Below are 57671 nucleotides of genomic sequence, written 5' to 3'. Positions count from 1 at the left end.
ATAAGGACGTGACCGTGGCCGATAATTCGGTTCTGGAATTGAAACTCGATAAGCCCGTGGCTGAGCGAGGCTTCGAAAACCCGTTGTCGGCCTTTGCCGGTGGCGAAAATACCGTGGGCCTGGACGAGCTGAAAGCCGCCATCCGCCGCGCCAAAAAGGACGACGACATCAAGGGCATCTTCCTGAACCTGGAAATGGTGCAGGGCGGCATGGCCACGCTGGAAGAAATCCGCCACGAGCTGGCCGACTTCAAAAAGGGCGGCAAGTTTGTGGTCAGCTACACCGACGCGCAGTCGGAGAAAAGCTACTACCTGGCTTCGGTGGCCGATAAGCTGTACCTAAATCCCCAGGGTACGTTGGAGTTCAACGGCCTGTCGTCGGAGACGATGTACTACAAGAACCTGTTCGACAAACTGGGCGTGCAGGCGCAGATTTTCCGCGTGGGCTCGTTTAAAAGCGCCGTGGAGCCGTTTTTCCGCACCAACATGTCGGACTCGGCCCGCCTGCAGACGTCCTCCTTCCTGAACTCGCTGAACGACGCCATGCTGGCCGAGGTGGCTGCCGCCCGTAAGATTGCGCCGGCCCGCCTGCGCGTCATCAGCGACTCGATGCTGGTGCACAATGCCGCCGATGCCAAGCGGCTGGGCCTGGTGACGGACCTCGGCTATTACGACCAGGCCACCGACTACATCAAGGGCAAGCTGGGCGTAGAGAAAGACGAAAAGCTAAGCCTAATTACGCTTTCCGACTACCTCAAAGGCGAAGACGCCGACGAGAATACCAGCGGTAACCGCATTGCCGTGGTGTACGCCGATGGCGACATCGTGATGGGACGGGGCGGCAACGAGAGCATCGGCAGCACCCGCTTTGCCGAAGCCATCCGTAAGGCCCGCCTCGACAAGAAAGTGAAGGCCGTAGTGCTGCGTGTGAACTCGCCTGGGGGCTCGTCCCTGGCTTCCGACATCATCTACCGCGAAGTGATGCTGACCAAGAAAGTAAAGCCCGTTATTGCCAGCATGTCGGACGTGGCGGCCTCGGGCGGCTACTTCATTGCTATGGGCTGCGACACCATTGTGGCGCACCCGACGACGATTACCGGCTCCATTGGCGTGTTCGGGGTGCTGCCCAACATCGCGCCCTTCCTGAGCGACAAGCTGGGCATCACCACGGACCGTGTAACCACCGGCAAGTTCTCCGACTTCCCCACCGTCACGCGTGCCCTCACGCCCTTCGAGCAGCAGCAGTTTCAGCAGGAAGTAAACCGCATCTACGCCGACTTCACTTCCAAGGCCGCCGCCGGGCGCAAGATGCCAGTAGAGCGCCTGCGCCGCCTGGCCTCGGGCCGGGTATGGTCGGGAGTGGAGGCCAAGCAGCGCGGCCTGGTAGATGTGCTGGGCTCGTTTGATGATGCCCTGCGCATTGCGGCCCGCCGCGCCAACCTCAAGGAAGGCGACTACCGCATCCAGAAGCTGCCCCGCCAGAAAACCTTCGCCGAAAACCTGTTCAGCTCCTTCAACGAGGAAGCCCGCCTGCGCCTGGTGAAATCGGAACTGGGCCCACTCTATCCCATGTTCGAGCAGTACCAGAAACTCAGCCAGATGAAAGGCGTACAGATGCGCGCGCCCTTCGTGCTGGACGTGCAGTAAGTGAATTGCTAGCTCAATAAAAAGGCCCGCTATACAGCGGGCCTTTTTATTGAGCTATGGTTGCCGGATGCCGTAGTAAATTCGTTCTTCCGTGCCATGACCAACCGTTGTAACCAAAGCAAAACGGGCGCTGTCACCTGCAGTGAAAAACGACGCATAATAAGTCTGCAGAGGTAAAGGCTGACGTTTATAGTGCAGAAATACGTAGGCTCCCTTTTCGTCCGGCTTTTCGGGAGTGGCGCTGTAAAAAGGAGTATAAAACAGTTGAATAGAGCCCCACTTTAAGGCGCTGCCATCTTTCGTAATCGTAATCAGTTCGTCCGGCTCGCGTATTTTGAGGCCCTGCTGAAATGGTGGACTAGTGACCCTTATTACTTTACAGGCATAATTGCCCGCAAAGTTCAGCGGAACGCGGCTGAAGATATCGTAAGGCGTAATAACCACCGTTTTCCGGGCCGTATCACTTCTGGTCCCTTCTAACGCCACCAGCCGGATAGTGTAGGTGCCAGGTTTTGTGTAACGAACCGATGGATTCTCTTCCTCGCTGCCGTATTGGGTGTCAAATTCCCAGCTATACTGCGTTGCGTGCTGCGACTGGTTCTGGAGTGAAAATGGTGTGTATTGTTCGGCTTCGGTGGGGGAAGTGAAATCGGCTTTGGGTAAAGTAGGCTGCTCCGCCTCTTTTTTGCAAGCACCAAGCAAGCCTATTGATGCCAAGAAAAACAAGGACACTTTCATAGCTGGGCTTACATAGTATGTAGTATGGTCCAAATATAGCAGAGTATAAGAAGTAGTATTCAGGTGATTAAAAACAACAGCAGAATTTACGGATAATGACAGCGGTTGTAATAATCAACTTGCGTCCAGCTAGTGAGCCGTAGCCCGTATACTTGCACAACCTTTTCTGCTACCATGCAAGACCTCCTCGAAGCCGCCAACTACCTCCGCCAGCACCTCACCGATTTTCAGCCCGAAGCCGGCATCATTCTGGGCACCGGGCTGGGTGCGCTGGCCCGGGAAGTAGCCGTGCAGCACCGCTTCAGCTACGCCGACATTCCGCACTTCCCGGTATCGACGGTGGAAAGCCACGCCGGCGAGCTGCTGGCGGGCACCCTGGCTGGCAAGCGGGTGCTGGTGATGCGCGGGCGGTTTCACTTCTATGAAGGATATACCATGCCGCAGGTGGTGTTTCCAGTGCGCGTGATGAAGCTGCTGGGCATCCGGCACCTGTTTGTGAGCAACGCCAGCGGCGGCCTCCACCCCGACTACAACTACTCCGACCTGCTGCTGCTGGAAGACCACATCAACCTGCAGCCCACCAACCCGCTCATCGGCAAGAACCTAGACGAGCTGGGCCCGCGCTTCCCCGATATGATGGAGCCCTACGACCAGCGCCTGCTCGGGTTGGCGGAGGAAGCAGCCCGGGAACTAGGCCTCACGCACTACCTGCGCCGGGGCGTGTATGCCAGCCTGCCCGGCCCTATGCTCGAAACGCCCGCCGAGTACCGCTACCTGCGCACTGTTGGGGCCGATGCGGTGGGGATGAGCACCGTGCCCGAGGTTATTGCCGCCGTGCATATGGGTTTGCCCGTGCTGGCCGTATCCGTCATCACCGACCTGTGCGCCCCCGGCAAGCTCAAGAAAGTTGACATTGCCGATATCCTGCGCACCGCCGCCGTGGCCGAGCCCCGCCTCACCGCTCTGCTGCAGCGGGTGCTGGAAAAACTTTGATTAATGTGCTAATGTGAAGAAATGTGAGGAATGTGCTAACGCCTTGGCTGTCATTGCGAGGACGAAGGACATTCCGCGCATCAAGCGGCGTCAATCCGTCCTGGGCAACGCACTAGGCCCCGGAATATGAAAAGCCCCTGACGCCAGCACGGACGTCAGGGGCTTTTTGGTAGAAGAGTGTCAGGTACGCTGCTCAGGACGGATTGCTTCTCTATGCTCGCCATGACAGCTAAAGCATTAGCACATTCCTCCACATCAGCACATTAAACCCCTATTGCCGGGAGAAAATCCGCTGCTCCAGCAGCTGTTCTTTGTTGATGAAGCTGTACACCAGCGTGCTGTTGTCGACGTTGCCCAGGTTATAGGTGTTGGTGGTGCCTTTGTGGTCGGTAATTTCGAGCAGCCTGTTTCCCTGACCCGTCAGCTTCCAGGTGCCAGCGGTGGTGGAGTTGTCGAGCAATTGGGTCTGGGTGTAGGCGCCGTCATTTTTGAACTGCAGCTTGTAGCGGTCCTTGATGTCGTTGCCTTTAGCGGCTGATTGACCGCCTATGGCTATTTCATCCAGCTGCCAGGTATACAGCAGGGCATTAGCCGAGTAGGACGGGGCCGGGTCGCACCCACAGGACATGTTCTCGCAGCTGCTCACCAGCCCGAAGACGAAGAGAAATACCAGCGCAAGGGAAAACGTACGGCTCATGATAGAAGGTAATAGGTGGATGACTATGGTCTAGGAGCCCACCTGCCACGCCAGCGTTGCATGCTTCGCCTGAAGCCGGTTACTTAATGATAATTGTGCGCCGCTCATAGCTCAGCACGGTGAATACGCCCAAGCCACCCTGCACCGTGCTGCGGATGCCAGCGGGCTGCGCAAACGGGTTGCCGTTGGCCCCGCGCGCATCATCCACCGACTGCATAAAGTCGGCATAGGCCTTGTCCAGGTGGTAGAGCGTGGTGATGAGCGTATCGCCTGGGTCGAACTCATAGCTGGTGCCCAGCGTGAACTCCTGCCCGTTGTTGAGCCGGTCATCGGGCGTGTAGTCTACCTCCGGGTCGTCGGAAATACTGTCGCGGTGAATCTGGAAGCGGTAATAGTCGCCCGCGGTAGCCGGGTCCTGAAACCGTACCAGCACGTAGGCTTCGCGCTGGTCTTCGGGCCGGTCGTTGAATTTCCACTCCACCGTATCGATGGGCACGCGGGCGGGCATGGTGGCCGTGCCCGTGAGGTGGCGGCCCAGCGCATCCGTTACGTCCAGCGTGAAGACGTCGCCGGGCTGCGCCTGCAGCCGGGCATGGCCGCGGTGGGTGTAGCCTTTTTTGTGACCGGGTTGAAAGCCGGGGCAAACTCCAGGGTGTCGCGCCAGCCGGCGGGGCCACTCAGCACCACCTGCACCTGCTGGGGTAGGCTGGGGTTGGGCGAAGCCAGGTACTCCGTAGTTTCCGTGACGGTGAGCTGGGGCACGCGGCCGGGGTCGAGGTAGCACTCCACTACCAGTTGGGCCGGGTACGCGGGCAGCTCCACGTCGATATCCTGCTGCAGGCCGCAACCGCCAAGCATAGCGAGGCTGCCAACTGTCAGAAGCCCGACGGCCCGGTTCAGCACCGGCCACAAAATCCGAGAAATTCGCATGAATCCGTGGTTCAGAATTTGAAATTGTACGTAGCCGAGGGAATGACAGGGAACAGGGAAACCTGTCGGGCGCGGTAGCCGATTACCTGGCTTTCATCCTCGTTTTTCACCTGATCGAAGAACACGAAGTAGGGGTTGCGGCGGCTGTAGGCATTATAAACGCTGAACGTCAAGTCCGACTCCGTAAACCAGCGCGTGGGCTTCATCTTCCAGACCAAACCCAGATCCAGGCGGTGGTAGGGCGCCAGCCGGTAGCCGTTGCGGTTCGGGTACACCGGCACGGCCGAGTCTTCGGCCCCGTACACATCCTGGAACAGGAACCGGGCCAGCGGCAGGGTAGTAGGGTTGCCTGAGCTGTAGGTGAAGGAACCCGTAAGGCTCACGCGCTGGCTGAGCTTATGCAGGCCCACAACCGTGAGGTTGTGGCGCCGGTCGTAGGTGGGGTAGAACAACTCCCCGTTGTTGATGCCGGCGGTGCCGCGCTGGGCCGGAAAGCGCCGCTTGGTCCAGGAAAGCGTGTAGCCTATCCAGCCGGTAGTGCGCCCGGTTTTCTTTTCCAGGTAGATTTCGTCGCCGTAGGCAAAGCCCTTCCCGAATAGGAATTCGGCGTCCAAGTCGGGGTTCACGAACAGCTGGGCCCCGTCGCGGAAGTCCACCTGGTTTTTCGCCCACTTATAATACACTTCATTGGAAAGCAGCCACTGGCCGCCCGCAAACAGGAAGCTGGCCCCGGCCGAAGCCTGCTGGCTGCGCTGGGGCTTCACGGAAAGGCGCGAAGGATACCAGATATCCGTGGGCAGGGAGGCGCCGGAGTTTGTGACCAGATGCAGGTACTGGTACATGAGGGCGTAGTTGGCCTTGAGCGTGAGCTTGGGCGAAAGGGTGTAGCGGGCCGCTGCGCGGGGCTCCAGGCCGGCGTAGGCATCGGAGCCGCTGCGGAAGCCCGTCAGGCGCAGGCCACCCTCCAGCTGCCACCGGTCGGAAGCGCGGAAGTTGTCGGTGGCGTAGAGGCCGCCTTCCTGCCCGTCGTAGCCCACGTCGTCGCCGAAGTTCAGGCGCCCGTCGGCGGAGCCGGCCTTCAGGCGGCCCACCCCAAAGCGGTGCTGGGTGCCCATGGCCCCAAAGCGCACGGTGTGCCGCTCGTTGGGCGTGTACTCGAAGTCGGTTTTAAGCGTGTAGTCGCGGATGGTGGACGACAGGTTGAAGCTGAACTGGTCGAGCTTGTTGGCAATTTCGTACTTGTAGTGCGTAAACGAGGCCGAGGTGTTGGCGTACAGGCGTGGGCTGAACACGTGGTTCCAGCGAGCCGAGGCCACGGCGTTGCCCCAGTTGAAATTGAAGTTGAAGCCGCCCGGGGAGTTAAAGCCGAACTTGTCCTGGCCGTAGTAGCCGCTCAGGTACACCCGGTCCTTTTCGCTTAGCGTGTAGTTGGCCTTGGCGTTGAAGTCGTAGAAGTAGTAGTCGGGAATAGGGTTGAAGTCCGGGTCACCCTCATTAAGCTTGTTGATCTGGCGGGTGAAGACGTCAAAGTACGTGCGCCGCCCCGACACCAGGAACGCACCCTTGCCCTTCTTTAGCGGCCCTTCCACCGTCAGACGGGAGGAAATCAGCCCCAGCCCGCCCGTTATACCCAGTTTCTGGTTGTTGCCCTCGCGCAGCTTCACATCCACCACCGACGAAAGCCGCCCCCCAAACTGCGCCGGGAAGCCCCCTTTGTACAGATCCACGCTCTGCACCGCATCAGAGTTGAACACCGAAAACAGCCCGAACAGGTGATTGGGATTGTATACCACCGCGTCGTCCACGAGCACCAGGTTCTGGTCGGCCGAGCCACCGCGCACAAACAGGCCACTGGTGCCTTCACCGCCGTTCTGCACCCCGGGCTTCAGCTGCAGGGTTTTCAGAATATCCACTTCCCCAAACAGGGCGGGCAGCAGCTTGGCTTCGGCGGCGGTGAGGCGCTCCACGCTCATCTGGGTGCTTTTCTGCTTTTGTTCCAGGGTGCCGCTGGCTTCCACCACCACTTCGCCCAGCTCGGTGCCGCCGGGCGTCAGGCGGAAATCCAGCCGCTGGCTGGCACGTAGGTTCACGTCGCGCGTAATGGTCTGATACCCGATAAAGGACACAACCACCTGGTAGCGCCCGGCGGGCAAAGAAAGCGTGTAGGTGCCTTTCTCATCGGCCGTGGCACCCGTGCTCAGGGCGGGCACGGCTACCGTAGCTCCCGGCAGAATGCCTGCCTCGCCCTGCACCCGGCCGCTGAGCGTGATGGTGCCTTGCTGCGCCGCTGCCGGGCCGGCCGCCAAGCAGATTATTCCCAAAAAAAGCCTTCCAAGAAAAGAAAAAAACGCATCAGCACCAAGCTATAACCCACCAAACAGGCACAAAGGTAAACGCCCCGACCGCGCCGGGCAGTATAGCAAACCTGCTTCTTTGGAAAAGACTATAAATAAGGCTGCATCACCTGTGCCAGCTGCTGGGCTGGCACCACGCCCGCCTGCCGCCACACCGGCTGCCCTTTATGAAACAGAATAAGCGTAGGAATGCTTTGCACCCGGAACTGCTGAGCTGCGGCCTGGTTGCGGTCTACATCCACTTTGATGATTTTCAGCTTTCCCTGGTAGTCAGCGGCCACCTGCTGCAGAATGGGCGCCATGGTTTTGCACGGCCCGCACCAGTCGGCGTAAAAATCGACCAATACCGGCATGCCGGGGCTGTTGATGAGTTCGGTGAAGGACTTTTTAGGCATGGCAGTAAGTGTTGAAAACGAAAAAGCGTCCGGCGCAAGCTGCACCGGACGCTCCTATACGGAAGAACCGCAGGGTTATTTTCGTTTTTCGACTACCGTTACGTCATTGGTCGTCGTCGGGAACTCAAAGCGCCCGCCCACTACTTTTTTGCCGGCCACCATGCAGGCCCAGGTGTAGCGCCCCGGCGTGGATTTGGCCGCCTCGCCTGCCTCCGACTTGAAATAGTCACCGTTGGTGGGGTCGGCCGGGTACATAACGTCGGCGCCGTTCTGGCCTTTCTCAATATCCTTTACCAGGATATATTCCTTGCCGGTCGACTCGCTGGTGACCACGAACTTGGCGGTGTAAGTGCCCAATACGCCATATTTATCCATCACCCCCAGGCGGATATAGGCATCGGTAGATACCATCCAGGTTTGGGCCTGCGCCGTTGCGGGCCGAAACGCCAGCATAATCAGCAAAAGACCCGCTACGCGCAGAAGTTGCAGGCCACGTTTAGACAAAGCGGAAGTAGAAGTTTGCATGCGGTAAGAGGAGATAAAGGTGAAAACAAGGAAAAGGGAAAATGGGGGTAAGAGAGCGGAACACGTGTGATTGGTGGGATTATATCATCTCGCGTAATCAAATATAATGAGGATGCCCGGGAATCAAACAAACGTTTGGTATTCTTTTTTTATAAAACGGAAGGAAGTCAAACCGAACAATAGCCTGAGAAGCCGCTAACAGCGAAAGGGTTGTAAAAAAATGTAATTCAATTACTGTACCAATTCCCTGCTGAATACCTTTTGGCTGCTGCCTGCAACAGCTGTGGCCCCCGGCAAGTGCGGGCGCTTCGTACGGTATGAGCTGGCTTAGAATCCTAAAAACCGGGGCCGACCGCAAACTTGCATTATGCAGCTATTTTGGAAGAACAATGCACCGCCGCTTCAAAGCGCCCAGTGGCTCATTGTTCCCGGGAAACGTTGCGCAAAGTGCAGGAGCTCCAGAATGGCTTTCCCGGGTTGAAGCCCGGGCGTGGGAGCATCTTTAGTGGCGGCTGCCGTTTCTTTGCGCCCTGATGTCGTCCTGAATATATATAATGGAGTTTCTCGCGTTTCCTGCCGCCCGCCGCCACGCTGCCAGTACCGTGGTAGTAGATAGTATCCTGCCCCGGGCTGCCCTCACGCTGGCGCACTGGCGCGCGGCGCCTACTCCGGCCGCGTATCAGGATGATACCAGCGCCGGCTCGGTGCTGCGTGCCCTACGCCAGCCGGCCGCCGGTTGGGCGCAGGCCAGCTACGTTACGGCCAACCACTTCGACGTCGACGGGTTCTTGGGCGTGTGGGCGTGGCTGAATCCGGCGCTGGCGCTGCGCTACGACGAACTGCTGCGCCTGGCAGCTACTCTGGGCGACTTCCGCGAAATCGATTGGCAGAGCCCGCTCGCCGACCAGGCTCTGCAGCTGGTGTGCTGGCTGAATGCCGAGGAAAAAGCCCGCTTCTACGAGCCATTCGGGGCCCCGGCCTGGCGGCGCCGCGAAGACGAGGCTTCAGCAGAGAAATTCGACTGGTTTCTGCCGCGCTTCGGCCCCATCCTGGAAAATCCTGGCCTTGGCCGCGCCGCGTGGGAGGCCGAGTACCGGCGCGTAAAGCAGGCGGCAACTCGTGTGCAAAGCCCCGTTGCCACCGTGGGGCGCTACCCCGAAATTGGCTTGACGGTGGTGCGCACGCCGGAGCCGCTGCCGTATTATGCCCTGTTCAGCCCCAGCATTGGCACTGACATAGTGCTGAGCCTGTACGACGGGCAGCGCTACGAGCTGGAATACAAGTACACCACTTGGATTGACCTCGAAAGCCGCCCCACGCTGCCCCGCCTGCCGCTCGACGGCCTTGGTGCCCAACTCAACGCCCGGGAAAACAGTCCGCACCGCTGGTCCTTCGACGGCATCACCGATACCGGTCCGCTGCTGCGCCTCAATGGCCGGCAGCTCACGAAAGCCCAGCGCTACGCCGACCCCGACCAGCGGCCCATCTATGCCTCTTCGATTTCACCGGAAGAAATGGAAGCGGAAGTGGTGGCCTTTTTCCGGGCGGGCTACGCGGGCATCAAGCCGAAGCGGCACTGGACCTGGGCTGAAGTTCGGGAAATTGGAGGCCTGGCAGGATAAATAGGGTATGCCAGTCATGCTTCGGTAAGCTCAGCACGAAGACTGACAGTATGGATGCGTCTATATTTCCTCCCCAAACCCCAGCACCTGCAGGGTGCTGACGCCGCCCGCGCCTTTCCGCACGTTGATTTGGGTGGTGACGCGCTCCTTCAGGGCCTCCACATGGGAGATGATACCGATAGTTTTGCCCGTGCCCTGCAGCATCTCCAGCGCCGAGAGGGCCACATCCAGCGTGTCGGGGTCGAGCGTGCCGAAGCCTTCGTCAATGAAAAGCGTGTCAATCTGGGTTTTGCGGCCTGCCAGCTCCGAAAGGCCCAAGGCCAGGGCCAGGCTCACCAGGAAGCTCTCCCCACCCGACAGGGAATTCATGGAGCGCACGGCACCGGCCTGGTATTCGTCCTGAATGAGCAGGTCGAGGTGCTGCTCGGGGTTGCGCAGAATGCGGTACCGGTCGGTGAAGCGGTGCAGGTGGCGGTTGGCCAGGTCCACGAGGCGGGCCAAAGTAAGGCCCTGGGCAAACTCGCTGAACTTCTTGCCATCGGCCGAGCCAATGACTTCGGCCAGCTGCCGCCAGCGGCGGGCTTCCTGCTGCTGCTTTTCCAGCGCCGCTGCCAGTGCCGCGTGGCGCTCCTGCCCGGCCTGGTGGGCACTTAGCCGCTCCTGTCGCTGGCCCAGCTGCTGATTGAGCTGTGCCAGCTGCTGGTTGCCGCTGGCCAGCTGGTGTTCAATAACCTCCAGCGGCTCCGGGGTGAGGGCGCGAAATTCTTCCTTGCCCATCAGCTCAGTGGTTTCCCGGATAGTTTGCTCTGCCAGGGCTACGTCCTGCTCGTGGCGGCGCAACTGGCTTTGCAGCGTCCCGGCTTCCGCTTCCGGCAGCAGAAGGGCCGGTAGCGTGGCCGGGTCTGGGGCGAGGCCGGCAGCGGCGAGGCCGGCTACCAGCGCCGTGTGCTGCTGCTGCCGGGCATCCTGCTGCCGCTGGGTTTCCTGCTGGCGCTGCTGCAGCGTGCTGGTGGCCACCGTGCGGGCAGTTTCGTGCTGCTGAAGCTGCTGCTCGGCCTGGCGTAGCAACTGCTCGGCGGTGCGCACGGCCGCTTCCAGCTGCTCCCGCGCCCGGGCCACGTCGGCGTCGGGCAGCAGCTCCTGGCGCCGCTGCTGCTGAAGCTGGATGGCGTTGTGCTGCTCCACGAGACCTTGCTTGCGGATTTTAAGCCAGGCCTGCAGCTCCTGCTGGTCGGCTTCGGCTTTGGCCGCTTCCACGCTCACGCCGCCCAGTTCCTGTTTGGCTTCGCTGAGCTGCTTTCCTTTCTGGTCGAACTCCGTGATGCGCTGGCGCGCCAGCTCCATCAGCGCCTGCCCGTTTTCGTTGGTGAACGGCAAACTGAAGTACTGAGCCTGGCTTTGAATGGTAGCCCGAACGGGTTGTACCTGGTCTTCGGCATCGGCCAATTCCCGGGCCAGCTTACCGGCTTCCTCGGCGTAGGTCTGGTGCTGACGGGTGGCCGCTTCCTGCTGCACCAGCGCCTGCTGCACGCGCTGGTCGGCGCTGGTGAGCTGGTCGCGCAGCTCGCGCAGGATCTGCACCAGGGCCTTTACTTCCTCGGCGGCGCTTTTCTCAGTGGTTTCGGGCACCAGCTGAATGGTTCCGGTGGGGGCAGCAGGCTCGGGGCCCGTTTGCTCCAGCATGGTCACGTAGGTATTTAGCCGGTTGAAGCGCGTGCCCAGGGCCCTGACCCGTTGGCTGAGTTCTTCTTCCCGCTGCCGGTCGCGCTGAAATGCGTCTTCGCTCACGCCCAGCACGCCGGCCACGTATGGATGCTCCGTGGCTCCGCACACCGGGCAGGGCTGGCCCGCTTCCAGCAGCAGGCGCGTATCGGAGTGCGAGAGAATAAGCTGCTGCATTTGCAGGCTGCGCCGCAGGTCGTCCCAGTGCTGCTGCTCGCGCTCCTGTTCCTGCTGCAGGCTGCCCACGTGGTAGCGCAGGCGCAGAAGCCATTCGTCGCGGGCCTGGCAGGCTTTCTCAAAGCGGGCAGTATGCTCCCGCAGCAGCTGGCGGGCCGCCTCGGCCGCTTTTTGCTGGGTGGCGGCTTCGGTGGCGGCCTGCTGCTGGCGCTGCCGGGCTTCGTGCAGGCGCTGGCTCAGCTGGCCAAGGGAAGACTTCAAGCCGGCCCATTGCTGCAGGTTGGCCGAAAGCTCGGGCAGGTCGGTGGCCAGCTCACTTACCACGGTATTCAGTAGCAGCCACTTTTCGGTTTCCCTGACCTGGTCCTGCAAAGTGCCCGCCCGTTTGCCGGCCAACTCAGCTGCTGCTTTCAGGCGCTTGCACTGCTCGTTTTTCTCCTCGTACTCTGCCTTGCCCTGTAGCAGCTGCCGCCGGGCCTCGGTCATCAGCAAGTCCAGCTGTTCGGCTTCCCGGAGCCGGGGCTCCTGGATTTCCTGGGCGGCTTTGGCTTGTGTGTGAGCTTGATGAGCCTGGTTTCGGGCCGTTTCGGCGGCGGTGCGGCGCTCTTCCAGCTGCGGCAACTGTTCCTGCAGCTGCGCCGCTTCCTGCTGCAGGCGCGCCAGCTGCTCATCGGTGCGGCGCAGCAGGGCGTAGTCGGTGGCGAAGGGGGCAGCCTGCTGGTGCAGGTCCAGGCGCTGGCGGAGCGGAGTGAGGGTTTCGGCCTGGGCGGCCAGCTGCTGCTGGCGCTGCCGGCTGCCGTGCAGCTTTTCGCTCAGCTCCCGCAGGCGCAGGTGCCACTGACGCGCCTCCTGCAGCTGCTCCTGGGTGGCAGTGGCTGCCTGAAGCTGCTGCGTCAGGGCCTGAACTTCGCCTTCCAGAAACGCTACTTCCTCCGCCGACAGCAGGGCCACGCCGGCCAGCCCGGTGCGCAGCTGCTCTACCTGCTGGGTTTCCTGCTTGGCCCGCTCGAAGGCCGCGCGGGAGATGTCGGAGTACTTCCGGGTGTCGGTAATCTTCTCCAGCAACTGGGCCCGCTCGCCGGCCGGCGCTTTCAGAAAGCGAGTGAAGTCGCCCTGGGCCAGGAGCACCGAGCGCAGAAACTGCCGGTACTCCAGCCCGCTCAGCTCGGCTATTCGCGGGGGCACCTTCGACTTATAAGTTTCCAGAAACTCCCAGGTTTCGGTGCCGTCTTCAGCTTGCTTTCGCTCACTCAGCTCCATGCGCGGGTCCTGCAGCTTGCCCTCGGGGCGCTTGCGGGCCCGGTACTGTCCCCACTTGGACCGGTACTGCTGGCCGTTGACTTCAAACTCCACTTCGGCCCAGCTCTCGCCCGTGCCGTGGCTCATCACCTGCTCGGGGCCGGTGGATTCGTGGCGGGGCACCTGGCCGTAGAGGGCCAGCGTAATGGCGTCGAGGATGGTGGTTTTGCCCGCTCCCGTGGCTCCCGTAATGGCAAACAGCCCCGCATCGACCAGCGGACTCTGGCTGAAATCAACGGTATGCTCGCCGCGCAGGGAGTTGAGGTTGCAGAAGCGGACGCGGAGAATTTTCATGCAGGCAAAACGGCCAAGAATGGGCCGGAAAAAGCAGAAGAGAAGGGCAGGAGTCGGCCCGTAAGCTGCCGGGCATGCCGCCCACGAAGTTACGTCGAAGCAGTCGTTCCAATCGCCTTTCAAAGCAGAACTACGCAAACAAGCGCATTCAACTCCCTATATTCCCGCCCTCAACGCATCCTCCGACTGAAGCTGATGAACCGCTACCTCGCCGTATTCCTGCTCGTAGTTCTTCCTTTTTTTACGCATGCCCAGCCCACTGACTTTGCCAGTCTGGTAAATCCGCTGATGGGCACGGACTCCAAGCCAAGCCTTTCCAATGGCAATACTTACCCGGCCATTGCGCGGCCCTGGGGTATGAACTTCTGGCTGCCGCAAACGGGCAACATGGGCAGCGGCTGGGCCTACCAGTACTCGGCCGATAAGCTCAAGGGCTTCAAGCAGACGCATCAGCCTTCGCCCTGGATGAACGACTACGGGCAGTTTGCCCTCATGCCCATCACCGGCAAGCTGCGCTTTGAGGAAGAGGAGCGGGCCAGCTGGTTTTCACACAAGGCCGAGGTGGTGACGCCCTACTACTACCGCGTGTACCTGGCCGACCACGACATCACCACCGAGCTGACGCCCACCGAGCGCGCCGCCCGCTTCCGCTTTACCTTCCCCAAAACCGACAGCGCCTACGTGGTGCTCGACGCCCTTGATAAAGGCTCCCACGTGCAGGTGCTGCCCCAGCAGCGCCGCATCATCGGCTACACCACCCGCAACAGTGGCGGCGTGCCCCAGAACTTCAAGAATTACTTCATCATCGAGTTCGACCACGAGTTCAGCAGCACCACCGTGGCTGTTGCAGAACCCGGGTTCGTACAGGGAAGATGCAAGGCAAGAAGCCGTTTCTCGACAAAGAGGTGACCCACTTTCGGCTCAGTGAGCGGGTGCCGCGCCATAATCTGTACCGCCGGCTGGCCGAGCTCGTCGACTGGTCGTTTCTCTACGACGAGACCCGGACGCTGTACAGCCACACAGGCCAGCCCTCTTTGGACCCGGTCGTGTTCTTCAAGCTCGTGCTGGTGGGCCGGCTGGAAAACCTGGTCAGCGACCGCCGCCTGGTCGAACACTGCGCCCTGCGGCTCGACATCTTGTTGTTTCTGGGCTACGAGGTGGACGAGGAATTGCCCTGGCATTCCACGGTGAGCCGCACGCGGCAGCTCTTTCCGGCCGCGGTCTTCGAGCGCCTGTTCGACCACGTCTTTGCCCAGTGCGTGGCCCGGGGCCTGGTCGCCGGCGACACGCAGGCCGTCGACTCGGCGCCCGTCAAGGCCAATGCTTCCTTGGAAACGGTGCTGGAAAAGAGGACAACGGGTGTCAAAAGTCCCTTTCTGGCCACGGACGAGGCGGCTACCGCGCCGGCTGCGTCCGTGGTGACGGCTCCGGCCCACCAGCTGCGCAACCTGGCCGCTCACCAGGCCCGGCTCGCCACCCACTCCAGCGTACCCGGCGCGCAGCACGAAAAAGCCCGCTTGCTCAGCAACAAGACCCACTACAGCCCCACCGACCCCGACGCGCGCATCTCCATCAAGCCCGGCAAAGCCCGGGCCCTGAACTACCTCTGCAGCCTGGCCGTGGACACGGCTAAGGGCGTGATCAGCCACGTGCAGGCCGATTTCGCCGATAGTCGCGACAGCCTGCACCTACCCCGCTTACTCACCGGCCTGCAGCAACGGTTACGGTCCCAGCAGCTGCGCATGCAGGAGCTGCTGGCCGATGCGGGCTACGCCAACGGCACCAACTACGCCCTGCTCGAAGCCCAGCAGGTGACGGCCTGGATCCCGGTTTTTGGCCGCTATAAGGCCGCTATCGAGGGCTTTACCTACCGGGCCTCAACCGATGACTACACCTGTGCCGCCGGCAAGGTCCTCTCGTTTCGTAAGTACGACACCTCGGCTGACGGCACCGGGCTGAAGATCTACTGGGCCACCTGCTCGGACTGCCAGCAGTGCCCGCTCAAGCCCACCTGCGTGCCCGGGGCCAAGCGCAAGCAGCTCACCCGCACGCTCTACGACGAGCCGTACCGCCGGGCCTGGCAGCGCCAGCAAAGCCGCCGGGGCCAACACATGCGCCGGGTGCGCCAGGGCACGGTGGAGCCCGTCTTCGGGAATCTGCTCCATCACTACGGCCTACGCCGGATGAACGTGCGCGGCCAGGCCGGAGCCCACAAGACGATGCTGCTCACGGCCGTAGCCTACAACCTGAAAAAGCTGCTTAAGTACCGGCCCAACCGGCAAGTGAGCCTGACCATGGCCCTGCCACAGCCATTACTGGCCGCTGCCAGGCGCTAGTATAGCTCAACTGCCCGACCTTGACGCACAGATGGAAACTCGCACAGTAACGGGCTGGAAAAAGAGCCGAACGAAACGAGTTCTGCAACAGCCACCACCATTTACCTGGACAAGACGCTCTACGTGCAGCGGCTGGAAGCTACCGGCGGCCACACCGGGGCCGTGGTGGGTTTTAAAACCCGCAAGGGCGAGCAGGTGCAGGCGCGGGTGGCGTCCTCGTTCATCAGCCCCGAGCAGGCCGAGCGCAACCTCCAGGAAATCGGCAGCAACGATTTTGAGGCGGTAAAGCAGCAGGGCCGCACGGCCTGGAACGAGCAGCTGGGCCGGGTGCAGGTGGAAGGCGGAACCGAGGCTCAGCAGCGCACCTTTTATTCCTGCCTGTACCGCTCCCTGCTCTTTCCGCGCAAGTTCTACGAGCTGGATGCCGCCGGTCAGCCCGTGCACTACTCGCCCTACAACGGCCAGGTGATGCCCGGCTACCTCTACACCGATACCGGTTTCTGGGACACGTTCCGGGCCTTGTTTCCGTTTCTGAATCTGCTCTACCCCGAGGTGAACAGTCAGATTCAGGCGGGCCTCGTGAATACCTATAAGGAAGGCGGCTGGCTGCCGGAGTGGGCCAGCCCCGGCTACCGCGACATCATGGTGGGCAACAACTCTGCCTCTGTGGTGGCCGATGCCTACCTGAAAGGCGTGCGCGGCTACGACATCAACGCGCTTTATGAGGCCATGCTAAAAGGTGCTAACGCCCAGGGGCCGCTGCAAGCCGTGGGCCGGGCGGGCGCAGGCTACTACAACAAGCTCGGCTACGTTCCCTACGACGTCAAAATCAACGAAAGCGCGGCCCGCACCCTGGAATACGCCTACGACGACTTCGCCATTGCCCAGCTGGGCAAGGCGCTGGGCCGGCCCAAAAAGGAAGTGGCGCTCTACCAGAAGCGTAGCCAGAACTACCGCAACCTCTTTGATAAGCAAACCCGCTTGATGCGCGGCCGCAACCAGAACGGCACGTTCCAGTCGCCCTTCAACCCCTTCAAGTGGGGCGACGCCTTTACGGAGGGCAACAGCTGGCACTACACCTGGTCGGTGTTTCACGATATAAATGGGCTGATGACGCTTATGGGCGGCCCCAAACCCTTCGTAGCAGCCCTGGACACGGTGTTTACCCTGGCCCCGGTGTTTGATGCCTCGTACTACGGCTCCGTGATTCACGAAATCCGGGAAATGCAGATTGCGGGCATGGGCAACTACGCCCACGGCAACCAGCCCATCCAGCACATGACCTACCTATACAACTATGCGGGGCAGCCCTGGAAAACGCAATACTGGGTGCGAGAAACCCTCAACCGCCTCTACCAACCCACCCCCGACGGCTACTGCGGCGACGAGGACAACGGCCAGACCTCGGCCTGGTACGTCTTCTCAGCTCTGGGTTTCTATCCTGTGTGCCCCGCCACCGACCAGTACGTGCTGGGTGCCCCACTTTTCCCGAAAACCACCCTGCGCCTGCCGGGCGGTAAAACAGTGGTGCTGAGCGCCCCCGCCAACAGCGCCGCCAACCGCTACGTGCAGGCCGTGCGCCTCAACGGCCAGCCCTACCCCCACAATTGGCTTAGCCACCAGACTCTGATGCAGGGCGGAACGGTGGATTTCGACATGGCCGACAAGCCGAATACGACGCGTGGCACGAAGCCCGAGAACGCGCCGTATTCGTTTTCGCGGAACGAGAAGTAAATCGATAATGTGCCTTATGGGTTGTTCTATACTTTTGTGAGTAACGACTTATTTTTTGGATGAGGTCTTACGTAGACTTATTGAACAAGCATTTTACAGTAAATGTAAGACTATGTATCAGTGAGCTTGCTCAGCACAAATGCGGCCTCAAATGGGTGCAAATTCAAAAAGCGCCGGACGCAAAAAGGCCCTAAAAACGGCATTTGCAAACAAATGCGCCGCTTTTAGGGCCTTCCGGCAGTAATTCTTAGTACCCGGAGCCGGAGTCGAACCGGCACATCTTTCGATATCGGTGTTTGAGACCGACGCGTCTACCGGTTCCGCCATCCGGGCAGGATGAACAACTCGGTTAGTTGTTCAGGATCGGGCTGCAAACTTAGCCAGACTTTCGCGAATGCGCAACAGATACCGCTTTTTAAGGTAATAGGTGCGGATTTGTTGGAGCGCCTGTGGCCTCGCATCTGCCGGAAGCATTTCATAACCAGTCAGTACCGGCTGAATCCCGGCGTCCAGAGTTTCGGCAAGCGCGTTTACTTCAGCTTCGACGCGCTGCCGCGTTTCAGTATCCGGCTCAAACTCCAACTCCATCAACTGCTCATTCAGCTCCATCACTTCCATCAGAAAGTCGGCGGGCAGCTCCTGTTTGCCTTCGTCCAGCAGGCCGTGGCTGTTCAGGATATAGGCCATCCGCAGGTCGGGGTCGGAGAGGGTGCGGTAGGCGTTGGTGTTCAGCGTGGCCAGGTGCAGAATTTCCTGCTGCTGCCCGGGGCTGGACGTAGCGTGGAAATCGGGGTGATACTCCCGGCTGAAGGCGTAGTATTGCCGCTTAAGCGCCGCGGTGTCCGGCAAGAACGTTTCAGGGAGCTGATAGAAAGTGAAGTAATTCATCAACAAAAAGCAAGGTAGAGCAGCAAGGGTACCATCAACCTTTGTAAAGGTTAGTGGACGGCAGCTGCTGTAGGCGGAAGATTTGCCGGGTATACGGAAAAGGCCTGAGCCGGAACCGAAAATAGCCGCTTGGTAGCCGGCCATACGCGGCCAAACAACTCGGAGCGGCGGTAGGCATCCAGGGCTTCCTTCGAATCCCAGTGACTATGGGTGCAGAATACGTGCGGGGTGTCTGCATCCTGCCAGAGTTCCATATGCCGGCAGCCCGGCTGGGCCCGGATATAGTCTTCCGAGGCCTGAAAAAGAGCCAGGAAATCCGCAACCCGCTCGGGCTGAAAAGTCATGCGCACAATCCGAATCAGCATAGAAGAGTCGAGTTAAAAGGAAGTTTACGCTAGTGCTTTATAGTTAACATAATAAATAAACAACTGACAAATCCTTTATTACGGCGTTGAAATGGTGTTTTTATGACTTGCTTATCCTGGAGAAAACCGCACATCCACCTGCGAATCGAAATTCAAACCCAGCAACTCGGAGGCGTTGCCTTGGTTGATGCCCACGCAGAGCCGGTCCTGACTGTTGAAGATGCAGCCGGCCTCGCCGGGGTCGGCACTCTGAAAATGAGGAAGAATTTCGCGCACCGTTTCGCGGCCGAAATGGATGGTGCAGGCGCGACCATGCCCCACGGCTTCCACCGCCGTGCGCGTGATGTTGGTGATGAGGTTGCCGTAGTGGTCGACGTGGATGACATGGCCGGTGATGCGGTGATCCTGCAGGCGCAGCTGCCGGTTGAGCAGCTGGTACTGGGTGGCCGCCTGCTGGCCGAGGTCCGAGAGCAGGCCGCCACGGGCCAGGTGCACGGCGGCGGGGGCCAGCACGTCGCGGGTAGGGGAGGCAGTGGGCGCCAGCGTGGACAGCTCTACCAGCTCTTCGGCATGGCCATCGGTGAGCAAGGGCAGCAGGCCGTTGTCGGCCACCACAAAGTAGTGGCCCTGGTAGCGGGCGGCGCGCCAGCTGCCCGCGCCGCGGCCCCAGTCGCTCACGCCGATAAGGTGCACCGTGCCAACCGGGAAATCATTATACACGGCACCGAGAACGTGTACGGCGTGCGCGATGTTGAAGGGTTCGACGGCGTGGGTGATGTCGAGTACCGGCTGCTGGGGAGCCAGCTGCAGAATCCGCGCTTTCACCGCCGCCACATAATGGTCGCGGTAGCCGAAATCCGACAGAAACGTAATCAGCCCCATGCCTAAAATGCGCAGTTCTTCGTACTATTGTTTACCCGGGTAGGGGCGGCAAAAGTAGGCGTTTTGCCGCGAACCAACGCATTCTGCCCGGGTTCTTCCTTTTTTATTACACCGCTAACAATTCCCCGATTTGGTCGAGAAAATCATCACGCTGGAAAACGTGTCCCTGGTTGATTTCCTGGGGGCTGATAACCAGAACATTCGGCAGCTGGCTGCCGCTTTCCCGGGCAGTAAGATTATTTCCCGCGGCAACGAAATCAAAATTCAAGGCCAGACGGCCGTCATTCAGCGCATCAACGACATCCTCTCGGCGCTCCTGGAGCACTACCACCAGTATGGCCTGGTGAACGACAAAACTGTGAGCCAGTACATTGGCGCATCCGACGAAGAGCGGGAGGAAGCCCGCCTTGCTGCCTCGCCCGACGTTATCCTGTTCGGAGCCAAGGGCGGCGTCATCAAAGCCCGTACGGCCAACCAGCAGCGCCTGGTGGATGCGGTGATGAAGAACGACCTGGTGTTTGCGCTGGGGCCGGCCGGTACGGGCAAAACCTATATTTCGGTGGCCCTGGCCGTGCGCGCCCTCAAAAACAAGGAGGTCAAGAAAATCATCATTTCCCGGCCCGTGGTGGAGGCGGGTGAAAGCCTCGGCTTCCTGCCCGGCGACATGAAGGAAAAGGTAGACCCCTACCTGCGCCCAATTTACGACGCGCTGGAGGACATGCTGCCGCCCGAGAAATTCAAATTCTACCTCGAAAACAAGACCATCGAAATAGCCCCACTGGCTTACATGCGCGGCCGCACGCTCAACCACGCCTTTGTGCTGCTGGACGAAGCCCAGAACACCACGCCTTCGCAGCTGAAGATGTTTCTGACGCGCATGGGGCCCTCGGCCAAGGTGATGGTGAACGGTGACCGTAGCCAGATTGACCTGCCCACCAAGCAGAAATCGGGCCTTAATCAGGCGCTGGATATTCTGCGGGGCGTCAACGGCATTGGATTCGTGGAAATGACGTCCGAAGACGTGGTGCGCCACCGGTTGGTCAAGCAGATTGTGCAGGCCTACGACCGGTTCGACACGGAGCAGCAGAAGGAGCAGGCCAACCGCCCCGTGCGCGAGTACCAGCCCTACCGTCGCCCCGGCGGCCCCGCCCAGCCCACCGACCCCGGCAAGCACCCCGATGCCCGCCGCGAGGACGACGGGATGCAGGAACTGCCCGTCAACCAGGAGCAGGTTTAGCCCCCGGACTTACGGCCACAAAACCAGCAGGCAAAGCAATGCGTCCGACCTCAGGTTTGGCGGCAGTTGCTTTGCCTGCTTAGTTTTGCAGCTGCTTGTCGGACGTCAAGATTGCCGCCGCTTCATTCTATCCGTTCAAACTTATCAATCCCAGGTTATGGAAGCTCACCGCATCAGCAACCCCGCGGAGCTGAAAGAGGCCTTTGCCGTCCGTACGGCCGTGTTTGTGGAGGAGCAACAGGTTCCCCGCGAGGCCGAGTCTGATGAGCACGACCGTACCGACGCCACGCACTACCTGGCGCGGGCAGCTGATGGTACGGCCTGCGGGGCGGCCCGCTGGCGCCCCACCGACAAGGGCGTGAAGCTGGAGCGGTTTGCCGTGCTGGCGCCGTACCGCAACCAGGCTGCCGGCGCGGCTCTGCTGGCTCAGGTGCTGCGTGATGTGGATGCAGCTTATCCCCAGGCTCTCGTGTACCTGCACGCGCAGCTGCCCGCCGTGCGGTTCTACGAGCGGCACGGCTTCGTGAAAGACGGCCCCCGGTTCACGGAGTGCGACATCGAGCATTACCGGATGCGCTGGCAGCGGCCATAGGCGCAATAAGTCCTGCAGAAAGCCCCGCGCACCGTTGTGCGCGGGGCTTTTTGCGTTATCATGGGGGAAGGCTGCTTGCTTTATTAATTGATTTTCTACAGCTTATCCGGCATTAGTAGATACTATTATTCAGCTCAAGACGTGAGGTATGATACAGTGGGCCCCTTATGCATTTGTGCGGCTGGCGCTGGCCCTGGCTGCTGGCATTCTCACTTACTTATATATAGGCAACACGTTGCCCCCACTGGTTTTTCCCGTGCTGGGTCTGATGCTCCTGTACTGTGGCCTACAGCTCTGGTTGGGCCGCCGGGCAGCACCGGCGCTGCTGGATGCCCTGGGACTGATGGCTTTGCTGACGGTATATGCCGCCGGCCTGGCCCTCACTCAGCAGGCCACGGAAAGCCGCGCCGACAACCACCTGCAGCGCTTTGGAAGCCGGATTGAGTTTTACCGCGCCGTGGTAGACGATTACACCGTGACGCGCCCGGCCACCTATGCCACCACCGTGCGCGTGTCGGCGGTGCGGGTGGCGGGGCAGTGGCGTGCGGCTATTGGGGGTATTCGCGTGTCGGTGCCGCGCGACTCCGGAGTAGCCGCCCCACAGTACGGCGACGTGTGGCTGGTGCGGGGCGCGCCGGCCCCGAGCAAGCCCCCGCTCAACCCCGGCGAGTTCGATTACCGCCGCTATCTGGAATATCATCAGGTATATCATCAGCAGTTCATTCACCCCGACCAGTACCTGAAAATGGGTGTGGAGTTGCCCAGCCGCTGGCAGGCTTTGGGCATGAAAACAGCGCGGGTGCTCGACGGGGTATTTCGGCAGTACGTGCACGCAAAACGCGAATACGCGCTGGCTTCGGCGCTGGTGCTTGGCATCAAAGATGAGGTAGACCAACAGACGCGGCAGGCCTACGCCAATACCGGTACCACGCACATCATGGCCGTGTCGGGGCTGCAGGTGGGGCTGCTGTTTGCAGCCGTAACGTGGCTGCTGGGCTTGCTCCCAGGCCGGCGGGGCCGGCTCTTTCAGTTTGGTACGGCGGCGCTGGGTTTGGCCGTTATCTGGAGCTACGCGCTGCTCACAGGGCTATCGGCGTCGGTGCTGCGGGCGGCTGTTATGTTCACGTTCATCATTCTGGCGCGGGCTTGGGGCCGACAGAGCAATATGTTCAATACGCTGGCCTTGGCGGCTTTTGTATTGCTTTGCTACAACCCGTTCCTGCTGGTGGATGTCGGTTTCCAGTTGTCGTTCCTGGCCGTGCTCAGCATTGTGTACCTGCAGCCGCGCATCGTGCGCTGGCTGGATGTGCAGGGCTGGTTTATTGACCGGCAGCGGCCCTGGCAGCCCAAAACGGTGCAGAAGTTCTGGCGGGCGAACGGCTGGTTCTGGGACAAAGTGTGGCAGGCTACGGCGCTTTCCCTGGCTGCGCAGGTAGCCACGCTGCCGCTGAGCCTGCATTATTTCCACCAGTTTCCGCTCAGCTTTCTGGCCTCTAACCTCATTGCCGTGCCTATTTCCAGCGCGGCCGTATATGTGGGCCTGGGGCTACTGGTTTTAAAGGGACTAGTAGCCGCCCTTGGCCTGCTGCTGCCGGCCGTGGCCGCCTGGCTGGACGTGCTGCCGCAGGGAGTTGGCTGGCTTTTCGAGAAGATGATCTGGTGCTTCAACGAGTACATCTTTGGGGTAGGCCACCTGATGCCCGGCGCGCTGCTCACCGAAATTCACTTGTCGGCCCCGCAAACCTGGCTGCTCTTTGCCTGGATTGTGGTGATGCTGGTGTTCTTTGCCATTCGGCAGCTGGGGTGGCTGGTGCTGGCCTTTTGCCTGGCTTGCGGGCTGGCCGGCAGCAAGGTGTGGGCTGCCCGTCAGCTGGCTCCCGACAAACAGCTTATCATCTACAGCATCCCGCGCCGCTCGGTGGTAGGTTTCTGGGAAGGCGCGGCAGCCGACATCGTCATGGCCGATTCGTTGCCCCTTTCCGAGACCGAGCGTACCTACCGCATTGTGCCCGGTAGCATTCAGCGCGAAGCCCGACGGGTGCTATATTACCAGGGCTGGCCCGCCGCCCCCGTACCCACGCGGCGCCTAGATGCAAACACGCTGCTGGTGTGGCGAGGGCTGCGTGTGGCGCTGGTAGCCGGCAAAGTGGCGCGGGCTCAGGCGCCCAGCCCCGTGGATGTGATTGTGCTGCGCCGCAACGCCCGCGTGTGGCCCGAGCAGCTGGTCGCCGCTTTTGGTACGGGCGCGCCGGTGGTGTTCGATTCCTCCTGCAAATCCTGGTACGTAGCCCGGCAGGACTCAATCCTGCAGGCGGCTGGCTTCCGTACGTATGACGTCACCATGCGGGGCGCATTCGTCGTGGCACCTCGTCAGTAGAGCGCGCCCATAAACCCGTAGGCCGAAATGCCGCGTACAACGCTAGCCCGGTGCTTGCGCACATAGCACCATTTTTGTTACGTTTGATTTTACCGTAGTCCGGAACCCCACGCCGGCACTGCTGCTGTCCTTTCCCCTTACCTGCCAGCAACAACGACCATGGACAATTTGCCTACCCAGGAACTGGAGGAGCTGCGCTTCATTCAGTATGAATGCCGCGACGCCATCGGCTATATCACCCTCAACCGCCCCGAAAAGCGCAATGCCCTCAGCGCTGAGATGGTGTCGGAGCTGAAGCTGGCCTTTACGGCCGCTGAGGAAGATGAAGACTGCAAAGTAGTAGTGCTGCGGGCCAACGGAGCTGCTTTCTGCGCCGGCGCCGACCTTGGCTATATTCAGGAGCTGCAGGGATTTGGCTACACCGATAACCTGGCCGACAGCACCCACCTCATGCAGCTGTTTCACCAGATCTATACCCTCAAAAAGGTGGTAATTGGCGAGGTGCAGGGCCACGCGCTGGCCGGTGGCTGCGGCCTGGCCGCCATCTGTGACTTTGCCTTCACCGTGCCGGAAGCCAAATTCGGCTACACTGAAGTCAAAATAGGCTTTCTGCCGGCTATTGTGAGCGTATTTCTGCTCCGTAAGATAGGGGAGGCCCGCACCAAGCAGCTACTACTCACCGGCGAAACCATTGGGGCCCAGAAAGCCGCGGAGTACGGTCTCGTGAATTTTGTGGTGGGCCGCGACGAACTGCACACCCAGGTGTATGCCTTTGCCCGCCGCCTGTGCGTCGAGAATTCGGCGCAGAGCATGGAGGCCACCAAGGAAATGCTGGCCCGCCTGCCCGAAATGGCCCTGGAAGACGGCCTGCGTTACGCCGCCCAGATGAATGCCGAAGCCCGGGGCTCCCAGGATTGCCGCCGGGGCATTGCGGCTTTCCTCAACAAAGAGAAGATCAGCTGGGAGTAGCGGCTGGCAGTCCTGAAACGTACCGGCCCGATTTTGCCACGCTGTTGGTGAAGCCGGGCCGGTATTTTTAACTTGCCACCGCAAACGCGTAGATTTTTACCGGCTTGCGGTCAATAAACTTAACTTTTTAGTTCTTCTGCTGGTTTGCACCCCATGACAACGCTGGCAGCCGTAGCCGTAACCACGGCTACCTTTCTGGGAATGGAGCTGGTCGCCTGGGGCATGCACAAGTTTGTGCTGCACGGGCCCTTATGGTTTCTGCACCGCTCGCACCACGTGCGCCACCCGCACCGCTTTGAGCGCAACGACTTCTTTTTCCTGTTCTACGGTACGCTCTCCATGCTGTGCATCCATTTTGGTGCGCCGGCTAAAGACTGGCGTTTCTGGGTGGGCGTGGGCATTGCCAGCTACGGCTGCGTGTACTTTTTCGTGCACGATGTATTGATTCATGGCCGCCTGCGCTTCTGGCGTAAGTCACGCAATGCGTATCTGCGTGCCCTGAACATGGCCCACAAGATGCACCACAAAACCACTGGCCGCGACGGATCCGAGGAGTTTGGCATGCTGTGGGTGTCGCCCAAGTATTATCTGCTGGCCTGGCGCCGGCCAGCGCCGGTGCGGCCAGCTATTAGTCATCAGCAAAAGGAAAGGAAGTAGTGGGACAGTTTTCTATCAGCGACCTGGAGCAGCTCTCCGGCATCAAGGCCCACACCATTCGGATGTGGGAGCAGCGCTACGGCATTCTGCAGCCAGTGCGCACTTCTACCAACATCCGTACGTACTGCGACGAAGACCTGCGCCGCCTGTTGAACGTGGCCACGCTCTGCGCCCGCGGCCACCGTATTTCGCGCATTGCCCAACTGGCTCCCGAGGAGCTCAGCCAAGCCGTCATTTCCTGCTGCGACGACGCGCAGGACTATTGCCAGCAAGTGAATTCGCTGCTGGCGGCCATGCTGGAAATGGATGAGCGCCGCCTGTGCTGCCTGCTGAACACCGCTATTAAGGAACTCGGCTTCGAGGACGCTATTATGCATGTGGCTTACCCGTTTCTGCAGCGCATCGGCGTAATGTGGCAGGCCGGCTCGGTTAATCCGGCGCAAGAGCATCTGGTAACCAACCTGCTGCGCCAGAAAATGATGGTGGCTATTGATACGCTGCCCCCTGTCAAGCCCTCGGAAGCCCGCCGCTGGGTGCTGTTTCTGCCTGAGGGCGAAATGCACGAGCTAGCCTTGCTGTTTATGAACTACGTGCTGCGTGCCCGCAAGCAGCATGTGCTGTACCTGGGGCAGAACCTGCCCACTGCCGAGCTGAAATTGGTGTGCGAAACCTACCACCCACACGCTTTGTGCACCGTGATGACGGCCTTGCCAGAGCGTGACCGGGTACAGAATTTTGTGGAGCAGGTACATAGCCTGTGCCCCGAGGTAATGCTATACCTGTACGGTCCTCTGGCCCAACAGCCAGGCCTGCAACTGCCCCCCAATACAGTCCGCGTCCGGCTGATGACCGACTTCCTGGCGCTGGCCAGCCGGCTATGCACCTGCTGCGAGGCAGCAGCAGCAGCCTAGGCGCAGCCTTTTCCGCCGACCGGCGTCCATTTATAGAGTCAAGGCAGTTAAACTCCCTTTCCGGCCAGCGGAACAGGGCCGGCCGAATTTTGCACGGATTGAATTCGATCCTGAATCTCAGCGGCTTCGTAGGTTATGCAGGTCGGGCGAAGGGGAATAGCCGGTTGTAGAAAATTTTCTTTTGTGCAACCATACTAGTTTCAATTCAACTCGTATATTTGTTTAACTTTTTGCCACGAAAAGCTAAACAGTATGACCTCGCTGGAATTTACCAATCAAGTACAGAAGATTTCCTACTCGCTGAAGCCCGTGGCGATGAACCTGACCCGCGACGCCGACGATGCCAAGGATTTGGTGCAGGAAACCCTGCTCAAGGCGCTGCTGAACAAGGACAAGTTCAAAGCGGGCACCAACCTGAAGGCATGGCTGTACACCATCATGCGCAACACGTTTATCAATAACTACAACAAGATAACGAAGCGCAACAGCAACATCGACAGCACCGAGTACTTCCAGTACTTCAACACCGACGAAAACTACATTACCCACAACGGCGCCACCAGCGACTTTGTGGTGACGGATATCAATGAGGCCATTGCGGGCCTGTCGGCTGATTATCGGACGCCTTTCATGATGTACTACATCGGCTATAAGTACCTGGAAATAGCCGAGAAGCTGCAAATTCCAATCGGGACCGTAAAAAATCGGATTCATATTGCCCGAAAAGAGCTGAAAGACGTATTAAAGGTATACGCCCCCGGCGTGTAGGGAATAGGGAGAGAGTACAACCGCCCCGGGCGTATCACGGGCCGCGGGTGACGGCAGCGCAAGTTGCCTCGCTCGCGGCCCGGTTTGTGTCCGGCCTGTTCTGACCTCCAAAGCTTTTTTCGCTGCTGAAGCTCAACCATATTTTCAGGTCCGCCAGCGGTTTCGGTTTAGCTTTGAATCTGCATCTTCGTGCCGTGAGGCGGCGCTGGCTGCCACCTAAATTTCGATTTTTCTGCTGCTTTGAGTAAACACGTCATTGTTATAGGGGCCGGTTTTGCGGGGCTGGCGGCGGCTACTTCGCTGGCGCAGCAGGGCTTCCGGGTCACGGTGCTGGAGAAGAACGAGGGCCCCGGCGGCCGGGCCCGGCTTTTCAGGGCCGAGGGTTTCACCTTTGATATGGGCCCGAGCTGGTACTGGATGCCGGATGTGTTTGAGCAGTACTTTGCCCGCTTCGGCAAGAAAGTAGCCGATTACTACGATCTGGTGCGGCTGGACCCTTCGTACCAGGTGATTTTCAAAGGCCCCGAAGCGGTGGATATTCCGGCCCGTATGAGCGAGCTGCGGGAGCTGTTTGAGCAGTTGGAGCCCGGCAGCGCCGCCCGGCTGGACGAGTTCCTACGGCAGGCAGCTTATAAATACCAAGTCGGCATCAATAAATTCGTGCATATGCCCGGCCGCTCGCTCCTGGAGTTTGCCGACCCTCGCCTGCTCGTAGACGCCGTGCGCCTGGACTTGCTGCAGAGTATGCACCGGCACGTGCGCAAGTTTTTCAAAGACCCGCGCCTTTTGGAGCTGGTCGAGTTTCCCATTCTGTTTCTGGGGGCCACCTCCGAAAACACGCCCGCCCTGTACTCGCTCATGAACTACGCCGACCTGGCGCTGGGCACCTGGTACCCGATGGGTGGCATGCACAAAATTGTGGAAGGCATGGTGCAGCTGGCCCAGGAGCAAGGCGTGCAGCTGGAATACAACGTGCCCGTGCAGCAGATAGTAGTGGAAAAGGGCCGCGCCACCGGCGTGCAAACCGCCGCCGGCTTCCGCCCCGCCGATGTAGTAGTGGCCGGTGCCGACTACCACCACGCCGAGCAGCACCTGCTGGCACCCGAGTGGCGCCGCTACGACGAAGCCTACTGGAACTCACGCACCATGGCGCCCTCTTCGCTTTTGTTTTACCTGGGCGTGAACAAGCGGCTGCCCAACCTGCGCCACCACAATCTGTTTTTCGACGAGGACTTTAGCCTGCATGCCCAGGAAATCTATGAGGAGCCCAAGTGGCCTAGCCGGCCGCTGTTCTACGCCTGCGCGCCTTCCCAAACCGACCCAAGCGTGGCGCCCGAAGGATGCGAAAACCTGTTTCTGCTGATACCGGTGGCCCCCGACCTGCCTGACCCCGAAGTTACCCGGGAGCATTACTACCACCTGATTATGGAGCGGCTGGAGCGCCACTGCGGCACCAGCATCCGCGACGCGGTGGTGTACAAGCGCAGCTACGCCCACCAGGATTTCCGGGACGACTACCACAGCTACAAAGGCAATGCCTACGGGCTGGCCAACACGCTGCGCCAAACGGCCATCCTGAAACCTTCGCTTAAAAGTAAAAAGGTCAGCAACTTGTATTTTACGGGTCAGCTTACCGTGCCGGGGCCCGGCGTGCCGCCTTCGCTCATCTCCGGGCAGGTGGTGGCCCGGGAAGTAGAGAAGGAGAATAAGTAAGGAAGATAAAGGAGGAATTGGTAAAGCAGGAGAAGCTTATGGCAGCAAGCAAGGCTGTATGGGCCGATTCTTCATGGCTGATTCTGAATTGTTAATTTCAAAAGAATGGACCACGTTGCCCTGTTTACTGAAACCAGCCGGGCTTGCAGCAAGCTGATTACCCAGCGCTACAGTACCTCGTTCACGCTGGGAATCCGCACGCTGGATGCGCGGTTTCACCTGCCGGTGTATTCCGTGTATGGCTTTGTGCGCTGGGCCGATGAAATCGTGGACACCTTTCACGCCCACGACAAAGCGGCCCTGTTCGCGGATTTTCGGCGGCAGACCTACGAGGCGCTGGATCTTAAAATCAGCCTGAACCCGGTGCTGCACGCCTTCCAGGATGTGGTACACGGCTACGGCATCGACCGGGAGTTTATCGACGCCTTTCTGTACAGCATGGAAATGGACCTCGACGACCACAGCTACAACCAGTCCTTGTACGAGCGGTACATCTACGGCTCGGCCGAAGTGGTGGGGCTGATGTGCCTGCGCATCTTCTGCGAAGGAAATGCGGCGCTGTTCGACCGGCTGCGGGAGCCGGCCCGGCGGCTGGGTTCGGCCTTTCAGAAAGTGAATTTCCTGCGCGACATCCGCTCCGACTACGAGGAGCGGGGCCGCGTGTATTTCCCCGGCGTGCAGTACGAGCGGTTTACCGATGAAGTGAAGTGCACCATTGAGGCCGACATCCGGGCCGATTTCGAGGCCGGCTATGCGGGCATCGTACAGTTGCCGCGCGCGGCCCGGCTGGGCGTGTACCTGGCCTACGTGTATTACCTCAAGCTCTTCCATAAAATCCGGCAGCTGCCGGCAGCCAGCATCCTGGGCGAGCGAATCCGCGTACCCGACAATACCAAGCTGCTGTTGCTGCTCGGTTCGTACTTTCGCTACCGCCTCCGGGCTATCTAGCCCCCGAACTCTGCCTGCCGTGAAGCTGCGTTTCCTGTTTTTCTTTCTGACTCTGACCTTCTCCCCCCTCGTGTCGACCGAAGCCAACCCCTACGCCGTAGCGCACCTGCGCCGCCAGTACCAGCAAGCCGCTGCCAGCAAGGAAGCCGGTGAGAAGTTTCATAAGCTCATGGCGGCCTACTCGCAGCAGGATGCCGTGGTGCTGGCTTACAAAGCCGCCGCCGAAGCCATCCGCGCCCGGGACGCGTCCATGTTCAACAAGCTTAGCTACGTGCAGAATGCCAGCCGGCAGTTTGACCAGGCTGTGAAGCTGGACGCCGATAACGCCGAAATCCGCTTTCTGCGCCTGAGCGTGGAAAGCAACCTGCCCGGCTTTCTGGGCATGAGCCAGCACGTGGACGAAGACCGGCAGTTTCTGCTGACTACGCTGCTCAAGCACCCTGAGTCCGGCCTCGATGCTGAATCCTTTAGCCTGGTGCGCGACTTCCTGGTGGAGCGCGGCCACGTGACGGGCCCCGATGCCGAGAAGCTGGCGCGTCTGTAGTGGCCGGCCGTTATTACACGGGGAGCAGTCAGCAGAGGACCAGTAGGTTGCAAGGCTAGGATAAATTGAGGGCAGAAAAGCGCAAAACTCCGTATCTTTTAGCAATCCGGGTATAACATTCCGTACGTACTGGTAGTTACTCGACAGTTATGCCGTACCACCTGAGCGTCCGTATCGACCCCAACTCCGGCTTTTGCTTTGGCGTCATCTATGCTATCCAGATGGCCGAGGACTTGCTGGAAGAACAGGGCTACCTCTATTGCCTGGGCGACATTGTGCACAACGACGAGGAGGTGCAGCGGCTGGAAGGGCGCGGGCTGCGCATCATCAACTACGATGAGTTGGCCGGCCTGCGCGACGAGGCGGTGCTTATCCGGGCACATGGTGAGCCGCCGAGCACCTACCAGATGGCCCTGGAAAACAACCTGACGCTGATTGACGCCTCCTGCCCGGTGGTGCTGAAGCTGCAGAACCGCATCAAAACCAGCTTCGACCGCAAAGACCAGATTTTTATTTATGGCAAGCACGGTCATGCCGAGGTGCGCGGTCTGCTGGGCCAGACTGGCGGGGCGGCCGTGGTATTTGAGAACCTGGATGAGCTGCTGAGCCACAAGCTGCCGGCCAACATCACCCTCTACAGCCAGACCACCAAAAGCACCGATTCATTTTACCGCATCAAGGGCGAGCTGGAGCAGCGCGGCTACCAGGTAAACGCCAACGACACCATCTGCCGGCAGGTAAGCAACCGCGACAAGGACCTGCGGCGCTTTGCCGCGCAGTTCGACCAGATTGTGTTTGTATCGGGCACCAAAAGCTCCAATGGCAAGGTGCTCTACCAGGTCTGCAAGGAAACCAACTCGGCCACGCACTTTATTTCCAGAACCGACGAGTTGCGCGCTGAGTGGTTTCAGCCCGGCCAGTCGGTAGGTATTTGCGGAGCCACCAGCACGCCCATGTGGCTGATGGAGCAGGTGCGCGACGCCTTGCTTCAGCTATGATTTGGTGGTTTGTTGCATGAGTGAAGGGACCGAAATCCGCGCTGGCCAAGCCCTGAATGACGATTCACTTATGCACTCATTCACGCATTCGCCGCGGGTGAAACCGGCGCCACTAGGCTACAAGGGACTTGGGGCTGCTGTGTTGATTTTGGCGGCTTGGGGAGGGCTGCTCACATTTCTGTTGGCTTTCTACCAGCCCAACTGGCGGCAGCCCTGGCCGTATCTGTTGGTTTTGCTGCAGACGCATTTGTATACCGGTTTGTTTATCACGGCGCACGATGCCATGCACGGCGTGGTGAGTTCCAACCGACGCCTCAACAACGCGGTGGGCATCCTTACGGCCGGGCTGTTTGCCTTCAACTGGTTTCCGCGGATGCTGCCCAAGCACCACGCCCACCACCGCCACGTAGCCACCCCCGACGACCCCGACTTTCACGACGGGCAGCACCAAGGGTTTCTGCCGTGGTTTGGGCGCTTTGCCTGGAACTACGTCACCGTGTGGCAAGTGCTGCTGATGGCGGCCACCTACAACGTCCTGAAGGTTTTCTTTCCGCAAAGCAGCGTTATTGCCTTCTGGATGGTGCCGGCTGTTCTGGCTACGGTACAATTATTCTTTTTCGGTACGTACCTACCGCACCGGGGCGAGCATGCCCCCGACAACCAGCATAAATCCCGCAGCCAGTTGCGCCGCCACGTGTGGGCCTTCGTAAGCTGCTATTTTTTCGGGTATCATTACGAGCATCACGACCAACCTTACCTGCCATGGTGGCGCCTGTGGCAAACAAAATAGTGAGTAATGACGCTTCGCAGTATAGCCAACAACTTAGATGATATAAAAAATTTGCTATTTTAGAACAACTATATCAGAGCCTATCTCCGGCGGCTGATGTGCTCCTGCTTTATGTGCCCCGCCCGCCTGCTGCCCCTGCTGTTCCTTTGGCTATGCGCCCACGCTGTGCGAGGTATGCAGCCCGTGCCGGATACTGCGAGCAGCTTCCTGACGCAGCGTAAACTGCCGGCTCAGCTGCCCACGTCGCCGCTGTCTTCACCCAACCCGGCGGAGTCGTTGCGGATAGCCCAGCGCAGGCTGCAGATCAGTCCGGCTCCCCGCACCCGCGCTTATATGCGGATGGCCGTGGCCCTGCTGGATCTGCGCCGCTACAACGAAGCCCTGGAACATGCCCAACTGGCCCTGCAGCAGGGCGAAGCCTACCGCGACACTGCTACCACCGCTCTTACCTATGACCTGCTGGGACGGGTGCAGGTGGCGCGCGGCGACAGTGGCCGGGCCCGCCACTGGTACCGCCGGGCCCTAACTAAATTCGTTCAGCTCCGGGACCAGCGTAATCAGGCTATTGTGCACGAGCACCTCGGCGACCTGTATGCCAGCCAGCAGGCCTGGGAGCAGGCTGCCGGAAGCTACCAGCAGGCCAGCTTCCTCTGGCAGCGGCTGACTGAGCCAGCCCGGGCGGCGGTGGGCCTGCACGCGGTAGGACGGATGTACCTGGCTCAAGACAGCTTTCCGCAGGCATTGCAGTATCTGCAGCAAAGTACCCAGCGCTCCAGGCAGCTGCACGACAGCGTAGCTACCGGGTACGTGTTGCATAGCGTAGGGCAATTGTACATGGCTATGGGAAAGTACCCGGCGGCCCGGCAGGTATACCTGGAGGCGCTGGCTGCCATGCCCCGGCGGCAGGACCTGTCGCTGCTGGCAATGCTCTACGAGGCCCTGGCTGCCACCCACGACTCTACGGGGAACCTGGCGGCGGCGGAGCGGTACTTTTTGCGGGCGGTACCGCTGGCGCAACGCAGCGGCAACAAGCGTCAGCTCAGCAACCTTTACTTAAGCTTGTCGGAGCTGCACCGGCGGCAGGGGCGCTTCCCCAATGCCTTTAAGGCCCTTACGCAGCATATCCTGCTGGCCGACAGCGTGGCGGCGGAGGAGCGCAGATCGGAGGTGGCCGAAATCAGAATGCGCTACGAAACGGAGAAGAAGGAGCAGGAAATCGTAGCACTCCAGAAAGAGCGGCACCGCCAGGAAGCCAACCTGCAGCGGCAGATGTGGTGGCGCAATGGGTTGGGACTCGGGGCCGTGCTGCTGCTTTTACTGGCTGGCGGCCTGTACCTGGCCCGGCGCCGGCAGGCGGCCATCAATGGGCTGCTCTCACGCAAAAATCTGGCTATTCAGCGGCAAAAGGAAGAGCTGGACCGGCTGAACCGCAGCAAGGACATGCTGTTCTCCGTCATTTCCCACGACTTACGCTCCCCCCTCAGTTCCTTGTATACGCTCCTGAGCTTGCTCAACCTAGGCAGCGTGCCCCCCGAGCGGCTGGCAACGCACATGGACCGCCTCACCCGAACCCTAAACACCACCCTCGAACTGCTCGACAACCTGCTGAACTGGGCCATGACGCAGATGCGCGACGAAGGCGTGCAAACCCGGGTGCTGCCGCTGGAGGTAGTTGCCGCGGAGTGTGTAGCACTGCTGACGCTGGATGCCGAGCGCAAAGGCGTAGAGCTGCGCAATGAGCTGCCGCCCTGCCTGGTGCGCGCCGATGAAAACATGTGCCGGCTGATTTTGCGCAATCTGCTTAGCAACGCCATTAAGTTCACGCCGGGCGGGGGCACCGTCACGGTTTCCGGCCGGCGCCGGGGCACCGAATGGGAAATTGCGGTAACAGATACCGGTGTGGGTATTGCGCCCCCCAATCAGGAAAAGCTGCGGCAGGCTACCATCGGCTACACCACGCCCGGCACAGCCCGCGAAGAAGGCACCGGGCTGGGCTTGCGGCTATGCCAGGAATTTACGGAGCTGAACGGCGGCCGCCTCACCTTTGACAGCGTGGAAGGGCAGGGGTCGGTATTTCGGTTTACGCTGCCCGCCGCGGACCCGGAAACGGGCGTGGCCCTTAGTGCTGCCGCCGGATAAGTGACCGGTGCACAATGCGCTCCGTTACCCGCTCGCGGTAGGTGTGGCCCAGGGGCAGGCAGTGGCTGCCTACGCGTACTTCTAAGTTGCTGACAGAATCGATAAGGGCCGCATTGACCAAGTAGGAGCGGTGCGTGCGCACAAACAAGCCGGCTGGTAGCTGCTCTTCCAGGTTTTTGAGGTTGACCAGCGTAAGGTGCGTGCGCCCGTCAGAAGTGTGGAGCTTGGTGAAGTCCTTCAGGGCTTCGATATAAAGCACGTCCCGGTAGTGCAGGCGCACAAACTGAGCATCGGTGCGAATAAAAAACGACCCGGATTCCGCCGCCTGCAGCTCTGAGGCAGCCAGGCCGGGTTCGGTAGTGCGCAACAGCCCGGCTACTTTATTTACGGCCCGCAGAAAGCGGTCCAGCGTAATGGGCTTCAGCAGAAAGTCGATAACGTCCAGGTTGAAAGCTTCCATGGCATACTGCGGAAAAGCCGTCATAAGGACCACCAGCGGTGGCTGCCGCAGCGACCGAACCAGGTCGAGGCCGCTCAGATGGGGCATCGTCACGTCGGAGAAGAGTACCTGCACTTCGTGGTTGAGCAGATACGTATGCGCCTCTACCGGGTCGTTGAACACGGCTTTCACGTCCAGCACATCAGTCATGGCTGCGTAGGCCTGCAGCAGGTCCAGCACCAGCGGGTCGTCGTCGAGCAAGGCACAGGATATTTTCATGGCAGAAGAAAGCTACGTGACGCGCATCAGGCAAACAGGACTATATCGTTCAATTAAATATAAAAAAGAAAACAAGGCAAACTCCGTGCCCGCCGCAAATATCCGGCAACAGCATGGGTTTGGTCTACTGCCGGCCGGCATTGCTCCCCTAAAACTGCCGGAAGCCCAACAAAGCAGCAGGCCCTGGCCACCGGTTTGCGACGGTGACCAGGGCCTGCACGAAAACCCGGCGGGCTACAACCTAATGCACCTCGTTGGTTTTCTTGCAGCAGTCGGGCAGGCGGGTGTAGGCGCGCTCATCGGCGGGCTTGGCGTCGGCATCGTAACCGGTTTGCTGCACGGCGGCGCGCAGCTTGTCGGCCGAGGTTTTATCGGCGCGGTACGTTACCGTCAGCACCTGCGAGGACACGTCGAGCACCGCGCTCTGCACGCCCTTTTCATAGGCCAGGGACTTCTCCAGCCGGGCCTTGCACATGTCGCACACGGCTGAGGTCTTGATTTTGAGCGTCTCGCCGCTGGTTTTGGTTTTTACTTTGGTGTCAGCTGCGGCCGTCTGGGCCTGCGCAAATTGCGCGGTCAAAACCAGGGCCAGGGTGCACAGCAGGGTTTGCAGGGTCTTCATAAGGGGAATCAGGAAAAAGAAGGGGAAGAGGGGAAGTTATTGCAGCCGGAAACGCAGACCGGCGTAAGTAAGGCGACCGAACGTGGGGCCCCACACCATGGCAGCATCAAAGTTCGGGCCGAAGGGGTCGGAGGCGCCAATGATGGGGTTGGGCTGGCGGTAGTTGAGCAGGTTTTCGGCCCCAGCGTACACCTCCCAGCGCTTGAAGGCGCGCGTCACCTGGGCATTGAACAGCACGTAGCGAGGCGTGTAGCTCAGCTCGTCGGCGGTAGGCGTATTGGGCAGCGGGTCGTGGTACGGGTCGGAGTGGGCGGTGCCAGGGCTCATGGCCAGCGGGCGGCGGCCAAACCACTGGCCTGTGAGGTCGAAGCGCCACTTGTCGAAGGCCGTAGCGTAGCTCAGGTTAGCAAACAGGCGGTGGCGGGGCGTCAGGAACTTGGGCAGCAGCTGGCCGCCGTAGCTGGTTTGCACGTCCAGAAACTTATACGCGGCCTTGGCCTGCAGGCCTTTCAGCGGCTCTACCTGCACTTCCATTTGCAGGCTGCGCGAGAAGGAGCGGCCGTACAGGTTGGAAATCAGCAGCCGGTCTGGCGAGGAGTACATATCGGCCACCACCTGGTTCTGGAACTCGGTGTGGTAGTAGTCGGCCACGAAGGTGGCGGGCCGGCTGGCTACGGTGAAGTACTGCGTGAAGGAGCCGCCCACGTTCCAGGCCCGCTCGGGCTGCAGGTCGGGCAGAAGAGTAAACTCCCGCGACGATACCAGCATGCCCGTGTTTTCGGCCAAGGGATTAGCCACGCGCGTGCCCCGGCCAGCGGCTACCCGCAGAATGGTGGAGGCCGTGGCGTCGTACTTCACGTTGAGGCGGGGCGTCAGAAACCAGCCGTAGAGGTTGTGTTGGTCGAGGCGGAGGCCACCTACCAGCGTCAGGTTTTTGGCGTTCTGATAGGTGTACTCAGCAAAAGCCCCGGGCACACGCTCCTGGCGGCGGCGGTTTTCGCGGGCATAGCGCTGGGCAGGCGTTTCGTTGGGGTCGAGCAGGCCCGTGCGGTACAGCTCCCGGTAGTTGTCGTGCAGGTAGCTCATCCCCAGCCGGTAGGTGTGCGCCGTAGTACCCAGGATGCTCTGAAACAGCAGCGTCGCCTGCCCGGTGTTCTGGGTGCCATTGTAAGTGCGGCGGCCGTACTGCGAGTCGAAGCTATACGCGGTGCCGTTCAGCAGCAGCCCCAGGCTCTGGTAGGGCCGGCCGGGCCAGGTGTAGGAGGTTTTGGTGAAGCCGGTATAGCGCGTGGCCGTCATGGTGGTGCCGTAGTAGCCCGCCGGGTTGCTTTCCCGGAAACCTATCTGACCACCCTGGCGCGTTTCGCGCAGGGCGCCTACGCCCGCTTCTGCCACCAGGCCCTTGTCCGACTTATACTTCCACTTATTGAGCACGTTGTACTGCGTGGCCAGCGGCAAATCCAGAAAGTTGTCGTGGTTGCGGTCCACGCGGCGGCCCAGGTGGTCGGTGTGCAGCAGCAGCACGGTGCTGCCGCGCTTGCCCACCGGGCTGGCCAGGTTCAGGTTCAGGTCGAATTTGCCCAGGTCGTTGCCGTAGGCGTTAAATAAGAGCCGGTCGGTTTTGTCGGGCTCCTTGAGGCGCACGTTCACCTGCCCCGAAATCGACTCGTAGCCGTTCACCACCGAGCCCATGCCTTTGATGATGTCGATGCTCTCAATCCAGGTGCCCGACAAGTACCCCAGCCGGTACGGCGTGGACAAGCCGCGCAAAGCCGGTTGGTTGTCTACCGTCAGCAGAGAGTAGGCGCCATCCAGGCCCAGCAGCTGAATCTGCTTGGCGCCCGACACGGCATCGGTGGTCGAAACCTCCACGGCGGCGTTGGTTTCAAAGCTTTCGGCCAGGTTGCAGCAGGCCGATTTCGTCAGGTCGCGGCTGGTGATTACCTGGGAGTTGGTGGGCGTAAGGGCCGAGTACGCCTGGGTGCGGCCTTCCACTTTCACCTCAGCCAGCTCCGTGCCCCGACGCAACGCCACGCGCAGGTAGGGCGTGCCTTCGGCGGCCACCGTCAGCGTATCGGGGCGGTAGCCCAGAAAACTCACAATAAGTCGGGGCACACCAGCCTGGGCGGGCCTTACGATGGAAAACCCACCCCGCTCATCAGCCGAGGCGGCATCGGTAGTGCCGAGCCAGCGCACCACGGCGCCAGGCAGGGGAGAGGAAGAAGCGGCGTCGGTAACCTGCCCGCGCACGGGGGCCAGGGCAGCAGTTTGGGCCAGCAGGGCTGGAGTGCTGCTTAGCAGCAGGGCAGCGGCGCACAGGCCGCCAAACCCGGAAAAACGATTCATGGCAAGAAGAGTAGCAGATTTCCACTGGGCGCATTCAGAGCCGAACGCGCCGGTACCAGCCGGACCCCGGGCCCGGCTACAAGGCAGGAAATACTGCTACACCACTAGGGTGCAGACGAAAGTAAGGAGCGTGCGGCCGGCGCGGGCGGGGGGCGAGGCATCCGAAGCGTGCCAGATTGCGGCCTGGGCTAGGACCAGACGCACGATCGGGGCCTGGGGCCACACGGCGTCGGGCAGCCAGGTGGTTAGCGCAGATGGTAGCAGCTTGAGGACCTTGACTCCGGCAGTAGGCAGGTCTACCTTATGATGCTGGGCGCTGAACTCGCAGCAGGCCTTCTGCAGCTTGGCCTTGCCGGAATGATGCTGCCCGGCCGCTGGCACGGCCGGCGGGCAGCCGTGCCGCGGCGCGCTGAATACCACGTGGGCCGAGTGCTGCCCGCTTACCCGGCAGGTATGCCGCTGCACCGTCAGGCCCACCGAAGCGGTGAGCACCAACAGGGCCAGCCAGGCACCAAACAGCCGATGTGTAAGAGGGCGTTTCACAAAAGCAAAGATACGACAGTGCCCGTTGGGATGCGTGCAAAATCCGGTAAGCAGCGTGGTAAATTCGGGCCGCACCCTAATCTGAACCAGCACCTGACATTCTGGCAAACTGCTTTCGACCACAAGTCGTTCAATGGGGCTATAGTATTGACTATGGTGGCAAAACCCTGTTTTTGGGCTGAAAACAGGGTTTTCGTGAAGTGGTAGAAAATGGTAAAAGGTGGTTGCCTTTTGCCGGGGGTTGCGTACTTTTGTTAACACCCTCCCCCGTGCCCAGGCCCCATGAATCTTCTCTCCGGCGAATACGAGTGCAAGCTGGACCCGAAAGGGCGCTTGGTGCTGCCGGCCAAGGTGAAGGCCAGCCTGCCCGAATCGTCGGGCAACCAATTGGTGCTGGTGCGCGGGTTTGAGCCCTGCCTGGTGCTGTACCCGCGGGCCGCCTGGCGCGTGATTCACGAGAAGGTGATGGCGCTGGATGAGTTCAACGAGGAGTACAGGCAGTTTCAGCGCAACTTTTTCCGGGGCATGACGGAGGTAGAGCTCGACGCCATCGGGCGCTTTGGGCTGCCACGTACTATGCTGCGCTACGCCGGCATCGAGAAGGAAGCCATTATCGTGGGCATGGGCAACCGCTGCGAAATCTGGGACCCCACCCGCTACGATGACTTCCTCATCAAAGACCAGCAGAGCTTCTCCAAGCTGGCCCAGAAATTCCTGACCACCGAAACCGGGCCTAGCCCCCTGGCCGCATGAGTTCCCCGGAAACTTACCAAAACGACGCCGCCTACCACCGCCCCGTAATGCTGCGCGAGTGCCTGGAGGCGCTCGACCTGCAGCCTGGTGGCCGTTACGTAGACGTTACCTTCGGGGGCGGCGGCCACTCCAGCCGCATCCTGGAGCACCTGACCACCGGCCACCTCTACAGCTTCGACCAGGACGCCGACGCCGAGCGGGAAGCCGCGCAGCTGGCCCGGCCGCAGTTCACGTTTATCCGCGCCAACTTTCGCCACCTGCACCGGGAGCTAGCCCGGCACGGCGCCCTGCCCGTGGATGGGCTGCTGGCCGACCTGGGCGTGTCGTCGCACCAGTTCGATACCCCGGAGCGCGGCTTCAGCACCCGCTTCGACGGGCCGCTGGATATGCGCATGAACGCCGAGGACGGCCCCAGCGCCGCCGACGTGCTGAACGAGTATAGCGAAGCCGAGCTGCACCGCATCTTCGGGATGTACGGGGAAGTGACCAACGCCCGCACGCTGGCCCATACCGTGGTGAGTGGCCGGCGCGGCGCGGGCATCCAGACTATTGGTGAGCTGAAAAAAGCCATTGCCAGCTGCACCCCGCGCGGCAAGGAAAACAAGTACCTGGCCCAGGTTTTTCAGGCCCTACGCATCGAAGTAAACGACGAAATGGCGGCGCTACAGGATATGCTGCTGCAAACGGCCGAGGTGCTACGGCCCGGTGGTCGGCTGGTGGTGATGAGCTACCATTCCCTGGAAGACCGACTGGTAAAGAACTTTCTGGCCAAGGGTAAATTCTTCGGCGAAGCCGAGAAAAACCTGTTTGGCCACACGTCTACGCCCTTTGAGGTGCTCACGCGCAAGCCCGTGGAGGCCACAGCTGAAGAGCTGGCCCTCAACACCCGTGCCCGCAGCGCCAAGCTTCGCATTGCAATTAAGAATTAGTAATTAAGAATGAAGAATTGCCGCTCCATGCCCGTGCCGCCTGTTTTCACCGGAACTGCTTCGGTGGCCGGGCCGGCTATGAGCGGCACCAGGCATTCATTCTTAATTATTCATTCCTAATTATTAATTCCAGAAACGTGGCTATCAATATCATTAAACCTACCGCCAGCCAGCCCCGCGCCAACGTGCCCCGCTACGTGGAGCCGGAACCTGCGCCGTTGCCAGAGCCCCCGGCACCCAAGCCTACGCCTGAGCCGGAAGTGCGCGAGCGGCGCCCTAAGGTAGAAGCACCGCGTAGCTCCTGGAGCGTATTCTCGCTGCTGGAGCGCGTCACGAACATGGATGGCCTGTTCCGGGAAGGCCTGCCCGTACGCTTTCTGCCGCACGTGCTGTTTATCATGTTCCTGACGCTGGTGTATATCGGCAACACGCACTACGCCCTGCGCATGAACCGCAGCATCCAGAAGCTTAAGCTGGAAACCGAAGACCTGCGCGCCGACTACACTACCCTGAAGTCGGACTACATGGAAGCTAGCAAGCAAAGCGAAGTGGCCCGCCGCGTAGCCGCCTACGGGCTGGTGGAAAGCTCCTCGCCGCCTTTCCGTATTACAGTTCCCGCCGGCCGCCTCGACGAAGCCGAGCTGGACCGCGTGCCCCTGCTCACGGCCGACTCCGTGGCCGCCCAGGCCATTGCCGATTCGGCTCTGCGCGCCCAGCAGGCGGTGGCTCCGCTCACGGGCTCCCCCGATGATGATCTGGTAGGTGCCCCGCCCGTGCCGGTAGGCGTGCCTACTACCGAAGCTGCGGCCGCTCCGGCCGCTTCTGCCCCTCGTTCTGCCCCGCGTAGAGATGAAAGGAAACGTTAAAAAATCCATTGTTACCCGCGTCCGGCTGGCTTTCCTGGGCGTGGCGCTGTTTTCTGCGGCCATCGTGATGAAGGTGTGGCGCATTCAGTTTCAGGAAGGCGACCGGTGGCGCGCCCTGGAGCAGGAGCGGCGCATCGTGTACCAGCCCGTGTTTGCTACCCGCGGCAACATCTACTCCGACAACGAAAGCATCATGGCCACCTCGCTGCCTTTCTACCGGGTGGCCTGGGACCCGAGCGTGGTGGACGACCGGCTGTTTGAGCAGAAAGCCGACTCGCTGGGGCTGCTCTTGTCGCAGTTCTTCGGGGACAAAAGCGCCCAGGAATACACGCGCAAGCTCAAAAACGCCCACGACCCCAAGCGTAACGTGCGCTACATCCGGCTGAACTCCCGGCAGATCAACTTCCAGGAAAAGAAGCTGATGGCGACGTGGCCCATTTTCCGGGCCGGCAAAAACCGGGGCGGGGCCATCTTCGAGAAAGTCGACAAGCGTTTCCGGCCGTTTGGCGGGCTGGCGCAACGCACCATTGGCTTCGTGAACGAGGACAAGAACGGCGCGGGCCTGGAGTACACCTTCAATCAGCACCTGGCCGGCAAAGACGGCGAAGCGCTGTTTGAGCGCCTGCCCGGCGGCAACAAGCCCATCTACGACGGCACCGAGGTGAAGCCCGTGCCCGGCTACGACGTGAAAACCACCCTCGACATCAACCTGCAGGACGTGGCCGAAAACGCACTGTACAAGTCCCTGGTGGACAACAACGCCCAGTACGGTACTGTGATTCTGATGGAAGTGAAGACCGGCGAAATCAAAGCCGTAGCCAACCTGGGCAAGGTGGCCGAGGGCGTGTACCGCGAGGATTACAACTACGCCATTGCCGACCAGGGGCGCACCGAGCCGGGCTCTACCTTCAAGCTGGCGTCGATGATGGCTATTTTTGAGGAAAACCCCGACCTAACCCTCGACGACATGGTGAACACCGGCAACGGCCGCATGTACGTGGGGGGGGCCGTGAAAACCGACTCCCACGGCTACGGCAACATTACCGTGAAGCAGGTGTTCGAGAAATCCTCCAACATTGGCGTCGCCTGGCTGGCCGACCACACCTTCAGCAAAGACCCCAGCAAGTACACCGACTACCTCAAGCGCTTCGGGCTGGACAAGCCGCTGGGCTTCCAGATGAGCGGCGAGGCCCGGCCCTACATCAAAGACCCCCGGGACCGGAGCTGGAGCCGCACTTCGCTTACCACCATGAGCATCGGCTACGAGCTGAAGCTGGCCCCCCCTGCAGACGCTGGCCTTCTACAACGCCGTGGCCAACGGGGGCGTGAAGGTGCAGCCTATTATCGTGCGCGAAATCAAGCAGGCCGATAAGGTGCTGGAAAGCTTTGAGTCGAAGGTGCTGAACCCCAAAATCTGCTCCGACGAAACCCTGGCCAAAGTGCGCGCCATGATGGAAGGCGTCGTGACGGAAGGCACCGCCCGCGGCATCCGCTCCCAGGATTTCACCATGGCCGGCAAAACCGGCACGGCGTGGAAGTTCAAGAATGGCGCCTATACCAAAGTGTACTCGACCTCCTTCTGCGGCTATTTCCCGGCCGATAAGCCCAAGTACTCCTGCATTGTGGTAGTCGATTCGCCCAAGAAAGGCCGTATCTACGGGGCCGACGTGGCCGCGCCCGTGTTCCGCGAGGTAGCCGATAAAGCTATGGCCCGCGACGCGGCCAGTCAGCGCCCCCTGCTGGCCCGCGCTCCACAGAAAAAGCAGCGTATGCCTACTATTGGGGTAGGCATGCAGGACGAGCTGCAGCTCGTAACTCAGCACATGGGTTTGCCTTCCCAGACGGCCACCAGCGCCGAGGACTGGGTGCGCGCTGATACCGGCCAGGGCAGCAAAACCCTCACCTGGCAGGAACAGCCCGTGCAGCGCGGCCGCGTGCCCAGCGTGGTAGGCATGAGCTTGCGCGACGCCCTGTTTCTGCTCGAAAACCGTGGCCTGCGGGTGCGCCTGAACGGCACCGGCCGGGTGCGGGCGCAGTCGTTGGCCGCGGGTGCGCCTTTGCAGCGCGGCGCGGTCATTTCCCTCACGTTGCAGCCCATTGGGCAAACCTCGGCGCCGGCCGCGCCCGTAGCCGCGCCCGAAACCCCTGACCTGGCCGAAAACAAGCTCATCACTCCCGCCGATCCCGATCCGGCCAAGGTGAAAGCGGCTTTGCTGGAGCGCCAGCGCAAGCTGCGCCAGCAGCTGAACGGGGGCGCTGAGCAGGCCCAGGCCCGTGCGGCGGAGTCTACCAAATCCAACCGAAAATAACGCTTACCTCGGCTGGCGCGGCTTTGCGCCGGCTTGTCTTGCTCATGCCTGATCTGACTTCGCCCTCTCATTCGCTTTCTGCATTGCTCGCCGGCCTGCAGGTGCTGGCCCAGCACGGCTCTGCAGAAGCCGCCGTACAAGGCCTTACGCTGGACTCGCGGCAGGCCGCGCCCGGTACGGTGTTTTTCGCCCTGCGCGGAGCTACCGTTGACGGACACCAGTTTATCTCTAAAGCCGTGGAGCTGGGCGCCAGCGTAGTAGTGGCCGAAGAGTTGCCGACGGAGCTGAACCCGAACACTACGTATGTGCAGGTAGCCGACAGCGCCGAGGCTATGGCCCGCGTGGCGGCGGCTTTCTACGGGCACCCGTCGCAGAAGCTGCAGCTGGTGGGTGTTACGGGCACCAACGGCAAAACCACCTGCGCCACGGTGCTGCACAAGCTGTTCCGGGAGCTGGGCTACCACGTAGGGCTGCTGAGTACGGTGCAGAATCAGATTGACGAAGAAGTAATTCCGGCCACCCACACCACGCCCGACGCCATTCGGCTGAACGCCCTGCTGGCCCGCATGGTGCAGGCCGGCTGTACGCACGTGTTTATGGAAGTGAGCAGCCACGCTGTGGTGCAGCACCGCGTAACCGGCCTGCACTTTGCGGGCGGCGTGTTCACCAACCTCACCCACGACCACCTCGACTACCACGGCACTTTCCAGGAATACCTGAAGGCCAAAAAGGGCTTTTTCGACGCGCTGCCTAAGTCGGCGTTTGCCCTTTCCAATGCCGACGACAAGCGCGGCCCGGTGATGCTGCAGAACGTGACGGGCCGCCGCGAAACCTACTCCCTGCGCGGGCCGGCCTCGTTCCGGGGCAAGCTGATTGAAAATGCCGTGCACGGCCTGCACCTGGAAATCGACGGGCGCGAGGCGCAGTTCCGGCTGATTGGGGTGTTCAATGCCTACAACCTGCTGGCCGTGTACGGGGCAGCGGTGCTGCTGGGCGAGGAGCCCACGGAAGTCCTCACGGTGCTGTCGGGGCTGACCTCAGCGCCGGGCCGCTTCGAGCCGGTGGTGTCGCCGAAGACGCGCGTGACCGGCATCATAGACTACGCCCATACGCCGGACGCGCTGGAAAACGTGCTCCAGACCATTGCCGATATCCGCCAGCCCAGCCAGCAGGTGATTACGGTGGTGGGCTGCGGCGGCAACCGCGACGGGGCCAAGCGGCCCATCATGGCCAATCTGGCCTGCCAGGGCTCCAGCCGCGTGGTGCTTACCTCCGACAACCCCCGCTTCGAGGAGCCCCAGGATATTCTGGCCCAGATGCAGGCTGGCGTGCAGCCCCAGGACCTGGGCAAGGTGCTCACCATTGCCGACCGGCGCGAGGCCATTAAAACGGCCTGCGCGCTGGCTGGCCCCGGCGACATCATACTGGTGGCCGGCAAAGGCCACGAGTCCTACCAGGAAATCAAAGGCGTAAAAACTGATTTTGACGACAAACAGGTGCTGACCGAAATGTTTGCGCTGCTGGGTAAATGAGCTTTAGCGCCTCGTGTTTAAGGTGCCAAGTCAGCAACCCAAACCATAAAGATTCCCTCCCTGCGCACCCGGTACCCGGCCCGAAGCACTAATTTTGCTGTTCGGCTTTCGATTTTCCTGACCCGCTGACTTCGCCTTCATGTTGTATTACCTCTTTACTTACCTCTACCAGCACTACCACATTCCCGGCACCGGCGTGTTTCAGTACACCACGTTCCGGGCGGCTATGGCAGTGGTAACTTCGCTGATCATTGCCCAGTACTTTGGCGCACCGCTGATCCGGCTGCTCCAGCGGCAGCAGATCGGCGAGTCTATCCGCGACCTGGGTTTGCAGGGGCAGATGGAGAAGAAGGGAACCCCCACCATGGGCGGGCTCATCATCCTACTGGCCATTCTGGTGCCGGTGCTGCTGTTTGCCAAGCTCGACAATATCTACATCGTGCTGATGATTCTGAGCACCGTGTGGCTGGGCCTGATCGGGTTTGTGGATGACTATATTAAAGTAGTGAAGAAGGACAAGGAAGGGCTGGCCGGGCGCTTCAAGGTGCTGGGCCAGATTGGCCTGGGTATTACGGTGGGCTGGGTGCTGTTTTTCTCGAAGGATGTGACCGTGCGCCAGTACCTGCTGCCCAACGGCGACCTGTCGGCAGTGGATGCCAGCACCGTGTACCAGGACGTGAAGCTGATGATTACTACCATTCCCTTCGCCAAAAACAACGAGCTGAACTACGGCAACCTGTTCAGCTACGCCGGGCCGTACTTCAACGGGCTCTACAGCATCCTCTATATTCCTATCGTCATCCTGATCATCACGGCCGTAAGCAACGGCGCCAACATCACCGACGGCCTCGACGGGCTGGCGGCCGGCACTTCGGCCATTATCGGCATCACGCTGGCTATTTTCTGCTTTGTGAGCGGCAACGCGCTGCTGGCCGACTACCTCGACATCATGTACATCCCCAACTCCGGGGAGCTGGTTATTTTCTGTACGGCTTTCGTGGGGGCGTGCGTGGGCTTTCTGTGGTACAACTCTTACCCGGCGCAGGTATTCATGGGCGACACCGGCTCCCTAGCCATTGGGGGCATCATTGCGGTGCTGGCCCTCATCGTGCGCAAAGAGCTGCTGATTCCGGTGCTCTGCGGTATTTTCCTGGTCGAAAACCTGTCGGTGATGCTGCAGGTGAGCTACTTCAAGTACACCCGCCGCAAGTACGGGGAAGGCAAGCGCCTCTTGCGCATGTCGCCGCTGCACCACCACTACCAGAAGCTGGGCTACCACGAAAGCAAAATCGTGTCGCGCTTCTGGATTGTGGGCATCATGCTGGCCGTCATTACCCTTGTCACCCTCAAACTCCGCTAACCCATGACGGCAACTGCAAACGGCCAACGACTGGTAGTGCTCGGCTCGGGCGAAAGTGGGGTAGGAGCGGCGCTGCTGGCGCAGGCCAAAGGCTACGACGTGTTTGTGTCGGATGCCGGAACGCTCAAGCCAAGCTATAAAGAGAAGCTGCAGGCGGCGGGCATCCGCTTCGAGGAAGGCCAGCACACGCTGGCGGAGATTCTGCAGGCCACGGAAGTGGTGAAAAGCCCCGGCATCCCGGAGAAAGCGCCCGTAGTACAGGCCCTGCGCGAAAAGCAGATTCCCATCATTTCGGAAATTGAGCTGGCCGGGCGCTACACCCGGGCGCGGTGCATCTGCATCACGGGCACCAACGGCAAAACCACTACCACGCTGCTCACTTACCACTTGCTGAAGGAAGCGGGCCTGCGCGTGGGTTTGGCCGGCAACGTGGGCTGTTCGCTGGCCGAGCAGGTTATCGACGACCAGTTCGACTACTACGTGGTGGAGCTGAGCTCATTCCAGCTCGACGATACCTACGACTTCCAGCCCTGGGTGTCGGTGCTGCTCAACATCACCCCCGACCACCTCGACCGGTACGATTACTCCCTGGAAAAGTATGCCCAGTCCAAACTGCGCATCACGCGCAACCAGGACAGCCAGGGCTTTTTTATCTACAACGCCGACGACGAGACTATTCAGCGCTACTTCCAGGCAGCTCTACGGCCGGTACGGCAGCTGCCCTTCAGCCTCCATGCCCGGCCCGACTACCACCTGGCCGGCTACTACACCGGCGAAGAGCGGCTGTGCGTGGACCTGGAGCCCGGCTACTACAGCAAGACCGAGGAAATCAGTACCAGCAGCTCGCCGCTGATTGGCCAGCACAACCGCCAGAACATTCTGGCGGCCATTCTGTGCGCCCGCGTAGTCGGCGTGGAAGCCGGGCAGATTGAAGCTGCCTTGGCTACCTTCCGTAACGCCGACCACCGTCTGCAGCTCGTGGGCGAAATAAATGGCACCCGCTTCATCAACGACTCCAAAGCCACCAACGTGGAAGCCGCCTGGTACGCCCTCGACGGCATCCGGCAGCCCATCGTCTGGATTGCGGGCGGCACCGACAAAGGCAACGACTACTCCCCGCTGCTAACCCTGGCGCAGTCGCGCGTGAAGGCGCTGATTTGCTTGGGCGTAGACAATGAAAAGCTGAAAGCCGCCTTCGGGCCCGTGTTGCCGCTGGTGGAGGAAACCCAAAGCATGCAGCAGGCCGTGCGCCGCGCCGCTAAACTCGCCCAACCCGGCGACGTGGTGCTGCTCTCGCCCTGCTGCGCCTCCTTCGACCTGTTCAAAAACTACGAGGACCGCGGCCGGCAATTCGCCGCCGCCGTGCAGTCACTCGCCGATGAGCAAACCAACGAGGAAGCCAACGAATAGCCTGGGCGCTGCTACCAGGACCGAACGCACTATTTCACCACTTCATCATTTCACCGCCGGATGGACATCATTAAAAGCTGGCTGCAGCGCAATCTGAAGGGTGACCCGGTGCTCTGGGGCATTGTGATTCTGTTTTCGCTTATCTCCATTGCGGTGGTGTACTCGGCTACGGGTACGCTGGCCTACAAAAAGATGGGCGGCAACACGGAGTACTTCCTCATCAAGCACACCGGGCTGATTTTCGTGGGCTTGTTCTTTATGTGGCTGGCCCACCGCATCGACTACCGGCACTACTCGCGCCTGTCGCTCTATGCCCTGCTGCTGTCGGTGCCGCTGCTGCTGTTCACCTATTTCATGGGCTCGAACATCAACGAGGCCTCGCGCTGGCTTACCATCCCCGTCATCAACCAAACCTTTCAGCCCTCCGACCTGGCCAAACTGGCCCTCATTGCGCACCTGGCCAGCATGCTCAGCCGCCGCCAGCAGCACGTCGACGATTTCAAGACCACGCTGCTGCCCGTAATGCTATGGGTGGGGTTGATCTGCGGCATCATTATCCTGAGTAACGCCTCCACGGCGCTGCTATTGTTTGCTACCTGCCTGCTGCTCATGTTTATCGGCCGCGTGCCGCTCAAGCAGATGGCCGTCATGATTGCCATTGGGGCCGTGGTGGGCGGCCTGGGCCTGGCTACCGGGCAGCGCTTCAAAACCGTGCAGTCGCGCATCGAGAACTTCACCGACAAAACCAAGCCGGTGCCGTTTCAGCTGGAGCACAGCTACATTGCCATTGCCACGGGTGGCGTATCGGGCAAGGGCCCCGGCAAAAGCACCGAGCGCAACATTCTGCCCCACCCATACTCCGACTTCATTTACGCCGTTATCATTGAGGAGTACGGGATGCTGGGTGGCGTGACCATTCTGTTTCTGTATCTCGCCTTCCTGTACCGGGGCCTGATTACGGTAATGAACAGCTACGGCGCGTTTGGGGGGCTGCTGTCGGCCGGGCTGAGCTTTAGCCTGGTTTTGCAGGCCATGGTGAATATGGGCGTGGCCGTGGGGCTGGGCCCGATTACCGGACTGCCGCTGCCCTTGCTGAGCATGGGCGGTACCTCGCTCATCTTCACTGGTATCAGCATCGGCATCATCTTGGCCGTAAGTCGCGGGGAGCGGGAGCTTCGCCCCATGACCGGTGAGCCGGCCGATACAGCCCGAATTCCAAAGAAAACGGCGCTGGCGTAAATAACCCTGAGTAATTAGATTTTCTTCTGCTTCCCAACCCAATCCAATGCCCAATTCAGAATTGAAGCCCTACCGCGTCATCATCAGCGGTGGCGGTACGGGCGGGCACATCTTTCCGGCCGTGGCTATTGCCAATGAGCTGCGCCGCCGCCATCCGGCCGCGGAAATTCTCTTCGTGGGAGCCAACGGCCGCATGGAAATGACGCGAGTACCAGAAGCCGGCTACCGCATCGTGGGCCTTGATATTACGGGCTTGCAGCGCCGCCTCACCCCCCAGAACCTGCTGTTTCCGGTGCGCGTGTTTCGTTCGGTGCGAAAGGCGGGCAAGCTGCTGGAAGAGTTTCAGCCCGATGCCGTGGTGGGTGTGGGCGGCTACGCCTCGGCGCCGGTGCTGCTGGCGGCTACCTCGCGCGGAATTCCGTCGCTCATTCAGGAACAGAACTCCTACGCCGGCCTGGTGAATAAGCTGCTGGCCCGGCGCGTAAGCAAGATCTGCGTGGCCTACGGCGGCATGGAAAAGTTCTTTCCGGCTGATAAGCTGGTGCTGACCGGCAACCCCGTACGCCGCGAAATAGCCCAGGGCAGCCGGGAAGAAGCTCTGCGCTTTTTTGGCCTCGATGCCAGCCACCCGGTGTTGCTGGTGGTGGGCGGCAGCCTGGGCGCCCGCACCCTCAACCACGCCACGGCGGCCGCGCTGCCGCGCCTGAAATCGGCCGGGGTGCAGCTGCTCTGGCAAACCGGCAAGCTGTATTACCCCACTGCCCGCGAAGACATGGAGCCCTACCCCGGCACCGGCCTGCACGCCCTGGAGTTTGTGCAGCGCATGGACCTGGCCTACGCCGCCGCCGACGTGGTGATTTCGCGGGCCGGAGCCTTGTCGGTATCGGAGCTGTGCCTTACGGGCAAGCCCTGCGTGCTGGTGCCTTCGCCCAACGTGGCCGAGGACCATCAAACTAAAAATGCCCGCGCCCTCGTCGACCAGGATGCGGCCCTACTCGTGACGGATGCCGAAGCTGGCCTGCGTCTCTACGACGAAGCCCTGGCCTTGCTCGGCAACCCGGCTCGGCAGCAGCAGCTGGCCGCCAGCATCCGGCGCCTGGCTTACCCAAATGCCACCACGACCATCGTGGATGAGCTCGAAAAGCTGATGACCCGGCCCTCGCATTCTTAATTCCTCACCTCTAGTTCTGCTCTGATTTTGAATTCTGTCGCTGCGTTTCCGTACATCTACTTTCTGGGAGTTGGTGGCATTGGCATGTCGGCGCTGGCGCGCTGGTTCCAGGCCAATGGCCACCACGTGAGCGGCTACGACAAAACCTCCACGCCGCTCACGCAGGCGCTGGAGGCCGAAGGCATCCTCATTCACTACGAGGATGCCGTCGACAACATTCCGGCAGAGGTGCGCGCAAACCAGGCCCAGACACTGGTCGTACTCACGCCCGCCATTCCGGCCGACCACAGGGAGTGGGCCTGGCTGCGCGAGCAGGGGTACGATATCCGCAAGCGCAGCCAGGTGCTGGGCATACTCACGCAGGGCCGACCCACTATTGCGGTGGCCGGCACCCACGGCAAAACCACTACCAGCAGCATGGTGGCGCACCTGCTGCACCACGCCGGCGTGCCCTGCGCCGCGTTTCTGGGAGGTATTTCCGTGAACCTGGGCTCCAATCTGCTGCTGCCACCAGCCACGCAAAAGCCAACTGAAATTCCGGTAGTAGTGGAGGCCGATGAGTACGACCGGTCGTTTCTCACCCTGCGCCCCACCATTGCCATCGTCACCAGCACCGACGCCGACCACCTCGATATCTATGGTCACAAGGATGCGCTGGTGGAATCGTTCCGGCAGTTTGTAAGCCAGATAGCGCCGGGCGGAACGCTTATCATCAATCACACTGCCGATGCCAGCGTAGAGGCGGCCGCGCCGGCCGGGGTGCGCGTTATCCGCTACGGCCTCACGCCTGAGCAGGGGCCGGAGCTGCATGCCTCCGCTATTACGGCCCGGGGCCACCAGTTTCACTTCAATCTGCACGGCCCAGCCGGTGTGGTGCCGGACCTAAAGCTGGCAGTACCGGGCTACCACAATGTGGAGAACATGCTGGCTGCGGCCTGCGTAGCCCTGCTGCAGGGCGTGGCCTCGCAGCCTCTGCAAGCTGCCGTGGCCGCCTACCAAGGTGTAAAGCGGCGGTTCGAGTTTATCGTGACCACGCCCGACAAAATATACGTGGACGACTACGCGCACCATCCGCGCGAAATCGAGGCCTTTTTACGTTCCTTACGGGCCTTATATCCAGGCAAAAGACTGCGCGTAATTTTTCAGCCGCATTTATTTTCGCGCACCCGGGATTTCGCCGCTGGCTTTGCTGAGAGTTTAAGCATTGCCGATGAAGTACGGCTGCTGGATATTTATCCGGCGCGCGAATTACCGATGGCGGGAGTTTCTTCCGAAATAATTTTCCGGGATATTACGTCACCCTCTAAACTGCTGCAAACCAAAGAACAAGTGCTGCACGACGCCGAAACCAATACTACTTTCGACGTGCTGGCTACCGTTGGTGCGGGAGACATTGATCAATTGGTGCCGCGCCTGAAAAATATTTTACAAAACCGTTGGCATGGATCTGAAGCGTAAGGCAAATAATTTACTTTTTGCTACTGGGTGTCTGGTACTTTTCGGGGCTCTGGCCGTGTTTGCCGGCGTGCGCCAAACCCAGCGCCCTATAGGGGAGGTAGTCGTTTCCATTGGCAACGAATCCAACAACTACTTCATCAGTGAGCGGGAAGTAACCAGCCTGCTCACGCGCAACGGCCGCCAGCGCCTTGAAGGGGCCGGCACCGAGGAGCTGAACCTGAAAGCGCTGGAAAACCGCCTCAAGACCCACAGCTTCGTGAAAGACGCGCAGGTGTACCGCGACTTGGCCGGCAACCTGCACGCCGATGTGCGCCAGAACCGCCCCATTGCCCGCCTCGTGCACGCTAATACCCGCTTAGACAGCTACATCGACGCGGAAGGGGAGCAGCTGCCTTTGTCGAACCTGTTCACGGCCCGGGTGGTGCCGGTATCGCGCCAGGGCAACCAGCCTTTGCAAGCTGCATTTTTTCGGGATTCGACCGGGCGCCGGTATTTGGATTTCCTCCGGTATATCGATGAGCATCCGTTCTGGCGGGCCCAGGTAGCGGAAGTATTTATTGGGCCAAATGGAAAATTATCCTTCACCCAGCAGGTAGGCGACCAGCGTGTAGAATTTGGCTTTCCCGAGAATATTTCGGAGAAATTTGCGAAACTAATGGTATTTTACCGGCAGATACCGCCCGTATTAGGCTGGGACACGTACCACCGCGTCAACGTCGAATTCAAAGATCAAATCATTTGTGAGTAAGCAGCGGCTTGCTTCTACGCTGCAAATAGGCGTTTTTTGCAGAACATCCCCTCCCCGAACCCTCCAACCTCACTCGCTTCCGTCTCATGCAACACGATAAGATTGTAGTCGGCCTCGACATTGGTACTACCAAAATCTGCGCTCTGGTAGGGCGCAAAAACGAGTTCGGCAAGCTTGAGATTCTGGGCATGGGCAAAGCCGTGTCCGAAGGCGTAGTGCGCGGTATCGTGTCGAACATCGACAAAACCGTGGACGCCATCAAGAAAGCCATCCGTCAGGCCGAAGAGCAGTCCGGTATCAATATTGGCGTGGTGAACGTGGGTATTGCCGGTCAGCACATCAAGAGCCTCCAACACAACGGCAGCATCACCCGCGCTTCGCAGGATAGCGAAATCACGCAGGACGACGTGAACCGCCTCACCAACGACATGTACCGGCTGGTAACCCCGCCCGGCTCCGAAATCATCCACGTAATGCCCCAGGACTACAAGGTGGATTACGAGGAAGGTATCATGGATCCGGTGGGCATGTCGGGCGTGCGGCTGGAAGGCAACTTCCACATCATCACGGCGCAGAGCACGGCCATCAACAACATCAACAAGTGCGTAACCAAGGCCGGGCTGGAAATCGACAACCTGATTCTGGAGCCCTTGGCCTCGAGCATGTCGGTGCTGAGCGAGGAGGAAAAGGAAGCCGGCGTCGCGCTGATTGACATCGGCGGCGGCACCACCGACCTGGCCATCTTCAAAGATGGCATCATCCGCCATGCGGCCGTGCTACCGTTCGGTGGCAACATCGTAACCAGCGACATCAAGCAGGGCTGCCTGGTAATGCAGAACCAAGCCGAGCAGCTCAAGGTGAAGTTCGGCAAAGCCATTGCTGAGGAAGCCTCCGAGTACGAAATCGTGAGCATTCCGGGCCTGCGCGACCGGGCACCCAAGGAAATTTCCCTCAAAAACCTGGCTTACATCATTGAGGCCCGGATGGAGGAAATCATTGAGCTGGTGTACGCTGAAATCCAGCGCACCGGCCATGGCGACAAGCTGGCGGCCGGTATTGTGCTGACGGGCGGCGGCTCGCAGCTCCAGAATCTGGTGCAGCTTACTGAGTACGTAACTGGTCTCGATACCCGTATCGGCTACCCCAACGAGCACCTTGGCAAAAGCAAAATTGAGGCGGTGAAGTCGCCAATGTATGCTACCACCGTGGGCTTGGTGCTGTCGGGCTACCGCTCCCTTGACGAGCGGCAGAACCGCAACTCCCACGAGGAAGAGTTGTACCGCCCCGCGCCCGAAGCCCGTCCGGCCATTAGCACGCCTGCTCCGGTGGCTTCCGCCCCAGCGGCCCCGGCCGAGCCCAAAAAGCCTTCCGGCGCCGGCAAGTTTTTCCAGGACATCATCAGCCGTACCAAAGGGCTGCTGATTAATGATTTCGACGACCAACAGTACTAAGGTCAATTAATAATTAAGAATTACTAATTTAGGAATTGAGTTGGCAAAGCGACCCTATCAAAGGTGCTTGGCAGACTCTCAATTCTGATTCTTAATTCTTAATTATTAATTATTAATTGACACTCGTCATGGATTTCAAATTCGATATACCTTCCCAATCCAAGTCCATCATCAAGGTGATTGGCGTTGGTGGTGGCGGCTCCAACGCCGTCAACCACATGTTCAGCCAGGGCATCAAGGACGTGGAGTTCATCATCTGCAACACCGACAAGCAGGCCCTTGCTTCTTCGACGGTGCCCAACCGCCTGCAGATTGGCATGGACCTGACCGAAGGCCTGGGCGCCGGCGCCAACCCGGAGCGCGGCAAGCAGGCCGCCATTGAAAGCCGGGAGCAAATCCGCGAGCTGCTGAGCAACGGCACCAAGATGGTCTTCATCACGGCCGGTATGGGCGGCGGCACCGGTACCGGCGCGGCGCCTGTTATTGCCAAAGTAGCCAAGGAACTGGGCATTCTGACGGTGGGCATCGTGACGGCGCCATTCATGTTTGAAGGCAAGAAAAAGCGCCAGCAGGCCGAAATGGGCATCCGCGACCTGAGCGACAACTGCGACACGGTGCTGGTGATTCTTAACGATAAGCTGCGCGAGATTTACGGCAACCTGCCCATCCGCGCCGCCTTCGCCAAGGCCGATAACGTGCTGAGCACGGCCGCCAAATCCATTGCCGAAATCATTACCGTGACGGCCGATGTGAACGTGGACTTTGAAGACGTGAAAACCGTCATGAAAGACTCCGGCGCGGCCGTGATGGGCAGCAGCATTACGGAAGGGGAGAACCGGGCCCGCCGCTCGGCCGAGGAAGCCCTGGCTTCGCCGCTGCTCAACAATACCGACATCCACGGAGCGCAGAAAATCCTGCTCTCCATTATGTCGGGCGACCAGGCCGAGCTGGAAATGGATGAGCTGACCGAAATTACGGAGTACATCCAGGATAAGGCCGGCCAGAACGCGGAGGTAATCTTCGGACACGGAATTGACCCCACGCTGGGACAGAGCATCCGTGTGACGGTTATTGCCACCGGTTTCGCCCGCGACGCGCACACCATCACGCAGGTGGCGGCTTACTCCAACGAGCCTGCCGTGACCCCCAATCCGCAGATTGATATTTTCGACAAGGACCGTCAGGATGCGCCGTCAGCAACGACTTCGGTAGTGCCTTCATTCGGAGCGCCGGTGCCGGTAGCTTCGGCACCCAGTGCACCGGAGCCGCCCAAGGTCACGTTCGACCTCGAAACCTCGCCGTACACGTATGAGCCCCCGGTAGCAGCGCCCTCCACGCCCGCCCCCGAGCCTATCGTATTCCAGCACCCGGCGCCCGCCCCGCAACCGCTGGCTTCGCGGCCCGCGCTGGATGCCCGCGCTGATGAGCGGCGCCGCCGCCTGCAGGAGCTGAGCAACGGCCTGACGAATGAGGCTATCAAAGACCAACTGGATACGCCTGCCTACCTGCGCCGCCAGGTGAAGCTGGAAAATGTGGTGCCATCGAGTGAGCGGAATATTTCCCGCTTCAACCTCTCCGACGACAACGAGCTGCTGGGCGACAACCGCTTCCTGCACGACAACGTGGACTGACACTAAGGAAATTACCCTTATCAGGCAGCCGCTGGAGCAATCCGGCGGCTGTTTGCTTTTTCGTGACCAAGGGAAGCGAGACCAGAAATGAAATGCTGGCGGTGGCCTGGTTTATATTAATGGCAATTAGGTTGTTACTTTTCTTGCATTCCTAGGCCTCATGGGGAATACCTACTGGCAGGGGTTACTTACCTGCTTATTGGTATACTCATTGCCATAGCGGCGTCAGAGCGCTGGCTTTTTAGCGGGTGTAGATTTTTTGACAAGCTGTGGCTTACGGGATAGGTGTCGAAGGCCTTGCCGCATCTACCAGCAAAAGCGTGCTTTCAAATTTCTATTTCAGTGAATAAAGGCTGCTGCCGCTCGTTGATTAGTGAAAACTATCAGCGCTTGATTTACCTTAAACTTTCCAACATGCATTCTTTTTTCCTGCCAGGACCATTTTTTAAATCAATTGTTGGCCTCACTTTTTTGGGAGCCTTGCTGGCCTTCTGGCTTTGTCCTCAGGCTAGTTGGGCACATCCTGGAGCGCAGGCCAATGGCTTCAACCTCGCTGAGCCTGCCGTTGTCCGTTACATTTACTTTGAAGATGCTGACCCTGCGTATGCCAAAAGTGCCGGGGACCTGGCCCAGGAGCTGAGCTTGTCGGGCGCTGCCTGGAAAGCCCAGGGTGTAGCGGGCACCTGGAACCGGACGGGTATTTTCCTGGGGTCTGTAGCCGTGCTGGGCAAGTATATGCAGCCGGATGAGGTAGTGGCGCTAACCAGCATGGAAAATGATGGGTACTGGCTGCACCTTCGGCAGAATGCGGGCTACGTGGCGGTACGCTCGGCAGCGGCGCTCAATCCGGCATCAGCTGCGTTGCGCTTTGCCTTGGGGTTCCGCTACTATCTGCCGAACCGTAACTGGGAATACTATCCGCGCCTTACCACCCTGCCCGACCTCAGCCAAGGACCTCCCAAGGCGTTAATGGCTAACCGGGGAATGTTTTACGGATACGGAGCCGGCAGCAAGAAATTAGAAGAAGAAACCACCCGCTGGAAATTGAACAATGGCCTGGCCATAGACAATGCCGTATCAACCGGGCATTCCTGGCCCGGGTTCTACTCCCGGCACAAAGCGGAGTTTGCGGCGCACCCGGAGTGGTTTGCCGCCGCCAGTGACGGTTCCCGGCGGGTGGTGCCAGCCAACGCCACAAGTGCACAGATGCAGAGCGTCAGCTTTTGCGTAACCAATAAAAAGCTGATAGCAGCCCTGCAGGCCGATGCCATTCAGCGCCTGCAGACCCAGAATATGTACTCGCTGGATCCCAGTGACGGAATGGACGAAAAGGCCGTTTGCCAGTGTGAGAGCTGCCAGCGTTTGGGCTCAGTATCCAACATCGTTTTTTACCTGGCTAACCAGGTTGCGGAAGCCGTAGGTAAAACTTTTCCCTACAAGCCTGGCAGAGGATTGGAGTTCAACAAGATGGTGGGCATGTATGCCTATGCCCAACACGCCTTGCCTCCTGATTTTCCGGTACACCAAAACGTGTTTGTGCTGGTGGCAACCGCGTATAACCATTCGCCTCTTTCCTATGATGAGCTGTTTGAGAGGTGGGGTGGGAAAGCGAGGGGCCGCTGGGGAATCAGGGATTATTGGGGGGGTGATGCAGTGGGACGAAGATCTGCCCGGACGATCAAAGCTCAGAGCGCCGGCTTACGCAGCAGAACTGCGCAAATTTGCAGCACAGGGTGCCGTAGCTATCAATTCCGAAACCATTGCCGGTTGGATGTCCCGCGGTATAGGCCAGTACACGGCAGCTACAGTACTGCGCGACGGCAGCCAAAACGCCGAGGAGCTAACCGAGGAGTTTTACACCCGCATGTTTGGTCCGGCAGCGCCTGTGCTCAAGCCTATGTTTACGGACTGGCAAACCCAGGTGTCGGGAATGCCAGCTGAAGAAGATGTGCGGACGTGGAGTCTAGCGGTTCAAAAAGCCCTTGCACTGGCTGATCGGGAAAAGAACCCCTTATTGCGGCGCCGGGTATTGGATATTGCGGCCTACCTGCACTATATAAATCTGCTGCGTAGCTGGAAAGCCACGCCCGCCGACCCCGGCTACGTCCGCTATAAGGCGCTGCTAAGCTGGGCCTGGCGTCTGCGGGAAACCGGCCTGATTGCCAGCCAGGCGCTGGTTCGCACGTTTGCTAACTCCAGAGCTCCAACCAAAGAGCTCCATTTTTCCAATGCGGCAGCCCTCTGGAAGCAGGCGGCAGCGGTTACGGATGAGGAAATTCTCAGGCACCTGACCGCAGATGTAGCATCTCTGAAAAAGCCAAGAGCGAATGTCAAATCAGTTGAGT

Annotated in this window: 47 protein-coding genes, 1 tRNA gene and 2 pseudogenes (1 of these 50 only partly in view); 34 read left to right on the top strand and 16 right to left on the bottom strand. The window is 60.3% G+C overall.

Going from position 1 to position 57671, the window contains the following annotated elements:
• Nucleotides 1-1646 carry the 3' portion of a signal peptide peptidase SppA gene (gene sppA, locus LRS06_RS03420; protein WP_257870185.1) on the top strand. 109 nt of this gene lie to the left of the window's left edge, so the window shows 1646 of its 1755 coding nt (coding positions 110-1755); the start codon falls outside the window, past its left edge; it ends in the stop codon at nt 1644-1646.
• Nucleotides 1647-1700: 54 nt separating this feature from the next.
• On the opposite strand, the gene LRS06_RS03415 is transcribed toward sppA, so the two are convergent.
• Nucleotides 1701-2384 (bottom strand): PKD domain-containing protein, encoded by a 684-nt coding sequence (locus LRS06_RS03415; protein ID WP_257870184.1) that lies wholly within the window; start codon nt 2382-2384, stop codon nt 1701-1703.
• Between the two features lie 174 nt (nt 2385-2558).
• Here LRS06_RS03415 and LRS06_RS03410 point away from each other — a divergent pair, with 174 nt between their 5' ends.
• A complete protein-coding gene (locus LRS06_RS03410) occupies nt 2559-3377 on the top strand; it encodes a purine-nucleoside phosphorylase (protein WP_257870183.1) in 819 nt (272 codons plus the stop codon).
• A 271-nt stretch (nt 3378-3648) separates the two neighbouring features.
• Here the strand turns inward: LRS06_RS03410 and LRS06_RS03405 are convergent, their stop codons facing one another.
• The 6 genes from LRS06_RS03405 to LRS06_RS03380 all read right to left on the bottom strand — a co-directional run bounded on the left by LRS06_RS03405 (nt 3649) and on the right by LRS06_RS03380 (nt 8278).
• Complete coding sequence (locus LRS06_RS03405) at nt 3649-4074, bottom strand: lipocalin family protein (protein WP_257870182.1); 426 nt, start codon at nt 4072-4074, stop codon at nt 3649-3651.
• A 79-nt stretch (nt 4075-4153) separates the two neighbouring features.
• Entirely contained in the window at nt 4154-4612 is a 459-nt protein-coding gene (locus LRS06_RS03400) for a DUF4249 domain-containing protein (protein ID WP_257873370.1), read from the bottom strand.
• Between the two features lie 8 nt (nt 4613-4620).
• Nucleotides 4621-4932 carry a DUF4249 domain-containing protein gene (locus LRS06_RS03395; RefSeq protein ID WP_257873440.1) on the bottom strand — a complete coding sequence of 104 codons (312 nt, stop codon included), beginning with the start codon at nt 4930-4932 and terminating at the stop codon, nt 4621-4623.
• 83 nt (nt 4933-5015) lie between these two features.
• Nucleotides 5016-7325: a TonB-dependent receptor gene (locus LRS06_RS03390; RefSeq protein WP_257870181.1), complete on the bottom strand. Its 2310-nt coding sequence runs from the start codon at nt 7323-7325 to the stop codon at nt 5016-5018.
• Nucleotides 7326-7447: 122 nt separating this feature from the next.
• Nucleotides 7448-7753 (bottom strand): thioredoxin, encoded by a 306-nt coding sequence (gene trxA, locus LRS06_RS03385; protein ID WP_257870180.1) that lies wholly within the window; start codon nt 7751-7753, stop codon nt 7448-7450.
• Nucleotides 7754-7828: 75 nt separating this feature from the next.
• Nucleotides 7829-8278 carry a hypothetical protein gene (locus LRS06_RS03380; protein ID WP_257870179.1) on the bottom strand — a complete coding sequence of 150 codons (450 nt, stop codon included), beginning with the start codon at nt 8276-8278 and terminating at the stop codon, nt 7829-7831.
• 554 nt (nt 8279-8832) lie between these two features.
• Between LRS06_RS03380 and LRS06_RS03375 the strand changes: the two genes are divergently transcribed.
• Nucleotides 8833-9900 carry a DUF6687 family protein gene (locus tag LRS06_RS03375; RefSeq protein ID WP_257870178.1) on the top strand — a complete coding sequence of 356 codons (1068 nt, stop codon included), beginning with the start codon at nt 8833-8835 and terminating at the stop codon, nt 9898-9900.
• A gap of 60 nt (nt 9901-9960) precedes the next feature.
• Here the strand turns inward: LRS06_RS03375 and LRS06_RS03370 are convergent, their stop codons facing one another.
• Nucleotides 9961-13392, bottom strand: coding sequence for an AAA family ATPase (locus LRS06_RS03370; protein ID WP_257870177.1), 3432 nt, complete (start codon nt 13390-13392; stop codon nt 9961-9963).
• Between the two features lie 195 nt (nt 13393-13587).
• Between LRS06_RS03370 and LRS06_RS03365 the strand changes: the two are divergent.
• The 3 genes and pseudogenes from LRS06_RS03365 to LRS06_RS03355 all read left to right on the top strand — a co-directional run.
• Nucleotides 13588-14226 (top strand): annotated as a pseudogene (locus LRS06_RS03365) (glycoside hydrolase family 92 protein); the annotation flags it as partial.
• Nucleotides 14227-14264: 38 nt separating this feature from the next.
• Nucleotides 14265-15728 carry an IS1182 family transposase gene (locus tag LRS06_RS03360; protein WP_257869603.1) on the top strand — a complete coding sequence of 488 codons (1464 nt, stop codon included), beginning with the start codon at nt 14265-14267 and terminating at the stop codon, nt 15726-15728.
• Nucleotides 15729-15839: 111 nt separating this feature from the next.
• A pseudogene (locus tag LRS06_RS03355) lies at nt 15840-17462 on the top strand (GH92 family glycosyl hydrolase); the annotation flags it as partial.
• 251 nt (nt 17463-17713) lie between these two features.
• On the opposite strand, the gene LRS06_RS03350 reads toward LRS06_RS03355, so the two are convergent.
• The 4 genes from LRS06_RS03350 to LRS06_RS03335 all read right to left on the bottom strand — a co-directional run bounded on the left by LRS06_RS03350 (nt 17714) and on the right by LRS06_RS03335 (nt 19597).
• A tRNA-Leu gene (locus LRS06_RS03350) sits at nt 17714-17795 on the bottom strand.
• A 24-nt stretch (nt 17796-17819) separates the two neighbouring features.
• Nucleotides 17820-18350 carry an iron-sulfur cluster co-chaperone HscB C-terminal domain-containing protein gene (locus LRS06_RS03345; protein ID WP_257870176.1) on the bottom strand — a complete coding sequence of 177 codons (531 nt, stop codon included), beginning with the start codon at nt 18348-18350 and terminating at the stop codon, nt 17820-17822.
• 50 nt (nt 18351-18400) lie between these two features.
• Nucleotides 18401-18715, bottom strand: a complete 315-nt coding sequence (locus LRS06_RS03340; protein WP_257870175.1) for a putative quinol monooxygenase — start codon at nt 18713-18715, stop codon at nt 18401-18403.
• A 111-nt stretch (nt 18716-18826) separates the two neighbouring features.
• Nucleotides 18827-19597: an S-adenosyl-l-methionine hydroxide adenosyltransferase family protein gene (locus LRS06_RS03335; protein WP_257870174.1), complete on the bottom strand. Its 771-nt coding sequence runs from the start codon at nt 19595-19597 to the stop codon at nt 18827-18829.
• Nucleotides 19598-19727: 130 nt separating this feature from the next.
• Here LRS06_RS03335 and LRS06_RS03330 point away from each other — a divergent pair, with 130 nt between their 5' ends.
• The 13 genes from LRS06_RS03330 to LRS06_RS03270 all read left to right on the top strand — a co-directional run bounded on the left by LRS06_RS03330 (nt 19728) and on the right by LRS06_RS03270 (nt 34240).
• Entirely contained in the window at nt 19728-20834 is a 1107-nt protein-coding gene (locus LRS06_RS03330; RefSeq protein ID WP_257870173.1) for a PhoH family protein, read from the top strand.
• A 157-nt stretch (nt 20835-20991) separates the two neighbouring features.
• Nucleotides 20992-21426: a GNAT family N-acetyltransferase gene (locus tag LRS06_RS03325; RefSeq protein WP_257870172.1), complete on the top strand. Its 435-nt coding sequence runs from the start codon at nt 20992-20994 to the stop codon at nt 21424-21426.
• 148 nt (nt 21427-21574) lie between these two features.
• On the top strand, nt 21575-23803 hold the full coding sequence (locus LRS06_RS03320; RefSeq protein ID WP_257870171.1) for a ComEC/Rec2 family competence protein: 2229 nt from the start codon (nt 21575-21577) through the stop codon (nt 23801-23803).
• 159 nt (nt 23804-23962) lie between these two features.
• On the top strand, nt 23963-24772 hold the full coding sequence (locus LRS06_RS03315; protein WP_257870170.1) for an enoyl-CoA hydratase/isomerase family protein: 810 nt from the start codon (nt 23963-23965) through the stop codon (nt 24770-24772).
• A gap of 153 nt (nt 24773-24925) precedes the next feature.
• The gene (locus tag LRS06_RS03310; protein WP_257870169.1) at nt 24926-25429 is read left to right on the top strand and encodes a sterol desaturase family protein; all 504 of its coding nucleotides are present in this window, start codon (nt 24926-24928) and stop codon (nt 25427-25429) included.
• Nucleotides 25429-26340, top strand: coding sequence for a MerR family transcriptional regulator (locus LRS06_RS03305; RefSeq protein WP_257870168.1), 912 nt, complete (start codon nt 25429-25431; stop codon nt 26338-26340). Before LRS06_RS03310 ends, LRS06_RS03305 begins: the two co-directional genes overlap by 1 nt.
• Before the next feature lie 252 nt (nt 26341-26592).
• Nucleotides 26593-27108: a sigma-70 family RNA polymerase sigma factor gene (locus LRS06_RS03300; RefSeq protein WP_196953103.1), complete on the top strand. Its 516-nt coding sequence runs from the start codon at nt 26593-26595 to the stop codon at nt 27106-27108.
• A gap of 240 nt (nt 27109-27348) precedes the next feature.
• Nucleotides 27349-28821, top strand: a complete 1473-nt coding sequence (locus LRS06_RS03295; RefSeq protein WP_257870167.1) for an NAD(P)/FAD-dependent oxidoreductase — start codon at nt 27349-27351, stop codon at nt 28819-28821.
• 105 nt (nt 28822-28926) lie between these two features.
• Nucleotides 28927-29769: a phytoene/squalene synthase family protein gene (locus LRS06_RS03290; protein WP_257870166.1), complete on the top strand. Its 843-nt coding sequence runs from the start codon at nt 28927-28929 to the stop codon at nt 29767-29769.
• A gap of 19 nt (nt 29770-29788) precedes the next feature.
• Entirely contained in the window at nt 29789-30313 is a 525-nt protein-coding gene (locus tag LRS06_RS03285; RefSeq protein ID WP_257870165.1) for a hypothetical protein, read from the top strand.
• A gap of 149 nt (nt 30314-30462) precedes the next feature.
• Nucleotides 30463-31311 carry a 4-hydroxy-3-methylbut-2-enyl diphosphate reductase gene (locus LRS06_RS03280; protein WP_257870164.1) on the top strand — a complete coding sequence of 283 codons (849 nt, stop codon included), beginning with the start codon at nt 30463-30465 and terminating at the stop codon, nt 31309-31311.
• Nucleotides 31312-31381: 70 nt separating this feature from the next.
• Complete coding sequence (locus tag LRS06_RS03275; protein WP_257870163.1) at nt 31382-32101, top strand: fatty acid desaturase; 720 nt, start codon at nt 31382-31384, stop codon at nt 32099-32101.
• A gap of 96 nt (nt 32102-32197) precedes the next feature.
• Nucleotides 32198-34240 (top strand): tetratricopeptide repeat protein, encoded by a 2043-nt coding sequence (locus tag LRS06_RS03270; protein ID WP_257870162.1) that lies wholly within the window; start codon nt 32198-32200, stop codon nt 34238-34240.
• Here the strand turns inward: LRS06_RS03270 and LRS06_RS03265 are convergent.
• From LRS06_RS03265 to LRS06_RS03250, 4 genes are all read right to left on the bottom strand, one after another.
• The gene (locus LRS06_RS03265) at nt 34221-34958 is read right to left on the bottom strand and encodes a LytTR family DNA-binding domain-containing protein (RefSeq protein ID WP_257870161.1); all 738 of its coding nucleotides are present in this window, start codon (nt 34956-34958) and stop codon (nt 34221-34223) included. The two genes, LRS06_RS03270 and LRS06_RS03265, sit on opposite strands and share 20 nt — an antisense overlap.
• A gap of 241 nt (nt 34959-35199) precedes the next feature.
• Complete coding sequence (locus LRS06_RS03260) at nt 35200-35580, bottom strand: heavy-metal-associated domain-containing protein (protein WP_257870160.1); 381 nt, start codon at nt 35578-35580, stop codon at nt 35200-35202.
• A 36-nt stretch (nt 35581-35616) separates the two neighbouring features.
• Nucleotides 35617-37926 carry a TonB-dependent receptor gene (locus tag LRS06_RS03255; protein ID WP_257870159.1) on the bottom strand — a complete coding sequence of 770 codons (2310 nt, stop codon included), beginning with the start codon at nt 37924-37926 and terminating at the stop codon, nt 35617-35619.
• 96 nt (nt 37927-38022) lie between these two features.
• Nucleotides 38023-38469 carry a hypothetical protein gene (locus LRS06_RS03250; protein WP_257870158.1) on the bottom strand — a complete coding sequence of 149 codons (447 nt, stop codon included), beginning with the start codon at nt 38467-38469 and terminating at the stop codon, nt 38023-38025.
• A gap of 282 nt (nt 38470-38751) precedes the next feature.
• Between LRS06_RS03250 and mraZ the strand changes: the two genes are divergently transcribed.
• The 15 genes from mraZ (at nt 38752) to LRS06_RS03180 (ending at nt 57267) form a co-directional block, all read left to right on the top strand.
• A complete protein-coding gene (mraZ, locus tag LRS06_RS03245; protein ID WP_196953092.1) occupies nt 38752-39222 on the top strand; it encodes a division/cell wall cluster transcriptional repressor MraZ in 471 nt (156 codons plus the stop codon).
• Complete coding sequence (gene rsmH, locus LRS06_RS03240; protein ID WP_257870157.1) at nt 39219-40151, top strand: 16S rRNA (cytosine(1402)-N(4))-methyltransferase RsmH; 933 nt, start codon at nt 39219-39221, stop codon at nt 40149-40151. The genes mraZ and rsmH overlap by 4 nt, the downstream gene beginning before the upstream one ends.
• Before the next feature lie 137 nt (nt 40152-40288).
• Complete coding sequence (locus tag LRS06_RS03235; protein WP_257870156.1) at nt 40289-41017, top strand: FtsL-like putative cell division protein; 729 nt, start codon at nt 40289-40291, stop codon at nt 41015-41017.
• Entirely contained in the window at nt 41001-42389 is a 1389-nt protein-coding gene (locus LRS06_RS03230; RefSeq protein WP_308239865.1) for a penicillin-binding transpeptidase domain-containing protein, read from the top strand. The genes LRS06_RS03235 and LRS06_RS03230 overlap by 17 nt, the downstream gene beginning before the upstream one ends.
• On the top strand, nt 42328-43326 hold the full coding sequence (locus LRS06_RS25315) for a penicillin-binding transpeptidase domain-containing protein (RefSeq protein WP_308239864.1): 999 nt from the start codon (nt 42328-42330) through the stop codon (nt 43324-43326). The genes LRS06_RS03230 and LRS06_RS25315 overlap by 62 nt, the downstream gene beginning before the upstream one ends.
• A 44-nt stretch (nt 43327-43370) precedes the next feature.
• On the top strand, nt 43371-44858 hold the full coding sequence (locus tag LRS06_RS03225; protein ID WP_257870155.1) for a UDP-N-acetylmuramoyl-L-alanyl-D-glutamate--2,6-diaminopimelate ligase: 1488 nt from the start codon (nt 43371-43373) through the stop codon (nt 44856-44858).
• A gap of 139 nt (nt 44859-44997) precedes the next feature.
• Complete coding sequence (gene mraY / locus LRS06_RS03220; protein WP_257870154.1) at nt 44998-46218, top strand: phospho-N-acetylmuramoyl-pentapeptide-transferase; 1221 nt, start codon at nt 44998-45000, stop codon at nt 46216-46218.
• Between the two features lie 3 nt (nt 46219-46221).
• Nucleotides 46222-47628 carry a UDP-N-acetylmuramoyl-L-alanine--D-glutamate ligase gene (murD, locus tag LRS06_RS03215; protein WP_257870153.1) on the top strand — a complete coding sequence of 469 codons (1407 nt, stop codon included), beginning with the start codon at nt 46222-46224 and terminating at the stop codon, nt 47626-47628.
• Nucleotides 47629-47688: 60 nt separating this feature from the next.
• Nucleotides 47689-48867 carry an FtsW/RodA/SpoVE family cell cycle protein gene (locus LRS06_RS03210; protein ID WP_257870152.1) on the top strand — a complete coding sequence of 393 codons (1179 nt, stop codon included), beginning with the start codon at nt 47689-47691 and terminating at the stop codon, nt 48865-48867.
• A 46-nt stretch (nt 48868-48913) separates the two neighbouring features.
• Nucleotides 48914-50038: an undecaprenyldiphospho-muramoylpentapeptide beta-N-acetylglucosaminyltransferase gene (murG, locus tag LRS06_RS03205; protein ID WP_257870151.1), complete on the top strand. Its 1125-nt coding sequence runs from the start codon at nt 48914-48916 to the stop codon at nt 50036-50038.
• 21 nt (nt 50039-50059) lie between these two features.
• Nucleotides 50060-51496 (top strand): UDP-N-acetylmuramate--L-alanine ligase, encoded by a 1437-nt coding sequence (gene murC / locus LRS06_RS03200; protein WP_257873369.1) that lies wholly within the window; start codon nt 50060-50062, stop codon nt 51494-51496.
• Nucleotides 51480-52244: a cell division protein FtsQ/DivIB gene (locus LRS06_RS03195; RefSeq protein WP_257870150.1), complete on the top strand. Its 765-nt coding sequence runs from the start codon at nt 51480-51482 to the stop codon at nt 52242-52244. The genes murC and LRS06_RS03195 overlap by 17 nt, the downstream gene beginning before the upstream one ends.
• An 86-nt stretch (nt 52245-52330) precedes the next feature.
• Nucleotides 52331-53695, top strand: a complete 1365-nt coding sequence (gene ftsA / locus LRS06_RS03190; protein WP_257870149.1) for a cell division protein FtsA — start codon at nt 52331-52333, stop codon at nt 53693-53695.
• A 128-nt stretch (nt 53696-53823) separates the two neighbouring features.
• On the top strand, nt 53824-55326 hold the full coding sequence (gene ftsZ, locus LRS06_RS03185) for a cell division protein FtsZ (protein WP_257870148.1): 1503 nt from the start codon (nt 53824-53826) through the stop codon (nt 55324-55326).
• 285 nt (nt 55327-55611) lie between these two features.
• Nucleotides 55612-57267 (top strand): DUF4838 domain-containing protein, encoded by a 1656-nt coding sequence (locus LRS06_RS03180; RefSeq protein ID WP_257870147.1) that lies wholly within the window; start codon nt 55612-55614, stop codon nt 57265-57267.
• The last annotated feature ends 404 nt before the right edge of the window (nt 57268-57671 follow it).

This window comes from Hymenobacter sp. J193, from assembly GCF_024700075.1.
Classification (GTDB): Bacteria; Bacteroidota; Bacteroidia; order Cytophagales; family Hymenobacteraceae; genus Hymenobacter.
This window is presented reverse-complemented; position numbering and strand designations above follow the sequence as displayed.

Excerpts from the sequence above, each read along its gene's own strand:
- LRS06_RS03405 (WP_257870182.1), bottom strand. The coding sequence starts at position 4,074 with ATGAGCCGTACGTTTTCCCTTGCGCTGGTATTTCTCTTCGTCTTCGGG.
- LRS06_RS03255 (WP_257870159.1), bottom strand. The coding sequence starts at position 37,926 with ATGAATCGTTTTTCCGGGTTTGGCGGCCTGTGCGCCGCTGCCCTGCTG.
- murD (WP_257870153.1), top strand. The coding sequence starts at position 46,222 with ATGACGGCAACTGCAAACGGCCAACGACTGGTAGTGCTCGGCTCGGGC.
- LRS06_RS03410 (WP_257870183.1), top strand. The coding sequence starts at position 2,559 with ATGCAAGACCTCCTCGAAGCCGCCAACTACCTCCGCCAGCACCTCACC.
- LRS06_RS03415 (WP_257870184.1), bottom strand. The coding sequence starts at position 2,384 with ATGAAAGTGTCCTTGTTTTTCTTGGCATCAATAGGCTTGCTTGGTGCT.
- mraZ (WP_196953092.1), top strand. The coding sequence starts at position 38,752 with ATGAATCTTCTCTCCGGCGAATACGAGTGCAAGCTGGACCCGAAAGGG.
- LRS06_RS03320 (WP_257870171.1), top strand. The coding sequence starts at position 21,575 with ATGATACAGTGGGCCCCTTATGCATTTGTGCGGCTGGCGCTGGCCCTG.
- LRS06_RS03290 (WP_257870166.1), top strand. The coding sequence starts at position 28,927 with ATGGACCACGTTGCCCTGTTTACTGAAACCAGCCGGGCTTGCAGCAAG.
- LRS06_RS03340 (WP_257870175.1), bottom strand. The coding sequence starts at position 18,715 with ATGCTGATTCGGATTGTGCGCATGACTTTTCAGCCCGAGCGGGTTGCG.
- LRS06_RS03280 (WP_257870164.1), top strand. The coding sequence starts at position 30,463 with ATGCCGTACCACCTGAGCGTCCGTATCGACCCCAACTCCGGCTTTTGC.
- LRS06_RS03370 (WP_257870177.1), bottom strand. The coding sequence starts at position 13,392 with ATGAAAATTCTCCGCGTCCGCTTCTGCAACCTCAACTCCCTGCGCGGC.
- LRS06_RS03310 (WP_257870169.1), top strand. The coding sequence starts at position 24,926 with ATGACAACGCTGGCAGCCGTAGCCGTAACCACGGCTACCTTTCTGGGA.
- LRS06_RS03375 (WP_257870178.1), top strand. The coding sequence starts at position 8,833 with ATGGAGTTTCTCGCGTTTCCTGCCGCCCGCCGCCACGCTGCCAGTACC.
- LRS06_RS03395 (WP_257873440.1), bottom strand. The coding sequence starts at position 4,932 with ATGCTTGGCGGTTGCGGCCTGCAGCAGGATATCGACGTGGAGCTGCCC.
- LRS06_RS03265 (WP_257870161.1), bottom strand. The coding sequence starts at position 34,958 with ATGAAAATATCCTGTGCCTTGCTCGACGACGACCCGCTGGTGCTGGAC.
- LRS06_RS03300 (WP_196953103.1), top strand. The coding sequence starts at position 26,593 with ATGACCTCGCTGGAATTTACCAATCAAGTACAGAAGATTTCCTACTCG.
- LRS06_RS03315 (WP_257870170.1), top strand. The coding sequence starts at position 23,963 with ATGGACAATTTGCCTACCCAGGAACTGGAGGAGCTGCGCTTCATTCAG.
- LRS06_RS03270 (WP_257870162.1), top strand. The coding sequence starts at position 32,198 with ATGTGCTCCTGCTTTATGTGCCCCGCCCGCCTGCTGCCCCTGCTGTTC.
- LRS06_RS03210 (WP_257870152.1), top strand. The coding sequence starts at position 47,689 with ATGGACATCATTAAAAGCTGGCTGCAGCGCAATCTGAAGGGTGACCCG.
- LRS06_RS03195 (WP_257870150.1), top strand. The coding sequence starts at position 51,480 with ATGGATCTGAAGCGTAAGGCAAATAATTTACTTTTTGCTACTGGGTGT.
- mraY (WP_257870154.1), top strand. The coding sequence starts at position 44,998 with ATGTTGTATTACCTCTTTACTTACCTCTACCAGCACTACCACATTCCC.
- LRS06_RS03345 (WP_257870176.1), bottom strand. The coding sequence starts at position 18,350 with ATGAATTACTTCACTTTCTATCAGCTCCCTGAAACGTTCTTGCCGGAC.
- LRS06_RS03335 (WP_257870174.1), bottom strand. The coding sequence starts at position 19,597 with ATGGGGCTGATTACGTTTCTGTCGGATTTCGGCTACCGCGACCATTAT.
- rsmH (WP_257870157.1), top strand. The coding sequence starts at position 39,219 with ATGAGTTCCCCGGAAACTTACCAAAACGACGCCGCCTACCACCGCCCC.
- LRS06_RS03225 (WP_257870155.1), top strand. The coding sequence starts at position 43,371 with ATGCCTGATCTGACTTCGCCCTCTCATTCGCTTTCTGCATTGCTCGCC.
- murG (WP_257870151.1), top strand. The coding sequence starts at position 48,914 with ATGCCCAATTCAGAATTGAAGCCCTACCGCGTCATCATCAGCGGTGGC.
- LRS06_RS03230 (WP_308239865.1), top strand. The coding sequence starts at position 41,001 with ATGAAAGGAAACGTTAAAAAATCCATTGTTACCCGCGTCCGGCTGGCT.
- LRS06_RS03275 (WP_257870163.1), top strand. The coding sequence starts at position 31,382 with ATGCACTCATTCACGCATTCGCCGCGGGTGAAACCGGCGCCACTAGGC.
- ftsZ (WP_257870148.1), top strand. The coding sequence starts at position 53,824 with ATGGATTTCAAATTCGATATACCTTCCCAATCCAAGTCCATCATCAAG.
- LRS06_RS03360 (WP_257869603.1), top strand. The coding sequence starts at position 14,265 with ATGCAAGGCAAGAAGCCGTTTCTCGACAAAGAGGTGACCCACTTTCGG.
- LRS06_RS03380 (WP_257870179.1), bottom strand. The coding sequence starts at position 8,278 with ATGCAAACTTCTACTTCCGCTTTGTCTAAACGTGGCCTGCAACTTCTG.
- ftsA (WP_257870149.1), top strand. The coding sequence starts at position 52,331 with ATGCAACACGATAAGATTGTAGTCGGCCTCGACATTGGTACTACCAAA.
- LRS06_RS03260 (WP_257870160.1), bottom strand. The coding sequence starts at position 35,580 with ATGAAGACCCTGCAAACCCTGCTGTGCACCCTGGCCCTGGTTTTGACC.
- trxA (WP_257870180.1), bottom strand. The coding sequence starts at position 7,753 with ATGCCTAAAAAGTCCTTCACCGAACTCATCAACAGCCCCGGCATGCCG.
- LRS06_RS03325 (WP_257870172.1), top strand. The coding sequence starts at position 20,992 with ATGGAAGCTCACCGCATCAGCAACCCCGCGGAGCTGAAAGAGGCCTTT.